The sequence below is a fragment of the Thalassospira profundimaris WP0211 genome (assembly GCF_000300275.1).
GTDB classification, from domain to species: domain Bacteria; phylum Pseudomonadota; class Alphaproteobacteria; order Rhodospirillales; family Thalassospiraceae; genus Thalassospira; species Thalassospira profundimaris.
Genome location: NZ_AMRN01000004.1, coordinates 1 through 57671, shown reverse-complemented (window position 1 = coordinate 57671; position 57671 = coordinate 1). Strand labels below are relative to the sequence as shown.

Annotated in this window: 51 protein-coding genes (1 of these 51 running past the window's edge); 32 read left to right on the top strand and 19 right to left on the bottom strand. The window is 54.8% G+C overall.

Annotated elements, in window-relative coordinates:
• A protein-coding gene (locus TH2_RS09180) for a DedA family protein (protein ID WP_008890141.1) crosses the window boundary here: on the top strand, positions 1-208 show its final stretch. Its footprint begins 386 nt before the window's first position; only the last 208 of its 594 coding nucleotides appear in the window; its start codon lies beyond the left edge, outside the window; the stop codon is at positions 206-208.
• Between the two features lie 66 nt (positions 209-274).
• On the opposite strand, the gene TH2_RS09175 is transcribed toward TH2_RS09180, so the two are convergent.
• Positions 275-1921: a U32 family peptidase C-terminal domain-containing protein gene (locus TH2_RS09175; RefSeq protein ID WP_008890140.1), complete on the bottom strand. Its 1647-nt coding sequence runs from the start codon at positions 1919-1921 to the stop codon at positions 275-277.
• 244 nt (positions 1922-2165) lie between these two features.
• On the opposite strand from TH2_RS09175, the gene TH2_RS09170 reads away from it, so the two are divergent.
• From TH2_RS09170 to TH2_RS09160, 3 genes are read left to right on the top strand one after another with little or no spacing between them, the layout of a single operon-like run.
• Positions 2166-2663: a MarR family winged helix-turn-helix transcriptional regulator gene (locus TH2_RS09170; RefSeq protein WP_008890139.1), complete on the top strand. Its 498-nt coding sequence runs from the start codon at positions 2166-2168 to the stop codon at positions 2661-2663.
• 17 nt (positions 2664-2680) lie between these two features.
• Positions 2681-3844, top strand: coding sequence for an HlyD family secretion protein (locus TH2_RS09165; RefSeq protein WP_008890138.1), 1164 nt, complete (start codon positions 2681-2683; stop codon positions 3842-3844).
• Positions 3841-5394: a DHA2 family efflux MFS transporter permease subunit gene (locus TH2_RS09160; protein ID WP_008890137.1), complete on the top strand. Its 1554-nt coding sequence runs from the start codon at positions 3841-3843 to the stop codon at positions 5392-5394. The genes TH2_RS09165 and TH2_RS09160 overlap by 4 nt, the downstream gene beginning before the upstream one ends.
• A gap of 53 nt (positions 5395-5447) precedes the next feature.
• Here the strand turns inward: TH2_RS09160 and TH2_RS09155 are convergent, their stop codons facing one another.
• From TH2_RS09155 to TH2_RS09145, 3 genes are all read right to left on the bottom strand, one after another.
• On the bottom strand, positions 5448-6968 hold the full coding sequence (locus TH2_RS09155) for an alanine/glycine:cation symporter family protein (RefSeq protein ID WP_008890136.1): 1521 nt from the start codon (positions 6966-6968) through the stop codon (positions 5448-5450).
• A gap of 31 nt (positions 6969-6999) precedes the next feature.
• Positions 7000-7434 (bottom strand): universal stress protein, encoded by a 435-nt coding sequence (locus TH2_RS09150; protein WP_008890135.1) that lies wholly within the window; start codon positions 7432-7434, stop codon positions 7000-7002.
• A gap of 595 nt (positions 7435-8029) precedes the next feature.
• Positions 8030-8455 carry an acyl-CoA thioesterase gene (locus tag TH2_RS09145; protein ID WP_008890134.1) on the bottom strand — a complete coding sequence of 142 codons (426 nt, stop codon included), beginning with the start codon at positions 8453-8455 and terminating at the stop codon, positions 8030-8032.
• A 528-nt stretch (positions 8456-8983) separates the two neighbouring features.
• Between TH2_RS09145 and TH2_RS09140 the strand changes: the two genes are divergently transcribed.
• From TH2_RS09140 to TH2_RS09130, 3 genes are read left to right on the top strand one after another with little or no spacing between them, the layout of a single operon-like run.
• Positions 8984-10342, top strand: a complete 1359-nt coding sequence (locus tag TH2_RS09140) for an NAD(P)-dependent oxidoreductase (RefSeq protein ID WP_008890133.1) — start codon at positions 8984-8986, stop codon at positions 10340-10342.
• A gap of 25 nt (positions 10343-10367) precedes the next feature.
• Positions 10368-11645: an NAD-dependent dihydropyrimidine dehydrogenase subunit PreA gene (gene preA, locus TH2_RS09135; protein ID WP_008890132.1), complete on the top strand. Its 1278-nt coding sequence runs from the start codon at positions 10368-10370 to the stop codon at positions 11643-11645.
• A 41-nt stretch (positions 11646-11686) separates the two neighbouring features.
• The gene (locus TH2_RS09130) at positions 11687-12958 is read left to right on the top strand and encodes a Zn-dependent hydrolase (protein WP_008890131.1); all 1272 of its coding nucleotides are present in this window, start codon (positions 11687-11689) and stop codon (positions 12956-12958) included.
• Between the two features lie 81 nt (positions 12959-13039).
• Here the strand turns inward: TH2_RS09130 and TH2_RS09125 are convergent, their stop codons facing one another.
• Both TH2_RS09125 and TH2_RS09120 read right to left on the bottom strand, forming a co-directional pair.
• Positions 13040-13813 carry a substrate-binding periplasmic protein gene (locus tag TH2_RS09125; RefSeq protein ID WP_008890130.1) on the bottom strand — a complete coding sequence of 258 codons (774 nt, stop codon included), beginning with the start codon at positions 13811-13813 and terminating at the stop codon, positions 13040-13042.
• Between the two features lie 192 nt (positions 13814-14005).
• Positions 14006-14644: a TetR/AcrR family transcriptional regulator gene (locus TH2_RS09120; RefSeq protein ID WP_008890129.1), complete on the bottom strand. Its 639-nt coding sequence runs from the start codon at positions 14642-14644 to the stop codon at positions 14006-14008.
• Positions 14645-15403: 759 nt separating this feature from the next.
• Between TH2_RS09120 and aptA the strand changes: the two genes are divergently transcribed.
• From aptA to hydA, 7 genes are all read left to right on the top strand, one after another.
• Positions 15404-16735, top strand: coding sequence for an omega-aminotransferase AptA (aptA, locus tag TH2_RS09115; RefSeq protein WP_008890128.1), 1332 nt, complete (start codon positions 15404-15406; stop codon positions 16733-16735).
• A gap of 247 nt (positions 16736-16982) precedes the next feature.
• Positions 16983-17849: a nitrilase-related carbon-nitrogen hydrolase gene (locus TH2_RS09110; protein ID WP_008890127.1), complete on the top strand. Its 867-nt coding sequence runs from the start codon at positions 16983-16985 to the stop codon at positions 17847-17849.
• A 256-nt stretch (positions 17850-18105) separates the two neighbouring features.
• Positions 18106-18897: an ABC transporter ATP-binding protein gene (locus TH2_RS09105; protein WP_008890125.1), complete on the top strand. Its 792-nt coding sequence runs from the start codon at positions 18106-18108 to the stop codon at positions 18895-18897.
• A complete protein-coding gene (locus TH2_RS09100; protein WP_051007613.1) occupies positions 18887-19816 on the top strand; it encodes an ABC transporter permease in 930 nt (309 codons plus the stop codon). Before TH2_RS09105 ends, TH2_RS09100 begins: the two co-directional genes overlap by 11 nt.
• Positions 19813-20970 (top strand): ABC transporter permease, encoded by a 1158-nt coding sequence (locus TH2_RS09095; RefSeq protein WP_008890123.1) that lies wholly within the window; start codon positions 19813-19815, stop codon positions 20968-20970. The genes TH2_RS09100 and TH2_RS09095 overlap by 4 nt, the downstream gene beginning before the upstream one ends.
• A 61-nt stretch (positions 20971-21031) precedes the next feature.
• A complete protein-coding gene (locus TH2_RS09090; protein WP_008890122.1) occupies positions 21032-22012 on the top strand; it encodes an ABC transporter substrate-binding protein in 981 nt (326 codons plus the stop codon).
• 182 nt (positions 22013-22194) lie between these two features.
• Positions 22195-23646: a dihydropyrimidinase gene (hydA, locus tag TH2_RS09085; RefSeq protein ID WP_008890121.1), complete on the top strand. Its 1452-nt coding sequence runs from the start codon at positions 22195-22197 to the stop codon at positions 23644-23646.
• 129 nt (positions 23647-23775) lie between these two features.
• On the opposite strand, the gene TH2_RS09080 is transcribed toward hydA, so the two are convergent.
• Entirely contained in the window at positions 23776-24714 is a 939-nt protein-coding gene (locus tag TH2_RS09080) for a LysR family transcriptional regulator (protein WP_008890120.1), read from the bottom strand.
• 84 nt (positions 24715-24798) lie between these two features.
• On the opposite strand from TH2_RS09080, the gene TH2_RS09075 reads away from it, so the two are divergent.
• Positions 24799-25230, top strand: coding sequence for a DMT family transporter (locus TH2_RS09075; RefSeq protein ID WP_008890119.1), 432 nt, complete (start codon positions 24799-24801; stop codon positions 25228-25230).
• Between the two features lie 8 nt (positions 25231-25238).
• Positions 25239-25706 (top strand): DMT family transporter, encoded by a 468-nt coding sequence (locus TH2_RS09070; protein ID WP_008890118.1) that lies wholly within the window; start codon positions 25239-25241, stop codon positions 25704-25706.
• Positions 25707-25783: 77 nt separating this feature from the next.
• Here the strand turns inward: TH2_RS09070 and sugE are convergent, their stop codons facing one another.
• Complete coding sequence (sugE, locus tag TH2_RS09065) at positions 25784-26104, bottom strand: quaternary ammonium compound efflux SMR transporter SugE (protein ID WP_008890117.1); 321 nt, start codon at positions 26102-26104, stop codon at positions 25784-25786.
• Positions 26105-26364: 260 nt separating this feature from the next.
• Between sugE and mobA the strand changes: the two genes are divergently transcribed.
• The 3 genes from mobA (at position 26365) to TH2_RS09050 (ending at position 28655) form a co-directional block, all read left to right on the top strand.
• Complete coding sequence (mobA, locus tag TH2_RS09060; RefSeq protein WP_008890116.1) at positions 26365-27018, top strand: molybdenum cofactor guanylyltransferase MobA; 654 nt, start codon at positions 26365-26367, stop codon at positions 27016-27018.
• Positions 27019-27101: 83 nt separating this feature from the next.
• Positions 27102-27737: a hypothetical protein gene (locus TH2_RS09055; RefSeq protein WP_008890115.1), complete on the top strand. Its 636-nt coding sequence runs from the start codon at positions 27102-27104 to the stop codon at positions 27735-27737.
• Between the two features lie 3 nt (positions 27738-27740).
• Complete coding sequence (locus TH2_RS09050) at positions 27741-28655, top strand: hypothetical protein (RefSeq protein WP_008890114.1); 915 nt, start codon at positions 27741-27743, stop codon at positions 28653-28655.
• On the opposite strand, the gene TH2_RS09045 is transcribed toward TH2_RS09050, so the two are convergent.
• From TH2_RS09045 to glpD, 8 genes are all read right to left on the bottom strand, one after another.
• Entirely contained in the window at positions 28647-29522 is an 876-nt protein-coding gene (locus tag TH2_RS09045; RefSeq protein ID WP_157193995.1) for a tetratricopeptide repeat protein, read from the bottom strand. The genes TH2_RS09050 and TH2_RS09045 overlap by 9 nt on opposite strands.
• A gap of 127 nt (positions 29523-29649) precedes the next feature.
• Complete coding sequence (locus TH2_RS09040) at positions 29650-31398, bottom strand: ABC transporter substrate-binding protein (protein WP_040823409.1); 1749 nt, start codon at positions 31396-31398, stop codon at positions 29650-29652.
• Between the two features lie 137 nt (positions 31399-31535).
• Positions 31536-31808, bottom strand: a complete 273-nt coding sequence (locus TH2_RS09035; RefSeq protein WP_008890111.1) for a DUF2160 domain-containing protein — start codon at positions 31806-31808, stop codon at positions 31536-31538.
• A gap of 24 nt (positions 31809-31832) precedes the next feature.
• On the bottom strand, positions 31833-32636 hold the full coding sequence (locus tag TH2_RS09030) for a carbohydrate ABC transporter permease (protein ID WP_008890110.1): 804 nt from the start codon (positions 32634-32636) through the stop codon (positions 31833-31835).
• A 1-nt stretch (position 32637) separates the two neighbouring features.
• Positions 32638-33510 (bottom strand): carbohydrate ABC transporter permease, encoded by an 873-nt coding sequence (locus TH2_RS09025; protein ID WP_008890109.1) that lies wholly within the window; start codon positions 33508-33510, stop codon positions 32638-32640.
• Positions 33511-33524: 14 nt separating this feature from the next.
• Positions 33525-34619 carry an ABC transporter ATP-binding protein gene (locus tag TH2_RS09020; protein WP_008890108.1) on the bottom strand — a complete coding sequence of 365 codons (1095 nt, stop codon included), beginning with the start codon at positions 34617-34619 and terminating at the stop codon, positions 33525-33527.
• 15 nt (positions 34620-34634) lie between these two features.
• Positions 34635-35735, bottom strand: coding sequence for an ABC transporter ATP-binding protein (locus TH2_RS09015; RefSeq protein ID WP_008890107.1), 1101 nt, complete (start codon positions 35733-35735; stop codon positions 34635-34637).
• Entirely contained in the window at positions 35732-37288 is a 1557-nt protein-coding gene (gene glpD, locus TH2_RS09010; RefSeq protein WP_008890106.1) for a glycerol-3-phosphate dehydrogenase, read from the bottom strand. The genes TH2_RS09015 and glpD overlap by 4 nt, the downstream gene beginning before the upstream one ends.
• A gap of 437 nt (positions 37289-37725) precedes the next feature.
• On the opposite strand from glpD, the gene TH2_RS09005 reads away from it, so the two are divergent.
• The 6 genes from TH2_RS09005 to TH2_RS08980 all read left to right on the top strand — a co-directional run bounded on the left by TH2_RS09005 (position 37726) and on the right by TH2_RS08980 (position 45978).
• Positions 37726-38244: an RNA polymerase sigma factor gene (locus TH2_RS09005; RefSeq protein ID WP_040823339.1), complete on the top strand. Its 519-nt coding sequence runs from the start codon at positions 37726-37728 to the stop codon at positions 38242-38244.
• A 100-nt stretch (positions 38245-38344) separates the two neighbouring features.
• A complete protein-coding gene (locus TH2_RS09000) occupies positions 38345-39310 on the top strand; it encodes a FecR family protein (RefSeq protein WP_008890104.1) in 966 nt (321 codons plus the stop codon).
• A 174-nt stretch (positions 39311-39484) separates the two neighbouring features.
• Positions 39485-41884 carry a TonB-dependent receptor gene (locus TH2_RS08995; RefSeq protein ID WP_238538680.1) on the top strand — a complete coding sequence of 800 codons (2400 nt, stop codon included), beginning with the start codon at positions 39485-39487 and terminating at the stop codon, positions 41882-41884.
• A 1-nt stretch (position 41885) separates the two neighbouring features.
• Entirely contained in the window at positions 41886-43109 is a 1224-nt protein-coding gene (locus TH2_RS08990) for an MFS transporter (RefSeq protein WP_008890102.1), read from the top strand.
• Between the two features lie 7 nt (positions 43110-43116).
• On the top strand, positions 43117-44241 hold the full coding sequence (locus TH2_RS08985; protein WP_008890101.1) for an ABC transporter substrate-binding protein: 1125 nt from the start codon (positions 43117-43119) through the stop codon (positions 44239-44241).
• Between the two features lie 276 nt (positions 44242-44517).
• On the top strand, positions 44518-45978 hold the full coding sequence (locus tag TH2_RS08980) for an NAD-dependent succinate-semialdehyde dehydrogenase (protein WP_008890100.1): 1461 nt from the start codon (positions 44518-44520) through the stop codon (positions 45976-45978).
• A 96-nt stretch (positions 45979-46074) separates the two neighbouring features.
• On the opposite strand, the gene TH2_RS08975 is transcribed toward TH2_RS08980, so the two are convergent.
• Positions 46075-46626 (bottom strand): hypothetical protein, encoded by a 552-nt coding sequence (locus TH2_RS08975; protein WP_008890099.1) that lies wholly within the window; start codon positions 46624-46626, stop codon positions 46075-46077.
• 313 nt (positions 46627-46939) lie between these two features.
• Here TH2_RS08975 and glpK point away from each other — a divergent pair, with 313 nt between their 5' ends.
• Entirely contained in the window at positions 46940-48436 is a 1497-nt protein-coding gene (glpK, locus tag TH2_RS08970; RefSeq protein ID WP_008890098.1) for a glycerol kinase GlpK, read from the top strand.
• A 180-nt stretch (positions 48437-48616) separates the two neighbouring features.
• Positions 48617-49558 (top strand): AEC family transporter, encoded by a 942-nt coding sequence (locus TH2_RS08965; RefSeq protein WP_008890097.1) that lies wholly within the window; start codon positions 48617-48619, stop codon positions 49556-49558.
• Here TH2_RS08965 and TH2_RS08960 read toward each other — a convergent pair.
• A complete protein-coding gene (locus TH2_RS08960; protein WP_157193993.1) occupies positions 49555-51657 on the bottom strand; it encodes a bi-domain-containing oxidoreductase in 2103 nt (700 codons plus the stop codon). The genes TH2_RS08965 and TH2_RS08960 overlap by 4 nt on opposite strands.
• A 333-nt stretch (positions 51658-51990) precedes the next feature.
• Between TH2_RS08960 and TH2_RS08955 the strand changes: the two genes are divergently transcribed.
• The 4 genes from TH2_RS08955 to TH2_RS08940 all read left to right on the top strand — a co-directional run bounded on the left by TH2_RS08955 (position 51991) and on the right by TH2_RS08940 (position 56249).
• Positions 51991-52887: a dihydrodipicolinate synthase family protein gene (locus tag TH2_RS08955; protein WP_008890095.1), complete on the top strand. Its 897-nt coding sequence runs from the start codon at positions 51991-51993 to the stop codon at positions 52885-52887.
• Positions 52888-53057: 170 nt separating this feature from the next.
• Positions 53058-54359 (top strand): NAD(P)/FAD-dependent oxidoreductase, encoded by a 1302-nt coding sequence (locus tag TH2_RS08950; RefSeq protein ID WP_008890094.1) that lies wholly within the window; start codon positions 53058-53060, stop codon positions 54357-54359.
• A 10-nt stretch (positions 54360-54369) separates the two neighbouring features.
• Positions 54370-55371: a 4-hydroxyproline epimerase gene (locus tag TH2_RS08945; protein ID WP_008890093.1), complete on the top strand. Its 1002-nt coding sequence runs from the start codon at positions 54370-54372 to the stop codon at positions 55369-55371.
• Between the two features lie 209 nt (positions 55372-55580).
• The gene (locus TH2_RS08940) at positions 55581-56249 is read left to right on the top strand and encodes a GntR family transcriptional regulator (RefSeq protein ID WP_008890092.1); all 669 of its coding nucleotides are present in this window, start codon (positions 55581-55583) and stop codon (positions 56247-56249) included.
• Positions 56250-56327: 78 nt separating this feature from the next.
• Here the strand turns inward: TH2_RS08940 and TH2_RS08935 are convergent, their stop codons facing one another.
• Positions 56328-57350 (bottom strand): proline racemase family protein, encoded by a 1023-nt coding sequence (locus tag TH2_RS08935; RefSeq protein ID WP_040823402.1) that lies wholly within the window; start codon positions 57348-57350, stop codon positions 56328-56330.
• Here TH2_RS08935 and TH2_RS21705 point away from each other — a divergent pair.
• On the top strand, positions 57349-57671 hold a 323-nt coding region (locus TH2_RS21705), incomplete at its 3' end, for a hypothetical protein (protein WP_238538678.1). The two genes, TH2_RS08935 and TH2_RS21705, sit on opposite strands and share 2 nt — an antisense overlap.

The following is a 57671-nucleotide window of genomic DNA, read 5'->3' as shown; positions in this document are numbered from 1 at the left end:
CCTGCCGCTTAGCATCGCGTCAGTCCTGCTTTGGGTCGGGCTTTACTATGGGCTTGGCCATAGCCTGGGGGCGGGGATGTCCGAACTGGTTGAACAAAACCTTGCGATGCTCAGCCCGATCTTGCTGATCGTGTTTCTTGTGCTGGGCTGGTTTGCGCTCCGCCGGATTGATCGGCTGGAGCAACAGGCTGAACGCGCCATCAAATAACCCAATAAAAAACGGCAGCATCGAGATCGAATGCTGCCGTTTTTGTATCTGTAATGGGCGGGGTGCTTATTCAGCGGCAATCGTCTTGCCGTCTTTTTCCAGCATTTCGCCCTGTTTGCGTTTGGCAAGAATTTCGCGCGCCTTGGCGTAGCTTTCATCATGCCAGAAGATCAGGCAGCCATTGCAACCCCGGCCACAGCAGCCCTTGGTGCCAACACGCGGGGTGCGGAAGGAGCGTTCCTTCTGGCGGTCATCAAGGGCGGTCTGAAGCGCTTCGCGTTTCGCGTCATAGCGTTCTTCGTTGCCTTTGCCCATCTCGATCTTGTGGCCTTCCTGATCAAGTTTCAGGCGCTGCCATTCGTCTTCGGAAAGGGCCTTTTCCTTGCGCACGATGGTCATCGGCAGGATTTCGCGTTTCAGGAATTCCGGGTCTTCCTGTTCAAACAGGCTGAATGGCAGGCGGATGCGCGGATGGGTGTTGGCGTGGACTGCTTCGCCGACCTTGCCGGTTTTGGCATCAATGAATTCATACATGCGGATGAAGATGGTCTGGCGCGTACGCGGCGGGACGATTTCGATCACATCACCGGGCAACATGCGGTTCTTGACCGACATGATAAAGGCGTCGTCTTCGACTTCCTCGATCATTCCGGCAAATTCCCAATCCGACACATTGGTGTTGCTGTCATAGCCGTGCGCGTAGTTGGTCAGGCGGCCATCATGGAAGGCCAGCGTATAACCCCGGTTCGGGATGGTCGCCAGTTCCTTCATATATTCTTCGGCCGACCAGTTTTCCGGATCCTTGTACCAGTCATCAATCGCCATGCGGTAGGCACGGGCAACGAGGCCGGCGTAATACGGGCTTTTGCCACGCCCCTCGACCTTGAGGCTGTCGACACCGATTTTCAGGTAATCCTCAAGCTTCGGCATGATGCACAGATCTCGCGAGTTCAGGATGTAGGAGCCACGCTCGTCTTCCTGAATTTCCATCAGCTCGCCCGGACGCATGTCTTCTTCAAGGAAGAAGTCAAACATTTCCAAGTTTTCTTCGGTCAGTTTGAGTTCCTTGACCGTGCCGTCCTTAAGCTTCATGTGGACTTTGTATTTCCAGCGGCACGAGTTCGCACATGCGCCCTGATTGGCACCACGTTCGGCCATGAAGTTCGACAGCAGGCAACGACCGGAATAGGTCATGCACATCGAGCCATGCACGAATGCCTCGATCTTGATGTCCTGGCATTTTTCGCGGATTTCGGTCAGTTCCTCATAGGAAACCTCACGGCCCAGAACCACAAGCTTCGCACCAATGCTTTGCCAGAATTTGACGGACTGCCACGAGCACACATTGGCCTGTGTCGACACATGCAAATCAAGTTCCGGCGCATGTTCGCGGACAAACATGAACACACCCGGATCGGCAACGATCAGGCCATCGGGGCGGACCTTGCGCACGGTATCGACATATTCCGGCAGCTTGTCGATATCCTTGTTATGCGAAAACAGGTTCAGTGTGAGGTAAACGCGCACACCATGGCTGTGGGCGAAGTCGATGCCCTCGACCACGTCATCAAGCGACATCTGGCTTTTAACGCGCAGCGACAGGTCCGGCGTGCCCATGTAAACGGCGTCTGCGCCATAGAGCACAGCAACTTTCAGCTTTTCGAGCGAGCCTGCGGGCATCAGCAATTCGGAACGGCGCGATTGATTACTCATCACTTGCGGGTCTTTTCTATTTGGTCGTCTGCGGGAAATCTCTCTGGCGCGGCTTCTATCACAGCCTGCTGCCTGTGCCGATTAAAATCGCATATTTCACCCGCCTTGCATAGTCACGGCCACAATCAGCAGCCATGTCGTCTGCGCAGGGCGGGGGTGACATCAACTGACTTGAAGTCACCTGATTGATATAGTATACATTGCTTATTATATATCAACCATGTGACTTTGACAGAGCTGGCAAATGCCACAATCTAACGATCCCAAACAGAATATCGGTTTTTTGATGAAGGACGTAACCCGTCTGATGCGGCGCAATTTCATGCGTCACGCAGACGATTTCGGCCTGACTCAGGCCCAAATACAGGCGCTTGTCTATGTGGCGCGCAATGAGGGTGTCCGGCAGGTGGCATTGGCCGAGATGCTTGAAATTCAGCCGATTACGACCGCCCGTCTGATCGACAAACTGGTCGAGGAAGGACTGGCTGAACGCCGGGCCGATCCCGATGACCGGCGAGCATTTCAACTTTTTGCTACCGATGCTGCTACGCCATTGCTTGAGCGCGTCTATGAGGTTGCGGCCGCGGCGCGCGAAGATGCCATGGCCGGGATCACGCCCGACATGCAGCAAATGCTGATTTCGGTTTTGGGTCGGATGCATGACAACCTGACCGCTGTCGAGCAGGGCAGCAAAACCGACGCGCCAACCAATTCACAGCCAGCCAGTCAAAAGAACGCATAATTCAAGGCCCCGAAATCATGTCAGATCAAAATCAGAATGCTGCCTCGTCGGCGGCAAACGAAAATCCTGTCTCGAAATCGAGAAAACGCTGGCTGCGTCCGGTTCTGCTGATGGCCGGTCCGCTTGTCGTCGTGATGGGTGGTGCCTACTGGTACTATACCGGCGGACGGTTCGTCAGTACCGAGAACGCCTATGTTCACGCCGATATGGTTGCCATCGCGCCGGAAATTGACGGTCCGGTCAGCGAAATTCTGGTTGATGAAAACCAGTTGGTACACAAAGGCGACGTGCTGTTTCGCATTGATCCGCGCCCCTTTCAGATTGCCGTTGAGCGCGCACATGCCAATCTTGCCACTGTCGAGCAGGAAGTTGATTCCCTGCGCCACAGCTATGAAGAGCTCAAGGGCAGTGTCGAACTGGCGAAGATCAATCTTGATTACGCCCAGAAGAAGTTTGACCGGCAACAGGCCCTTCGTAAAAGCAATGTGGCCTCACAGGCAGCCCTTGATGAAGCCCAGAATACGCTTTTGGCCGCCAAGCAACGGATTGTCCTTAATCAACGGGCGATGAAAACCACCCTGTCAAAGCTGGGTGGGGATGTGGATACCCCGATTGAAAATCTGCCGCAATATCAGCAGGCAAAATTTGATCTCGCCCGATCTGAACTTGATCTGAAGCATACCGAAATTATCGCACCGTTTAATGGCGTGCTCAGTAACAAGCCCGAGGAAGGTGCCTATGTCAAAGCGGGCTCTGCGATGGCAAGTCTGGTTTCAAGTGATGTTCAATGGATTGATGCCAATTTCAAGGAAGTCGAACTGACCCACCTGAAACCGGGACAGAAGGCCGAAATTTCGGTCGATGCCTATCCTGATATGGTGTGGCACGGTGTAGTGCATTCGGTCGCGCCGGCAACCGGGGCGGAGTTTTCGGTGATTCCAGCCCAAAATGCGACAGGTAACTGGGTTAAAGTGGTTCAGCGCGTGCCGGTTCGTATTGCCATTGATGCCCATGACGGTTTGCCCGATCTGCGTGCAGGGATGAGCACCGAGGTAGAAGTCGATACCCATCATCAACGCAAGGTGCCGGCATTTGCTGCCGCCATGATGTCTTGGGTCGGGATAAATCAGGCCGAAGCCGGTACTGAAAATGATCACGTGATCCCTGAGGCTGCGCAATGAGTACAGCCGCCACGGCGGCCAGCGAGACAACGCCGCTTGAACGCGGTCTGACCACCGTTTCGATCATGCTTGCAACCATTATGCAGGCACTCGATACCACCATTGCCAACGTCGCGTTGCCCCATATGCAGGGCAGTATGGCTGCGACCCAGGACCAGATTTCCTGGGTGCTGACATCTTATATCGTCGCCGCCGCTATCATGACGCCACCGACGGGTTTTCTCGCGGCGCGTTTTGGCCGCAAGAAGCTGTTTCTGGTTTCTGTTACCGGTTTCACCATTGCCTCGATGCTGTGCGGGGCGGCTGTATCACTTGAAGAAATGGTGGCGTTTCGTCTGTTGCAAGGCGCGTTTGGCGCGGGGCTTGTGCCGCTGTCGCAAGCGGTTTTGCTCGATACCTACCCCAAGGAAAAACATGGTTCGGCCATGGCGATGTGGGGCATGGGCGTGATGTTGGGGCCGATTTTGGGCCCGACTTTGGGCGGGTATCTGACCGAGTTTTATAACTGGCGCTGGGTGTTTTACATCAATCTGCCGATTGGCCTGATGGCGTTGTTTGGCATCATGGCCTTCGTGCCTGAAACTGATAAAAAGCCCGGCCTGTCATTCGACTGGTTCGGTTTTGCGTTGCTCAGCCTGTCCATCGGTGCGCTTCAGATGATGCTTGATCGCGGCGAAAGCCAGAACTGGTTTTCGTCATGGGAAATCATCATTGAAACCGCCCTTGCGGTCATGTGCCTTTACATGTTCATCGTTCACATGTTCACCGCAAGGAACCCGTTTCTTGAGCCGGGCCTGTTTGCCGACCGCAACTTTGTCATCGGATTGTTTTTCATCTTTATTGTCGGGGTGGTGTTGCTCGCAACACTCGCACTTTTGCCACCCTTCCTGCAAAACCTGATGGGATATCCGGTGGTGACGGCGGGCATATTGCTGGCCCCGCGCGGCGTGGGTACCATGATTGCCATGATGATGGTCGGGCGACTGGTCGGGCGGATTGATACCCGTTTGCTGATCCTGTTTGGCCTGTTTATGACCGCCTTGTCGCTGTATGAAATGATCGGCTTTACCACCGATGTCAGCGAGTTTGTGATCATCCGCACCGGCATCATTCAGGGGATCGGGCTTGGCTTCATTTTCGTGCCGCTCAGTACGATCACCTTTGCCACACTCAATCCGCATTACCGGACCGAAGGCACGGCAATGTTCAGCCTGATGCGCAATATCGGGTCAAGCATCGGCATTTCAGTGATGACCACCATGCTGACGCAAAATACCCAGGTGGTGCATGCAAGTCTGGCGGAAAAGCTGACCCCGTTCCGGATGGCAATGCAAAGCCCGTGGCTGCCTGATATCTGGGACTGGCAAACCCGGACCGGGGCCGTAGTCCTCAATCAGGTTGTGACCGCACAGGCCAATACTATTGCTTACCTCAATGATTTTCAGGCGATGATGTGGATTGTGATTGCGGTGGTGCCGCTGCTGTTGCTGATGCAGGGGCCAAAACGCGCTACCTCGTCAAATGACGAACATATGGAAGTCATGGAGTAAAGGTCACATCCCCCGGGACAGTTGCGCGGGGGATGTGACACATTGATCGATGGTTATTTGACCTTTTTGATCTCGCCGCTTTCGATCTTGGCCCAGTATTGCTTGATCTCGCCGCGCACCACCGGCATCAGGAAATAAAGGCCGATGATGTTGGGGATCGCCATGGCAAAGATCATGGAGTCCGAGAAATCAATCACGGGACCGAGGCTCATGGAGGCACCCACAATCACGCACAGGCAGAAGAACAGCTTGAAAATGATCTCCTTGCCTTTGCCTTCACCGACCAGATAGGTCCAGCTTTTCAGCCCGTAATACGACCAAGACAGCATGGTCGAAAAGGCAAACAGCACAACCGCCAGTGCAAGGATCAGCGGGAACCATGTAAAGGCCGATGCAAACGCGGCCGAGGTCAGCTCAACCCCGGTCAGGCCGGAATTAAGTTCGCCACTGATGGTAATCACAAGGGCTGTCATGGTGCAGATCACAACCGTATCAATGAACGGTTCAAGAAGGGCAACATAGCCCTCTGTCACCGGTTCCTTAGTGCGGACGGCTGCGTGGGCGATGGCGGCTGAGCCAATGCCGGCCTCGTTCGAAAACGCTGCACGTTTAAAGCCCTGGATCAGCGCACCGATCACACCGCCGGCAACACCGGCACCGGTAAAGGCACCGACAAAGATCTGGGCAAAGGCATCACCGACCATGGTGATGTTTGAGAGGATAATGATCATGCCCGCGGTGACGTAAATCACCGCCATAAGCGGCACGATCTTTTCGGTCACCTTGGCGATGGATTTGATGCCGCCAATGATCACGACGCCAACAATCACTGCCATGATCAGGCCAAATAACCAGCCCGACCCGGCAAGGAAGCTGTTTTCCCCGCCGGTGACATTGACCACCTGCTGGAAGGCCTGATTGGCCTGAAACATATTGCCGCCGCCAACAGCGCCACCAATACAGCAGATCGAAAAGACGACAGCCAAGACCTTGCCCAATCCCGGTTTGCCTTTTTCAGCCATGCCCTTGGACAGGTAATACATCGGGCCACCGGAAACGCGGCCGTCTTTATATTCGTTACGGTATTTAACGCCAAGCGTACATTCGGTGAATTTCGATGCCATGCCCAAAAGCCCGGCCAGGATCATCCAGAATGTTGCCCCCGGTCCGCCAATGGAAACCGCAACGGCGACACCGGCAATATTGCCAAGCCCGACCGTGCCCGAAAGGGCGGTGGCAAGCGCCTGAAAGTGGGATACCTCGCCGGCGTCTTCGGGGTGGGAATAGTCGCCCTTGACCAGCGCAATGGCATGGCCAAATCGACGGAACTGAACAAAGCCGAAATAAAGCGTGAAAATGGTGGCGGCAACAACAAGCCAGCCGACAATAAGGGGAAATTCCGTGCCGGCAATGGGCACGGAATAGAACATGGTGCCGGCAATCACGTTAGAAATCGGTGCGATCGCCTGATTGATTCTTTCATCAAGGCCGACTTCCTGCGCAAGTGCGATTTGCGGCAGGGTGGCCGACATCATTGCAACGGCGCTGGCCGCTGCTGTCTTTTTCCAGAACATGATGGTTCTCCGGTTTAACTTCGTGATTGCCTTACGGAACGACAGTGACCGGAACAGGCGATGCCTGAACCAGGGTAAGCGGCAAACTGCCCAGCAGCCGCGCGCTCAATGTCGATCCACCCTTCCTGCCGACGATGATCTGACAGGCGCCTTTGTCTTCGGCGATCTTGCAGATCAACTCGCCGGAATGGCCGTAACGGACTTCCGAAGTTACCGGTATTTTAAGTTTGTTAAGCGCATCCAACGCGGGCTTGAGAGTTTTCTCTGCCCGCGACAGTTCTTCTGTTCGCCGTTGATGGCGTTCTTCAAGTTCCTGTGTCGACAGGAAGCTGTAGGGGGACCATTCAAGAACGTAAACCAGATGAATTGCGCAGCCTTCGGCTGTTGCGCGTTTGCCCGCGAATTCCACGGCACGCTGTGCGGCATCTGTTCCGTCATAGCCCACAAGAATTGGCTGATCGGTCATGTGCTTCTCCTGATCAGAGACTGAAATGTCGGATAAGACTCTCCCACTTCCTCTCGCAATACAGGTGTCGGCCTGTACCATGTCGCTTTAGGGGCAGGACCTATTAATTTGCTTCGAATGGTCGACCAAATTTGTGCGGATACGCGAAGCGAAAACGCAGGAAGATATGTATCTTTCAAGTTTTTGCGACAAAGTAGCCCGTGCAAATTCGGTCGATCCGAAGGACAGTGCTTATATTTGCGAACTCCCGCGTCAAATCCCTTGAGCGGGATACCAACCCGCCCAGCGGGCTTTTCCTTGGATTTCACAAATATAAGCACTGCCATTCTAACCAAATTAATAGATCCTGCCCCTAATCCCTGACACCAGCACACGACGGTTCCCCCGAATTTCATTTCCAGCGCCAAGTGAAACGACATCGGGGAATGATACATAAAACTGAAACGAATTCGCCAAAAAGTTGAGATATAAAAATAAGATGTTCTGTTTTGGCGTGTTATTTGCCGCCCAAACAAAATTAAACGCGCCGAATTTTTCGGCGCGCGTGGGAATGTTTTGCAAGAACGCTTAAAAAAAGTGGGTCCGACCGGATCAATCAGGTCTCGGACAAGGCGTCTTCCGGATCGGGGTCAAGCGGGCGGGGGCGTCCGGCCTCATCGAGCGCGACAAAGGTAAAGATACCTTCGGTGACTTTGTCGGATGTTTCTTCAAAGCGCGTCTGGCGCCAGGCCTGGACATGTATGCGAAGCGATGTGCGTCCGACATGGATGATTTCGGTGAAAAACGACACTTCATCGCCGACATGGACCGGGCGCAGGAACGACATGCTGTCGACAAAGACGGTTGCGGTTCGGCCCTTGGCCCGGCGTGCGGCCGCAGTTCCGGCGGCAAGGTCCATTTGCGACATCAACCAGCCGCCAAAGATATCCCCGGTCGGGTTGGTATCAGACGGCATGGCAACGGCACGCACCGACGGTTGACGGTCGGGGAGGGTGTCAGTGGCATCGTTTGGAAGGGTCATCGAGGGCTTTCCGAAGTGGGTTTGTCCGATGACGTTACTTTAGTTTGTCTAAATAAAGCCAGCACAAAATGTTGCCAAATCAGGGACATACCGGATGTCTAGTGGCCTGCAATCCGATGTGGATCTGATGATGCCGGACCCCGGTTTTTCGGCGCGGATGCAGGTGTTTTCCGACCCAACCAAGAATTCGGATTTTTAATCTTGACCAAATGATCAGGATTGGACATGCTGTATCCGTCAGAGAGAGGCATCTGCACGTGTATCAACCGGGGATAACCCCGAAACTATAATCACACGGCAGATCAAATACTGGGAAACAATCCGGCATAAGCCGGACGGATACGCCAAGAATGTCAGTACGAGAGACCCTGAGTTGGTCGGGCCCGCCCGTCCACGTAACGCCATAACTGTATTCTGATCGCGCGATAGCTGCGATCATTTTTGGCCCGCGGTCGATTGTATTTTCATTCTTGTTTTGTCTCTCGATGACGTCAGGAGAGGACGCCTTTTTGGCAGGGAGACAAACAAATGACCACCTTGCAGGCCAAGCAAGCTTCAAAATCCGGTGCCGTTCATGGCGGTGCTGGTCACAATAACGCAGATGACGGCTTTTCCGATCTGCATCCGGCCTATTCCACGCTTCAGGCCATGGCGGAAAGCAACCGCTGCCTGTATTGTTATGACGCGCCATGCGTGACCGCATGCCCGACATCAATCGATATTCCATCCTTCATTCGCAAAATCAGCACCGGCAACCCGGATGGTGCGGCAAAGACCATTTTGTCGGCCAACATCATGGGCGGCACCTGTGCGCGTGCCTGTCCGACCGAAGTGCTGTGTGAAGAGGCCTGCGTTCGTAACGTCGCCGAAGATACCGCCGTTGAGATCGGCAGCCTGCAACGATACGCGGTTGATCATCTGATGGCGCGCGATCTGCCCCATCCGTTCAAACGTGCGCCGAAAACCGGCAAGACCATTGCCGTTGTCGGTGCCGGTCCGGCGGGCCTTTCATGTGCGCACCGTGCGGCGATGCTCGGCCATGACGTTGTCGTGTTCGAAGCCAAGCCGAAACCGGGCGGGCTTAATGAATATGGTCTAGCTGCTTATAAGATGACCAACGATTTCGCCCAGCGCGAAGTTGAATTCCTTCTGGGCATTGGCGGGATTGAAATCGAATATAACAAGGCGCTTGGCAAGGACATCAACCTTGCCGACCTCAAAGCCAAATATGATGCCGTCTTTGTCGGTGTCGGCCTTGGCTCGACCAATGATCTGGGTCTTAAGGGCGAAGATTTCCCGGGCGTTGATGACGCGATCAATTTCATCGAAAAACTGCGCCAAACCGAACCGAAATCCGACATGCCGGTTGGCAACAACGTGATCGTCATCGGCGGTGGTAACACCGCAATCGATGCCGCGGTACAGGCCAAGCGTCTAGGCGCTGAGGAAGTCACCCTTGTTTACCGCCGGGGTGCGGAAAACATGTCCGCGACCGAGTTCGAACAGGATTTGGCCAAAACCAACGGCGTTGTTGTGCGTTACTGGGCAAAGCCGGTTGCGATCAAGGCCAATGGCAAGCTGATGGGCATGGAGTTCGAAAAGACCGAACTTGATGCCAGTGGCAAGCTTGTTGGCACAGGCGAAACCTTTGAAGTGCGTGCAGACCAGATTTTGAAGGCCATCGGACAAAAAATCAAAACCGATGACCTTGCCGGCATGGAGATCACCGGTGGCAAGATCGTGGTCGATAAAAACTATCAGACAACCGCCCCGGGCGTGTTCGCCGGTGGGGACTGCATCAAGAGCGGCGAAGATTTGACTGTTCAGTCGGTCGAAGACGGCAAACAGGCCGCCATCGCCATTGATGCATTCCTGAAATCCGCGTGAAACGCTAGCCAAAGGGAGAGAGAAAATGGCTGATCTAAGCTGCAAAATCGCCGGTATTGATTCGCTAAACCCGTTCTGGCTGGCCTCCGCGCCGCCGACGGACAAGAAATACAACGTCGTTCGTGCCTTTGAAGCAGGCTGGGGCGGGGTTGTCTGGAAGACGCTGGGCATTGATCCGCCCGTGGTCAACGTGTCCTCGCGCTATGGCGCGCACCATGACCAGAACCGTCGTCTGCTTGGTATCAACAATATCGAGCTGATTTCCGACCGTCCGCTTGCCACCAACCTTCAGGAAATCCGCGAATGCCGGAAAGAATATCCTGATCATGTCATCATCGGTTCGATGATGGCCCCGATTGAGGAACGCGCCTGGAAGGACCTTGCCCAGCAGATCGCCGAAAGCGGTGTGCATGGTCTGGAACTTAACCTTGGTTGCCCGCACGGCATGTGCGAACGCGGCATGGGATCGGCCATCGGTCAGGTGCCGGAAATGGTCGAACAGGTTACCCGTTGGGTCAAGGATGCGGTCGATATTCCGGTCTTTACCAAACTGACCCCGAACATCACCAACATCCTGTGGTCGGCCGAGGCAGCGCTTAAGGGCGGGGCGGATGCGGTATCGCTGATTAACACCGTTAACTCCATCGTGTCGGTCGATATCGACAACATGATCCCGGAGCCGGTCGTTGACGGCAAAGGCACGCATGGCGGTTATTGTGGATCGGCGGTCAAGCCGATTGCGCTGAACATGGTTGCTGAAATCGCCCGCACACCTGAAACCCGCGATCTTGAGATTTCCGGTATCGGGGGCATCACCACCTGGAAAGATGCCGTCGAATTCATGGCGCTGGGATCGAACGCCGTTCAGGTTTGTACGGCTGCTATGATCTATGGCTTCCGCGTGGTTGATGACCTGATTGACGGTATGAGCCAGTGGATGGATGACAAGGGTTATACCAGTGTCGAACAGTTCACCCGTGCAGCCGTTCCGCAGGTTTCCGACTGGAACGAGCTTAACATGAACTTCGACACCAAGGCGGTGATCAACCCGGATAACTGCATCGAGTGCGGTCGTTGCCATATTGCGTGTGAAGATACCTCGCACCAGGCAATCACCATGACCGACAAGCCCGAAGGCGGTCGTCTGTTTGAAGTGGTCGATGAGGAATGCGTTGGCTGTAACCTTTGCTATCACATCTGCCCGGTCCCTGATTGTATCACTATGGAACCGGTCAAGACCGACAAGCCGCCGATGACCTGGCCGGAACATCCGCTTAATCCCATGCGCGTGGCTGCTGAATAAGCCATCCGCGCAAACGCCACCAAAACCAAAAGGACTGACGAATGACTGCTCAACCCAGTGTACGTAACCTGTCAATTGATGGTGACCGCCTTTGGGATAGCCTGATGGAAATGGCCAAGATCGGCAAAACCGCAAAGGACGGCGTTTGCCGTCTGGCGCTGACCGATCTTGACCGTGAAAGCCGTGATCTGTTCATCGACTGGTGCAAGGCAGAAGGCTGCTCGATCCGGATCGACAAGATGGGCAATATCTTTGCCCGCCGCGAAGGCCGCAATCCGGACCTGCCGCCCGTGGTGATGGGAAGCCACCTCGATAGCCAGCCAACAGGTGGCAAGTATGACGGCGTTTATGGGGTGCTTTCGGGTCTTGAAGTGATCCGTACGCTCAATGAAGCCAAATACGAAACCGAAGCGCCGCTTGAAGTCGTTTGCTGGACGAATGAAGAAGGCTCGCGCTTTGCCCCGGCCATGGTGGCATCTGGCGTCTTTGCCAAGGTGTTTGACCTTGAATACGGTCATTCCCGTGCCGACGTTGATGGCAAAACCATGGGCGAGGAGCTGGAACGGATCGGCTATATGGGGCCGGACGAAGCCACCATTGATGCCCATCCGATGGGGGCCTATTTCGAAGCCCATATCGAACAGGGCCCGATCCTTGAAGATGAAGGCAAGGATATCGGTATTGTCACCGATGCCCAGGGCCAGCGTTGGTATGAAATCAAATTCACCGGTGTCGAAGCCCATGCTGGCCCGACCCCGATGAAGACGCGTAAGGATGCATTGCTTGGTGCGGCACGCGTGGTTGATCTGGTTAACAAGATCGGTCTGGATCGCTCCCCGCTTGCCTGTGCGACGGTCGGTATGATGCAAATCCATCCGAACTCGCGCAACGTCATCCCGGGCGAGGTGTTCTTTACCGTCGATTTCCGCCATCCCGATGATGCGGTTCTGGCCGATATGGACAAGGCATTGCGCGAAGGTGTCGAAAAGATTGCCAAGGATATCGGCCTTCAGACCGAGCTTGAGCAGATCTTCTATTACGCACCGGTGCCGTTCGATAAATCCTGTGTCGATGCGGTGCGCATGGGGGCTGAGCTTGGCGGGTTCTCTGCGCGTGAAATCGTCTCGGGCGCTGGGCATGATGCCTGCTATCTGGCGCAAGTCTGCCCGACGGCGATGATCTTTATCCCGTGTGTTGATGGCATTTCCCATAACGAGATCGAAGAAGTGCACAAACACTGGTCGGATGCCGGTGGGCAGGTTCTGCTGCATGCGGTTCTGGCCAAGGCCGATGAAACCGTGATGCAAAAATAAGGTCCCGACATTTCACGGTGACCAAACACAAAGCAGGGCGCATATAGCGCCCTGCTTTTTTGTTGTCTCGGTTGGGTTTGGTTAACTCGCCCCTTCGGACACATCAAGAAGATGGTTCTCTGTCCACTGATCAAGCGTTCCGTCCTTGGCAAGCTGTTCGATCAGGATATTCAGGTTTCTGACATGGCCCATACAGGGGCTTTTGCGTGAAAACATGAAATGGACTTTGTTGCTGTCAATCGGTGGCTCGACCACGAAGATCTCGTCGATCAGATTGTCGCGATAGATATTGGTCAGCCCGTCAAAGCGTCCCAGCATGACATAATCGACCCGCCCATTCATCAGGACGTCAAAGATGCGATTGCCGGTGGGGGAAAAAATCATGTTCAGCCGTTGTTCGGCAAAGCGGTCGATATAATCGCCATAACTGCCACCTTGCGGACGCGCACCGTCATACCCGATCAGATCACTCAGCTCGACAACCGGAAAACGATTGTCGTTGCGTTGAAAGACCATGATGTCGTCATTGGCGAACGGCGCACTGTAAAAGTGGACCTGATCGCGCTCGTGGGTGAAATAGGCCCCGGCAATCACATCCAGTTCGCCCTTGCTGAGCATCTGAATGGCACGTGTCCAGGGAATGTCGAGATTGAGATCAAGCTTCAAATCGTGACGGTTGGCATAATCCTGCAAAATGTCGATCGCAAGGCCGGTCTGTTGGCCATCATCACGGATATAGGTGATCGGCTCCCAACCGTCTGCGCCGCCAACCGACAGCTTCCTGCAATTGCTTGCAGGCGGGGTATTCTGTGTCTGGGCTAAAATTGCGTTTTCGGCAACTGCCGGGAATGTCATCAGGGACGCAGGTCCGCCGATCAGGACAGCGGAAATAAAGCCACAAACAGCGCGAAGAGATGGTCCGATACACACCATTATTGTCTGCAAACATCGTGATTATCAGGAATAACTAAAATTGGTCCCCGGGTAATCCGATACAACTATACAGAAGTGGTGACGTCGACCGCAGTCAGGTCCCCAAACGGGGGATCAGGCGAGGCCAACACCCTTCAATATGATGCGCACGACATTTTCCTTGGCCTCGGCAAACTGTGCGTCGGTCAGTGGCTTGTCATTGTTGAAAATCTCGATCTGGCGGCCGAAGTCGGCATAGTGCTGGGTGGTGGCAAAGATCATGTACATCAGGGTGTAGGGTTCGACATCATCCATCTTGCCCTCGTCAATCCAGCCCCGAATGACTTCCACGCGGCTATCGAGCCAATTTTTCACCGTGGTCGAGATGTATTCCGACGAGAATTTGGCGCCACGGATGATTTCATGTGCCCAAAGCCGCGACCCATAAGGACGCACGCGCGACAAATCCATCTTGGCTTCGATATAACCGCGCAGAATGAAGGCGGGGTCGGCGCTGTTATCGAACGTCATTGCCGCTTCGAGCCAATGGTCGCAGACATCTTCCATGATGCGACGGTACAGGGCCTCTTTGGTGCTGAAATAGTAATGCACATTGGCCTTTGGAACATTGGCGATTTCGGCAATCCGCGCGGTGGTCGCCCCCTTGAACCCGAAATCGGCAAAGACCCGTTCGGCAGCGGCCAGAATCTGTTCTTCGTTTTCCTGTCGGATCGCGGCCTTGTGTGCGCCGTTTACTGCGGGTTTTGTGCTCATTTTTGTGTCCCGTTTCGCGCCGATTTTGATGGATCTCAATCGTGCTGTCTAAATCGCGTCATTTATCTTGACCGTTTGGTCAGGTTAAAATAACCTCTACTGCAAATATCAAAAAGAAACTTTTTATGCGCGTCGTGCCTAGGGTCCAAACTTATCCAAATGACCGTTCCGGTCGCCCGGATTTGTGCGGATATGCGAAGCAAAATTGCAGGAAGATGCACATCTTTCAAGATTTTGCGACAACGTAGCCCGTGCAAATCCGGGTGATCCGAAGGACAACTGATATGAGAGAAAGCCTCTGCGTCAAATCCCTTGATTGGGGATCACCCCAATCTGCGGGCTTTTCCTTGCTTTTTCTCTCATATCAATTGCCGGATCGATCATTTGGATGAGTTTGGACCCTGGCCATGGTCAAGAGTCAGTTTTGTCCGAAATATCGAACAGTACCGATGAAAGATAAACACAAAATAGACGCCGTAAATAAAAATCAGGGTCGCCGAAATGGTGTTTGACAGTCGAATATTCGAAACAGTTCCGCGGTGGTATTAAAGCGCTAGTGCGTGGGCATGTCTCATGCTAACGACGTTTGTGTGCCCGCAACAGGTCGGGCCATCCCGGAAAACGAATGTGCGACATTTTGGTCATTTGGCCAGATACCTTTTCGCGAAAACGGGATGAAGAATATCAGATGCCGGTGCACGGTGGCCCGCCACCGAACCGGTCGAGGGAAGAACTTGAAAAGGTACGGGAGACCTTTTGATGACAGCCACCACGAAAATTAGCCGTCCGAACGATCTTTCGGCGTTCTGGATGCCCTTTACTGCCAACCGTCAGTTCAAGCAGACCCCGCGTATGCTGGTGTCGGCCGATGGCATGTATTACAAAACCGACGATAACCGCGACATCCTTGATGGCACCGCAGGCCTTTGGTGCTGCAACGCTGGTCACAAGCGTCCGAAAATCGTCGAAGCAGTCAAGGCGCAGATGGACGAGCTGGATTATGCCCCGGCATTCCAGATGGGCCATCCCAAGGCGTTCGAACTTGCCAGCCGTCTGGCACAGTTGATGCCGGGCAATCTCAACCACGTTTTCTACACCAACTCCGGTTCTGAGTCGGTTGAAACCGCGCTTAAAATCGCATTGGCTTATCACCGTGCACGCGGCGATGGACAGCGGACCCGCCTGATCGGTCGCGAACGCGGCTATCACGGTGTGAACTTCGGCGGTATTTCCGTCGGTGGTATTTCGGGCAACCGCAAAACATTCGGCCAGATGCTGGGCGGTGTCGACCATATGCGTCACACTTACCTGCCGGACGAAAACGGTGTTACCCGTGGCATGCCCGAACATGGTGCGTATCTTGCCGAAGATCTGGAACGCATTTGCGCGCTGCACGATCCGTCGACCATTGCGGCCGTCATTGTCGAACCGGTTGCAGGTTCCACTGGTGTTCTGATCCCGCCGAAGGGCTATCTGGAACGCCTGCGCGAGATCTGCACCAAGCACGGTATCCTTCTGATCTTTGATGAGGTCATCACCGGTTTCGGTCGCCTGGGTGCGCCGTTTGCAGTTGATTACTTTGGTGTTCAGCCGGATCTGGTCACGACCGCCAAGGGCCTTACCAACGGCACCATCCCGATGGGTGCGGTGTTTGCCACCGACGAAATCCATGATGCCTTCATGACCGGTCCGGAAAACATGATCGAGCTGTTCCATGGCTACACCTATTCGGGCAACCCGGTTGCCTGTGCGGCCGCCATGGCAACGCTTGAGACCTACGAAGAAGAAGGTCTGTATTCCAAGGGCAAGGAACTTGGTCAGTATTGGGAAGATGCGGTGCACAGCCTGATCGACCTGCCACTGGTCAAGGATGTCCGTAACCTTGGCCTGATCGGTGCGATTGAGCTGGAGCCGATTGAAGGCTTCCCGACCAAGCGTGCCTTCAATGCCTTCCTCAAGGCGTTTGAGAAGGGCATTCTGATCCGCACCACGGGTGATATCATTGCGCTGTCGCCGCCGCTGATCCTTGAAAAGTCGCACATTGATCAGCTGTTTGGCACATTGCGCGAAGTGCTTAAAGAGATCGACTAGAATTACGATTTTCGTTCCCTGCCTGCGCAATCGGGCAGGGGACACCCGGCTTGCAGAACCATCAAAAACAAACGGGTCTGCAACGCCACGGAGGAAACATCTGTTTCGCGATTTTTCTGATCGCGTCCCGTCTGGGAACGAACCCGTAAAAAACAAACAGGGTTCTTGGGGCGCGAGAAGACATAAGTCCAAAGATCAGCAAAAGCTGGCAAGGACATAAAAATATCAGATCAAGGAGGTATCTCGGATGTCAAAGCTGAGAGGTGGCCTGATTCAAATGAGCCTTAAGGGTTCAACCGATCAGTCCCCCGAAGAAATCCGCAAGGCCATGATCGACGCACACCTGCCCTATATCGAAGAGGCGGGCAAAAAAGGTGTGCAGGTTCTGTGCTTTCAGGAAGTATTCACCCAGCCCTATTTCTGTCCGAGCCAGGACAAGAAATGGTACGCCGCGGCAGAAAAAATCCCTGATGGCCCGACCACACAGCTGATGTGTGAGTTGGCCGCCAAATACAAAATGGTGATCGTTGTTCCGATCTATGAGGAAGACATCACCGGTGTTTATTACAACACCGCTGCCGTGATTGACGCCGACGGTACCTATCTTGGCAAATACCGCAAAACCCACATCCCGCATGTCGCCGGTTTCTGGGAAAAATTCTTCTTCAAGCCGGGCGTATCGAACTGGCCGGTCTTTGATACCCAGTATTGCAAACTTGGCGTTTATATCTGTTACGACCGCCACTTCCCGGAAGGTTGGCGTGCCTTGGCGCTTAATGGCGCGGAATATATCGTCAACCCGTCGGCGACGGTGGCAGGGGTGTCGGAATATATCTGGAAACTCGAACAGCCGGCATCGGCTGTCGCCAATGGGTGCTTTATCGGCGCAATCAACCGGGTTGGCCGCGAACAGCCCTGGGATATCGGCGAGTTTTACGGTCAAAGCTATTTCGTCAATCCACGCGGTGAAATCGAAGCACAGGCATCACGCGATAATGACGAATTGCTGGTCCATGACATGGATATGTCGATGGTGCGCGAAATTCGCGACAACTGGCAATTCTTCCGCGACCGCCGCCCGTCGACCTATACCCGTCTGACGGACGGGAACTGATTTCATGATACCGGCGAGCGGTCAAAGCGCTGCTCGCCGTTTTGCCTTGATCGACAGGTGGGGTATCATTCCCCGTTCCCGGCAAAGACCGGACAAAGGCTTTATGCGTTTGATCAATGTCGACAAGGTTCAGGGCAACGTCCCTGAGGGAGGCTTCCATCTACTGTGCCAAAAGAGACGCTTTTGGTTCTGAGAGAGACATACGATCAGGGGAAACCCCATGACGCTAAAACAAGTCGTCAATAATGTTGCTGAGATGCCCGCATCGAAAAAAGCAGTTGTTGATATCAAGAAACTGTCGCTGACCTTCCAGACGGCAGACGGTCCCGTTTACGCCCTTTCCGATGTCGATCTGACCATCGAGGAAGGCGACTTTGTTTCCTTTATCGGCCCGTCGGGTTGCGGCAAAACCACACTTTTGCGCGTAATCGCCGACCTCGAACAAGCCACCGGCGGCGAAATTTCGATCAATGGTGTCACGCCGCATGAAGCGCGTGAAAAGCGTGCTTATGGCTATGTGTTTCAGGCACCGGCCCTGTTGCCGTGGCGTTCGATCGAACGCAACGTGACCTTGCCGCTCGAAATCATGGAAATCTCCAAGGAAGAGCGCGTCAAGCGCGCCCAGGAGGCCCTGAAACTGGTCGAGCTCAATGGTTTTGAAAAGAAATTCCCATGGCAGCTGTCAGGCGGCATGCAGCAACGTGCGTCAATCGCGCGTGCCCTGTCGTTCGACGCCGACCTGCTGTTGATGGACGAACCATTTGGCGCGCTTGACGAAATCGTGCGCGATCACCTGAATGAACAGCTGTTGAAATTGTGGGCGCGGACCAACAAGACGGTGGCGTTCGTCACCCACTCCATCCCCGAGGCGGTGTATCTGTCGTCGAAGATTGTCGTGATGTCACCCCGTCCGGGGCGGATCATTGACGTGATCGAAACCGACTTCCCGAAAGACCGCACACTGGATATCCGCGAAACGCCGGAATTCCTCGAGATTGCGCATCGGGTGCGGGAAGGGCTGCGTGCGGGGCACAGCAATGACGAGTAACACTGCTGCCATGACCGGGTCCGTTCGCGGACCATCGACCTGGACGCGCATGATGTCTGGCCAGACCGGGCCGGTCTGCGTTGTTCTGATCGCCATTCTTGTTCTGTGGTATGTCGGGGCGGTTTTCATGAACGCGCCGACCCAGATTGACCGTTATAACCGTGCCGATCAGACTTGGACTACGGGCCAGCTGATCGAAGATACCCTGGCGCAAGATCGCCCGATCCTGCCGGCCCCGCATCAGGTCGCGGTGGAGATGTATCACACCATCTTTGCCATCAAGATCACGTCGAAACGCTCGCTGGTCTATCACAGCTGGGTAACGCTTTCCTCGACCCTTCTTGGGTTTGGAATTGGCACGTTGCTGGGTGTGTTGCTGGCGGTGGGCATTGTCCATGTCATGACGCTTGAAAAAAGCCTGATGCCATGGGTGATATCATCGCAAACCATTCCGATCCTTGCCATCGCGCCGATGATCATCGTTGTTCTGGGCGCCATCGGGATCAAGGGACTGGTGCCAAAGGCGGTCATTTCGACCTATTTGTGCTTCTTCCCGGTCACGATCAGCATGGTCAAAGGCCTGCGTTCCCCGCAGGTGATCCAGCTTGATCTGATGCGGACCTATAACGCCTCGAAATGGCAGACCTTCTGGCAGCTTCGTTTGCCATCCGCCATGCCATATCTGTTTGCCAGCCTGAAGGTTGCGATTGCGATCAGTTTGGTCGGTGCCATCGTCGGTGAATTGCCGACCGGTGCGCAGGCGGGGCTTGGCGCACGTTTGCTGGCGGGGTCCTATTACGGACAGACCATTCAAATCTGGTCGGCCCTTCTGACCGCGGCGTTTGTGGCCGCCATCCTTGTCGTCATCGTCGGCTGGTGTGAACGCAGGGTCCTTGCGCGGATGGGGGTGAAGTCATGACCTGGACGAAACTGGACAAGTTCTGTCTCGTCGCGGCGATTGCGGCCTTGCTGGCGCTGATCTTCCCGCTGGCCGGTGTGGATGGGGATACCGGCAAACAGGTTGCCTTTGTGGGGGATATTCCCGGTCTTGCCGTTGCCATGGCGCTCTGTGTGATTGCCGGGTCGGCCTTTACCTGGCTTGGTGTCGGGTCTGTCACCGCGGGCATGGTCATTCTGGCGATTGCGGTGTTTGGCTGCTGGCAGGCGATCAGTGTGCTGTATGATTACGGGGTTGCCGGTTATGCCGGACCGGGGTTCTGGTTGTTCATCGCCTCGCTTTGGGCGTTTGTCTGGCGCGGGATTGATGTGATTGCCAATTTCCACAGCCTTGATCGCACCAAACAGCATCTGGCGAACTTTGTTGTGCCGGTGGCCTTTGGCGTATGGCTTCTTTTCGTTTGGGAAGTCGTCGTTTCGGGCTTTGGCGTGCCACAGGTTCTGTTGCCGCCGCCCAGCATGATTGGCGAACGTTTCGTCAATTCCACCGACATTCTGGCCGCCGACTTCCACCAGACCTTTGTGAAGGCAGTACTCAGCGGCTATGTCATGGGCTGTGGTTCGGCCTTTATCGTGGCGATCGCTGTGGATCGTGTGCCGTTCCTCAAACGTGGTCTTTTGCCGTTGGGTAATATGGTCTCGGCCCTTCCGATCATCGGGGTCGCACCGATCATGGTGATGTGGTTTGGCTTTGACTGGCAATCGAAGGCAGCGGTGATCGTGATCATGACCTTCTTCCCGATGCTGGTGAACACCGTGACCGGGTTGAATGCCGCCGGAAAGCTTGAAAAGGACCTCATGGCGACATACGCGTCGGGCTATTGGTCAACGCTGTTTCGCCTGCGTTTACCGGCTGCCATGCCGTTTGTTTTCAACGCACTTAAAATCAATTCCACGCTTGCGCTGATTGGCGCAATCGTCGCCGAATTTTTCGGCACCCCGATTGTTGGTATGGGCTTCCGCATCTCGACCGAGGTCGGGCGGATGAATATCGACATGGTCTGGGCGGAAATCGCATTGGCGGCCCTTGCGGGGACCGCCTTCTACGGGGCTGTGGCTTATATCGAGAGAAAAGCAACGTCATGGCATCCGTCATTCCGGGTACGTCGCCATTAAAGGCATAAAACAAGGCGACCCGTCGGGAGGACTTGACTACAACCTGAGGAGACATCGACGAATGAATAAGTTTATTTCGACTGCTATGGGGTTGAGTTTCGGGTTGGCATCGTTTTCGGCGATGGCAGCAGACGAGGTAACCCTGCAGCTTAAATGGGTCACGCAGGCCCAGTTTGCAGGCTACTATGTGGCACTCGACAAGGGTTTCTACGAAGAAGCCGACCTCGATGTGACCATCAATCCGGGTGGTCCGGACGTTGCCCCGCCGCAGGTAATTGCCGGTGGTGGTGCGGATGTGATCATTGACTGGATGCCGTCGGCCCTTGCATCGCGCGAAAAGGGTGTGCCGCTGGTTAACATCGCACAGCCGTTTGCCAAATCGGGCATGATGCTGACCTGCCTGAAGGAAACCGGGATCGAAAGCCCGGATGACTTCCCGGGTCGTACCCTTGGTGTCTGGTTCTTCGGTAACGAATATCCGTTCCTGAGCTGGATGTCGAAACTCGGCATTCCGACCGATGGCGGCGAAAATGGTGTGACCGTGCTTAAGCAGGGCTTCAACGTTGATCCGCTGATCCAGAAGCAGGCCGATTGCGTCTCAACCATGACCTATAACGAATACTGGCAGGTGATTGATGCCGGTATTCCGGCTGATGACCTTAAGGTCTTCAAATACGAAGATCAGGGTGTCGCAACCCTCGAAGACGGTCTTTATGTTCTTGAAGACAACCTTTCGGATCCGGCATTCGTCGACAAAATGTCGCGCTTTGTTGCAGCCAGCATGAAGGGCTGGAACTGGGCCAAGGAAAACCCGGAAGACGCCGCGATGATCGTTCTTGATAACGACATGACCGGTGCCCAGACCGAAAAACACCAGGTCCGCATGATGACCGAAATCGCCAAACTGCTGGGTGATTCTGCGGTTCTCGATGAAGCAGCCTATCAGCGTACCGTTGACAGCCTGCTTTCGGGTGGTTCCGATCCGGTGATCACCAAGGAACCGGAAGGTGCCTGGACCCACGCCGTGACCGACAAGATGTAAGCTTCCATCTTGTGACTTTTATCCGTCCGGCGGAGTTTTGGCTTCGCCGGACGGGATGACTTCCAGGACTATGACGATCAAATGAATACTGATTGAATACCCTCGGGGGTGTTTGGAGATAACGGGCGAAATGCCGGGATGGCCCGCAACTTTTCGCCACTCAGACAGACAAGGAGCCATCCATGTCCATGGTTATTCGTGGCGGAACCATCGTTACCGCCGACCTGACCTACAAATCCGATATTCTGATCGAAGACGGCAAGATTGCCGCCATCGGGGACAACCTGACCGGGGACAAGGTGATCGAGGCCGACGGCTGCTATGTGATGCCCGGCGGGATTGATCCGCATACCCATATGGAAATGCCCTTTATGGGCACCTATTCCGAAGACGATTTCGAAAGCGGTACCAAGGCTGCCGTTGCCGGTGGCACGACCATGGTTGTCGATTTCTGCCTGCCGGCGCCGAACCAGTCGCTGCTCGAAGCGCTGCAAGCCTGGGATAACAAATCCTCCAAGGCGGTATGCGACTACTCCTTCCACATGGCCGTCACCTGGTGGAGCGAGCAGGTCTTTGATGAAATGAAGACCATCGTTCAGGAAAAGGGTATCAACACCTTCAAGCACTTCATGGCCTACAAGGGTGCCTTGATGGTGGATGACGATGAAATGTTTGCATCCTTCTCGCGCTGCTCGGAACTGGGCGCGATGCCGCTGGTACATGCCGAAAACGGTGACGTGGTCGCCACCCTGCAGCAGAAATTGCTGGCCGAGGGCAACAACGGGCCCGAAGCCCACGCCTATTCACGGCCTGTGGATGTTGAGGGCGAGGCCTGCAACCGTGCGATCATGATTGCCGATATGGCCAATGTGCCGCTTTATATCGTGCATGTATCCTGCGAACCGGCGCATGAAGCCATCCGTCGCGCACGTGCCAACGGCAAACGCGTCTTTGGCGAGCCGTTGATCCAGCACCTTATTCTCGATGACAGCGAATATAAAAACGCCGATTGGGATCACGCCGCACGTCGCGTCATGTCCCCGCCGTTCCGCAGCAAGGAACATCAGGATGGGCTGTGGAATGGTCTGGCATCGGGCAGCCTGCAGGTTGTCGCGACTGACCACTGTGCGTTCACCACGGAACAGAAACGCATGGGCGTTGGCGACTTCACCAAGATTCCGAACGGTACGGGTGGTCTTGAAGACCGCATGCCGCTTCTGTGGACCTATGGCGTTGGCACCGGCCGTTTGACCCCGAACGAGTTTGTGGCCGTAACCTCAACCAACATTGCCAAGATCCTCAATATCTATCCGCGCAAGGGTGCGATCCTTGTCGGGGCGGATGCCGACCTTGTGGTCTGGGATCCGAAGGCGTCGAAAACCATCACCGCCAAACACCAGCAGTCGGCAATTGACTACAACGTGTTTGAAGGCATCGAGGTCACCGGCCTTCCGCGCTATACGCTCAGCCGCGGTCGCATTGCGGCTGAAGAAGGTGTGGTTCTTGCCAAATGCGGCGACGGCGAATTCATCGCCCGCGAACCGTATCCGGCCGTCAACAAGGCGCTTTCCAAATGGAAAGAAATCACCTCCCCGCGCAAGGTTGAACGCAGCGGTATTCCAGCTGGCGTCTAAGCCAATCGAGCACGATCCATCAAAAAACGGGGCAGCCATCGGTTGCCCCGTTTTTCTGTTTGCAACATGGGCTCACCAAGGTTGGCAAAACATAGTCCAGGCGCAGCAATATTTGCGTGACCAACGGGCTTACGATAAGGCCAGGCGATCCCAGTAGGGCGGTTTTCCCGTAGCTTCCGAAAGAAAGTCCAGAAAGACAGTTACCTTGGGCGAACGCATTCGGTTCTCCGGAAACAGAAGATGAATGGCATCGTTTATCGTATAGGCTTCTGCTTGCCAGTCGGTCAGGATCGGCAAGAGATGTTTTTGGCGGATGTGCTCGTGTAAAAGCCATGTCGGGAACAGAATAATCCCCTGTCCCTGACGTGCTGCGGTAATAAGGCTGTCGGCATCATTGCTGCGTAGTGAACCCTTTACCCGATAGGGTCGGAAAGGCTCATTTCCCTTGCGAAAGAGCCATGGCATTTCCCCGTTTGCCCCCTTGTAAACAAGGCAATTGTGGTCGGCGAGCGCGTCGGGGGTTGGTGGTGCGCCATGTTGCTCGAGATATGACGCCGCACTCACAGCGACGTAGCGCTGCGCGGCAAGTTTTCGACTGACAAGGCTGGAATCACGAAGTGTCCCGATGCGTATGACCACATCGGCCCCTTCTGAAATCGGGTCGATAAAGGCGTCTGTGAGGGTCAGGTCAACTTCTATGCCGGGAAAACGGTGCTGGAACTCGGCAAGATGGGGTGCAATGTGATGGCGCCCAAATGCAACGGGTGCGTTGATGTGCAACCTTCCCTGAGGCTTGGTGGCATTGCCCCTGACCGCGTCGCTGGCAATATCGAGTGCGGCCAGAATTTCGCGAACTTCATGCACGTATCGGGTTCCGGCGTCGGTCAATCTGACAGCACGGGTATTGCGCACAAGGAGTTTGTGCCCCAAGCGGGTTTCCAACGCATTGATATGGCGTGACACGGAAGATGTCGGCAGGCCGCGCCGACGGGCAACGTCACTGAAACTGCCCTGTGTTGCCACATCAATAAAAAGGCGCAGCGCCTGAAGGGTGATATCTCTGCTCATTTTGCAAAAGTAATTTCCAAATTCGGGTAATTGTTGCCCAGTTTGGTGCAAAGTATGTTCCGTTGCAAGTTAACGGAGTTTGAAATGAAGCAGATATTGATATTGCTCATCGTGTTTGCAGCGGGCATGGGGCTGTCTGTCGAGGCAGGGCTACTCGGGCCGTTGGGTGAGAATGTCGGACACATGTCCGCGACCCTGTGCATTTTTCTGGTTGGTAGTTTGCTGTTGTCACTGGCGCTGGTGTTCGCCCGCAATCGGTCTTTGCCACAATTGTTTGCGCAACCGCGCTGGATGTTGACGGGTGGTGTTTTAGGTCCGGTCTATGTCGTTGTCATTACCACCACCACGCCGATTATCGGTGTTGGCGCAACAATGGTTGCAATCCTGTTTGGACAACTCGGCGCAAGTCTGTTGTTGGATCATTACGGTGCCTTTGGTGTGCAAAAGCAACCGGTAGATCGTTATCGGTTTGGCGCATTGATCCTGATTGCGTTGGCACTCTGGCTTATCCACTGAGGTGACTGATGGTTACGTTTTTTGTTATTCTTATCGCGTTGCTCGGTGGCTGTGCGCTGTCGGTGCAATCATCTGTGAACGGGCGGCTTGGGGCGGCTGCGGGCGTGTTGGGCACCGCTTGGCTGACATTTGTTCTTGGCGCTGTAATCAGTATCTTACTGGTACTGTTTGTTCAGCCGCCGCAGGAACTGACATTGCTTGACGCCCCCAAGTGGCAGCTGACAGGCGCCTTTTTTGGCGTCTGCTATATTGTGGTAATGGTGTTTGCCGTGCCACGTGTTGGTATTGCTGCTGCGACGGTTGCTGTGATTTCCGGACAGCTTGCAATGAGTTTGCTGATCGATAATTTTGCATGGCTCGGGAATGATCAGATTGCATTGGACCCGAAACGATGGGCGGCAATTGCCTTGCTGCTGGGTGCGATGGTTTTTGTGTATCTCGGCAATCGCAAATTTGAACGACGTGCGGCCAGCTAAACAATGGAAATCAACGGCGCAGTCACAGGCTGCGCCGTTCGTCTATCTGCCGTTTGGCTTTTTTTACGTACGAAGGGTTAGCTCGGACTGAACAATTTCAGCATCACGATCCCGGAAAGGATCAGCGCGATAGCGACCAATCGTCCGGGGTTGGCGGGTTCGCCGACCATGATGATGCCAAAGATCACCGCACCCGCCGCCCCGATGCCGGTCCAGATCGCATAGGCCGTTCCGATCGGGATGGTGCGCATGGCAATCGACAGCAGCCAGAAACTGGCGGCGATTGCGGCTATGGTAAGGGCACTTGGAATGGGCTTGGTGAAGCCTTCGGTGTATTTCAGGCCAATCGCCCAGCAAATTTCGAGAAATCCGGCAATAACCAACGCTGTCCAGGCCATGGGGGCCTCCTGTCTTGCGGGGCCGTCCCCATTGATCGGATCAGGAATACCGGTCGTCCGGTATCAAGGCGGAAGTCGCAAAGTCTTTAATCACTCTAAATCAATGCCCGTAGGGCGACAATGTAAAAATGATGCAGTGCAACATCAGGGCGCGACCATAGAAAATGCTTCGGTGACAAGACGACAGATGCATGGGCGGGCGCACTGGATTATGATGAGGGCGTCTGGTTATTCGCCCCCGTCAAAGGTTTGGTCTTATCGTGAACACGCCCCAATCCCAACATGTCTCAACCCTTGGCCTTGTTCTGGCCGGGGGCGAAGCGCGACGTATGGGCGGGAACAAGGCGTTTCGCGAGGTCGCGGGGAAAAGCCTGATCGGGCGGGTGATTGATGTTGCCCAAGCCCAATGCGATCAGGTGATGATTTCATCCAATACCGGGACGGAGGCGTTTGCGGATTACGGCTTGCCAGTGGTGGCCGATCATCCCAAACCGGGGCAGGGGCCGCTGGGGGGTATTCTGGGAGGCTTGCAGGCGTTGCCAGATGGTATCGACTGGCTGGTGACCTTCCCGGTCGACTGCCCGATTGTGCCGCTTGATATGGTGGGGCGTTTGCAGGCCGCAGCCGAGGATGCAGGGGCGAAGGCGGCCTTTGCCAGCCATGCCGAGCGCGACCATTACCTTTCAAGCATCTGGCACCGCGATGCCGCCCCGGTGATTGCCGGCCTGCTGGCGTCCGATGATCGGCGGGTGCGCGGGCCATTGCAGGCGCTGGATGCGCCGCGGGTGGTGTTTGAAGATAAGGTTTCCGGGTTGGGGCCGTTTACCAACGTCAATACGCCAGATGATCTGCGTGCAGTGAATGCCGCGCTGTCAGATCATATCGCAATGTCTGATAGAGCGTCGAACCGATAATAAGAGCCGCCCGGCAATATTCAGCATCACAAAACCCGTATCCCCGCGTCATTTACAAGGCGATGACGTGAAAGGATTGCTACATGAGTAATTATGGTGAGTCACTGCAGCTGGTGCTCAACACCTATATCGGCGGGGCAACCAAACTGCTGACAAGTGATATGCGCAAACGGGTCAGTAGCGTTTTCACCCAGATCGAAACGACGGTTACGAATATTGAAACCCTGACCGCAAAGGTAACTGCGGGTCCTGTTTCCGACCCTGCATCGCAGCTCGATAACTGTGAACGTTCGGGGCAGATGTTAACGATCGCTGTGCGGTCGCTGGACCAAACGCTTGAACAAATTGCAGGCGAGCGCGTGTCGGCCATCAAAAAAAGTGCAACGATTGAACAGGGTGCACTGACCGAACTCGATAAAAAGCAAATCAACCTTGATGGCCAGCTTCTTGAGAATGTGAAGCAGATTTCAAAGGCGGTCGATAGTTCGCTTGATAGGGCGACGCAACAGCTCAGGGACGCTCTTCAGGTCGTGAAAAAGCCAAGCTCGGACACGCACAGTGATCAGCCTTCAGATCATTCAGATGATCCGAAAAAGCCATCCCCTGCAGATATGAAAATTGCTGTTCCGAAATTGTCGGAAGTCATGAAATTCGACACGACCAAGACGGAAAAAATTCTTGATGACCTTGCCATCATATTGCTTGGAAAAGGAGCCTGATCGATGCCCTATTATATTCAAGCCCAAAAAGTGGCTTCTGATCATGCTGTCGTCGCCAAGGCAATTGATGTGTGGATGAGTGACCCGAACAATGCAGTGGGGCTAACATCGCAGACGTTGGCGCAAGTTCAGAAAGCCATCACCGATCATTTCAACGAGATGTTCAACGCGGTTGTGCACGGGGTCAACTACGAAGGGCCCGGACTTGAGCTTACAATCGTCAAAATGATCAAAGCCGCGAGATATGCTTTCGAGTGGCATGTGCAGAATGAAGATGCCGAACAAATCAACGAAGACGACTTTATCGAGCTTTCTGAACTTACCATTGACAATCGTGATTTTGATCTGACCTGGGGGCAAGTTGCGCGCCTGTATTTTGCCCTGGCCAAGATATTGTTGGTCAGCAGTGCGCTGTCACTTGAAGATGTGGTCACGATGGTAAACTCGGCAATGATATATCAAGCCACTGCTGTCGGAGAGCAGGATAACCGCCATGAAATATGGCTTGGTTATGCCGGGATGCTGTCGTCATTCATTTTGTGGATTTCGGACTGGCGTCATAACGGGTCGCCGCGTGTTGAATGGCGAGAGTCCGATGGGTTCTTTGAAAAAGCCAGTCTGGTAATCAAGCATATCGGGTTTCTGGGCCAGCAGTTGTCACTTGGTGCGCTTGGCTGGTACGGCGGAGAGGCCAATGCATCTACTCAGATTCAAATTGCCGGCGGTTGCTTGCTTGCCGCAACGGTGCTTAAGCACAACAAGGCCGTCGTACTTCAAATCCGAAAGGGTATTGATGTCACCTTCAAGATCGTGTTGGTACTGATTACCCTGTTTTTGTGGGCCGTGCTTTTAGGTGGCAGAGGTTTCTCTGATATGGTGGGAAATGCATTCGGGTTCGGGCCTGGGCGCTTAACGTGATGTTGGCACCGCGCAGGCCCGCCACGGCTGCCACGGCTCATAATTCTTGAAGAACTCGGACAGGAAATGATCGACGCGTTCGCGGTTGATCGCGCGGTCTTTGGGCGACAGGTCCTTGTCAAACTGGCCGCAGTTTTTTTCGACCGCATCCCCGATGGTTTTCCAGTCGACATCTTCGTTATGGCCGGGCATGCCGGTCGCAATTGCGCACCAGCCAACGGCTTCGGCCTTGTCATCAACCGTGCGGGCTTCTTCGGCAAGGTAAGCAGCCGCGCGCATTTCGCCATGTTGGGCAGCACGGCGCAAATATGTCAGGCGATCGACATCACTTTTGGCAAAGCGGTTGGCAAGAAGTGTTGCCGCGCGCGGATCACCAAGTTCCCACGCCTGTTTAAGATGGGCTTCGGCCTGTGCCGCATCGCCGCGATCAAGCGCATCAAGGGCCAGCCACAGCATCGCCTGGGTGTTGTTCTTTTGGGCGGCGGCAATATATAGGCCGCGAATTTTGTCTTTGTCACCGCCCATCGCCTCAAGGCGCCTAGCCATAACAACACTGGCATTTGGATTGTTGTTCTCGGATGCCTGTTCCATCAGCGTCCAGCCGGCATCTTCGTTGGCAGTAACACCAACGCCATTGATGGTCTGACAAGACAGAAGGTATTGCGCGGTGGCATCACCGCTTTTGGCCAGTGGTGCCAGAATATCGGCCGACTTTTCAAACTCCCCGTGGCGATAGGCAGAAATGCCGTCATCAAGTGCCGAGGACGCCGCGGCACCGGTGGCAAGAAAGCCGCTCATGGCCAGTGCCGTTACGGCAGCACAGCCAAGAGCGGAAGCAGTCCGGCGGAGGGAGGATGACAGGCGCATGGGAAAGTTACCTTTGCCCGCAAAATACCGGGCGATCAGATATGAAAAAATCAAAAGTGATGGATAAAGTCCGGGACGGTCGGGGGTGAAAAAATCACCCCCGACACCCCCAGTAGTGTAGCCCGAATTACTGGGCTGCACGCCATTCCGCGATCAGATCGTCATATTTGACGGTCTCACCCTGCGGTTTTTCGTTGGCAAGTTTCGGTTTCGGTGCACCCGGCTGGTCGAACCAGTACTGGGCATCACGTTCTTCGTTCAGCTTCGGTGCGCATTCACCACCGATGCCTGCACGCTCAAGACGCTCCATCACACGGTCCATGGAAGTCGCAAGGTTGTCCATGGCTTCCTGCGGGGTCCGTTCGCCGGTTACAGCTTCGGCAACGTTCTGCCACCAGAGCTGCGCCAGTTTCGGATAATCCGGAACGTTGGTACCGGTCGGCGACCACTGAACACGTGCCGGCGAACGATAGAACTCGACCAGACCACCCCAGTTCGGAGCGATATCGGTCATTTCCTGGGTATCCAGGTCAGACTGACGGATCGGTGTCAGACCGGTGAGGGTCTTTTTCAGCGATACGGTTTTCGAGGTGGTGAACTGTGCATAGAGCCATGCAGCTTTGCGGCGCTCAACCGGGGTGGACTTCATCAGAGTCCAGGAACCCACATCCTGATAACCAAGCTTCATGCCTTCTTCCCAGTACGGGCCGTGCGGCGACGGGGCCATACGCCATTTCGGCGTGCCGTCTTCGTTCACAACCGGAGTGCCTTTTTTCGCCATGTCGGCGGTAAAGGCGGTGTACCAGAAGATCTGCTGTGCGATCTGGCCCTGTGCCGGAACCGGACCAGCTTCACCAAAGGTCATGCCGGCTGCTTCTGGCGGGGCATAAGCCTTGAGCCAGTCGATGTATTTGGTCAGGGCATAAACCGCTGCCGGGCCGTTTGCGGCACCACCACGGGTCACGCTTGAACCAGCAGGCGAGCAACCTTCAACACGGATACCCCATTCGTCGACCGGAAGGCCGTTCGGGATGCCCTTGTCGCCAGCGCCAGCCATGGAAAGCCACGCATCGGTGAAGCGCCAACCCAGTGACGGGTCTTTTTTGCCGTAATCCATGTGGCCATAGACTTTCTGGCCATCGATTTCACCAACGTCATTGGTGAAGAATTCGGCGATGTCCTGATAAGCCGACCAGTTGACCGGAACGCCCAGGTCATAGCCGTACTTGTCCTTGAACTGCTTTTGCAGGTCTTCACGCTGGAACCAGTCATAACGGAACCAGTAAAGGTTCGCGAACTGCTGGTCAGGAAGCTGATAAAGCTTGCCATCCGGACCGGTGGTGAAGGACAGACCGATGAAGTCGTCCAGATCCAGGGTCGGAGAGGTAACGTCCGCACCTTCGCCGGCCATCCAGTCGGTCAGCGGCACAACCGCGTCATAACGCGCGTGGGTCCCGATCAGGTCGGAGTCATTGATGAAGGCGTCATAGATGTTGCGGTTCGACTGCATTTGGGTCTGCAGTTTTTCGATGACATCGCCTTCGCCGATCAGGTCATGGGTCAGGTTGATCCCGGTGATTTCCGAGAAGGCCTTTGCCAGGACCTTGGACTCATATTCGTGGGTGGTGATGGTTTCAGACACCACGTTGATGTCCATGCCGCGGAACGGTTCAGCTGCTTTGATGAACCATTCCAGTTCGGCCATCTGGGCGTCTTTGCTCAGGCTCGACGGCTGGAATTCGCTGTCGATCCATTTTTTCGCCGCGTCGGTATATTGATCTGCCATGGCCGGGTTCGCCAGCACAGCAAGACCAAGGGCGACTGCAACGGCGCTGCCTTTAACAACGCTTTTGGCACCTTTGGCTTTAACGATCATGTCGTTTTCTCCCTGGTCGTCTTCCTTATTGCTCATCCGGTAAACCCGGTCATCGACGCTGGGGGAAGACGGACAGCCCACCGTGATGAATTCGTTCGAAAACGGCACCGCTGCAGGACGCGGTACCGTTTTGGTTGTTAACCCCAGCGCATCACAATGACGAGCCAGACAAGTGCGATGACGGAACCGATCCAAAGGGCGGCATCGGTAAATGCCAGCCAGCCAAGATGGATATAGGCGGCTCCAAGCAAACTGATAAACAGGCGATCACCGCGTGTGGTGGTCAGTGGCAAAAAGCCACGCCGCGGAACGGTTGGTGAAACCGCCTGCCAAATTCCCATCCCGATCAGCATCAAGAAGATGCAGCCAAAGAACGCGGCGGTAATCGGGGTCCAGGCCATCCATGCCATTTTGATATTCCTCCTGTTTTCCGATTACACGCGACCCATCGCGAAACCTTTGGCGATGTAGTTGCGAACGAACCAGATCACCAAGGCGCCCGGGACGATGGTTAAAACACCCGCAGCCGCCAGAACGCCCCAATCAAGTCCCGATGCCGAAACGGTACGGGTCATGGTGGCGGCAATCGGCTTGGCCTCGACAGAGGTCAGCGTGCGCGCCAGCAGAAGTTCAACCCAGCTGAACATAAAGCAGAAGAACGCTGTCACACCGATGCCGGACCGGATCAGCGGCAAGAAGATCGTGGCAAAGAACCGCGGGAACGAATAACCGTCGATATAGGCGGTTTCATCGATTTCCTTGGGAATGCCTGACATAAACCCTTCCAGGATCCAGACGGCCAGCGGCACGTTAAACAGGCAGTGTGCCAGTGCCACAGCGATATGGGTGTCAAACAGGCCGACACTTGAATAAAGCTGGAAGAATGGCAACAGGAACACGGCCGGCGGTGCCATACGGTTGGTCAGAAGCCAGAAGAACAGATGCTTGTCGCCGGTAAAGTTGAACCGCGAAAAGGCATAAGCCGCAGGCAGGGCGACAACCAGTGAGATCACCACGTTGATACCGACATAAATCATCGAGTTGATATAGCCCGTATACCATGCCGGATCGGTCAGGATGGTTGCATAGTTGGCCAATGTCGGATTGTCCGGGAACAGGGTCATTGCGCCCAGGATTTCCGTATTGGTCTTGATTGACATGTTGAACAGCCAATAGATCGGAACCAACAGGAACAGGATATAAAGAAGAAGTCCGATATGTCGTTTCTGGAACTGCATTTTATTGTTCCCCCTGCTTTCCGGCGTTCATCACGACGGTATAGAAAACCCAGCAAACCAACAGAATGATCAGGAAGTAGACCAGCGAGAAGGCTGCAGCAGGACCAAGGTCAAACTGACCGACTGCCATCCGGGTCAGGAACTGGCTGAGGAAGGTGGTTGCGTTACCCGGACCGCCACCTGTCAGGACGAACGGTTCGGTATAGATCATGAAGCTGTCCATAAAGCGCAGCAGAACACCGATCACGAGAACCGACTGCATTTTCGGCAGCTGAATAAAGCGGAACACGGCCCAGCGCGATGCACCGTCAATCTTGGCCGCCTGATAATAGGCATCCGGGATAGACCGCAAACCGGCATAGCACAGCAGCACAATCAGGCTGGTCCAGTGCCAGACATCCATGACAAGCACGGTCAGCCAGGCATCCATCGGGTTCTGGGCGTAGTTGTAATCAATCCCCATCAGATTGATGACATAGCCACCCAGACCAATGTCGGCACGGCCAAAGATCTGCCAGATGGTACCAACCACGTTCCATGGAATAAGCAGCGGCAAGGCAAGCAAGACCATCGATGCCGAAACGCCCCAGCCCTTGCGCGGCAGGGTCAGTGCAACCGCAATGCCGAGTGGAATTTCAATAAACAGCACCGAAAGCGTATAGAAAATCTGGCGCAGCAGCGCATCATGCAGGCGGCTGTCGCCCAGAACCTGTTCAAACCATTCGGTGCCGACAAAGAAGCGCGTCTGCGGATCGAAAATGTCCTGAACTGAATAGTTCACAACGGTCATCAGCGGAATGATCGCGCTGATGGCGACGATAAAGAACACTGGCAGGACGAGGAACCAGGCCTTGTTGTTGGTAATCTTGTTCATTTCCCCATCCCCCCTTACGCGACCAACTGACTGTCGGCGTAAAGCTTGGTCCATTCCGGCGCAAAGCGCAGAATGCCGGACTGGCCGACAACCTGTTCGTCTTCGCCGAGCTTGACCTTGATTTCAGATGCGCCAAAACGGGTGGTCGCGATCTTGAACTGACCAAGGTCTTCGACCTTGGTGATGTTGACTTCGATCCCGTCTGATCCCTTGTCGGCATTGCCGGTTTCAAGGGTCAGGAATTCGGGACGAATGCCGAGCTCAAGCTTGCCGGTTTGTTTTGAAACGGCTTCAAGATGGCGATCCGAAAGACTGATACGCTGTCCATCAACCCAGGCCGCACCATCATCGATCTTGCAATCCATGATGTTCATGCCGGGGCTTCCGATGAAGTAACCGACAAAGGTATGGGCTGGATTTTCAAACAGTTCCTGCGGGGTGCCCAACTGCACGACCTTGCCGCCATACATGACAACAACCTTGTCAGCAAAGGTAAGGGCTTCGACCTGATCATGGGTGACATACACCATGGTCGGGCGCAGCTTGTTGTGAATTTCCTTGAGCTTGCGGCGCAAAACCCATTTCAGATGCGGGTCAATCACGGTCAGCGGTTCGTCAAACAGAATGGCCGAAACATCGTCACGCACCAGACCACGCCCAAGCGAGATCGTCTGTTTTTCATCCGCACCAAGGCCGCGTGCCTTTTGCTTGAGCTTGCCGGTCAGATCCAGCATCCCGGCAATTTCACGCACACGTGCATCAACGCGCTTTTCATCAATGCCACGGTTGCGCAGCGGGAAGGCCAGGTTGTCATAGACCGTCATGGTGTCATAGATCACCGGGAACTGGAAAACCTGCGCGATGTTGCGTTCTTCCGGGGCAAGGCTTGTGACGTCCTTGCCATCAAACAGGACCTGCCCATGTGACGGGGTCAAAAGACCGGAAATGATGTTAAGCAAAGTCGTCTTGCCGCAACCCGACGGGCCCAACAGCGCATAAGCACCGCCATCTTCCCAGACATGCTCCATGCGACGCAGGGCATAGTCCTCGTCCGTTTTCGGATCGGGGAAGTAGGAATGCGCAAGGCTTTTAAGATCAATACGTGCCATTTTCTTACTCTTCCCTCACGCCGCTTTGCCGTTTGAAATTTCGACCGGCGGGGCGGCCACGAGCGCACCATTCGCATCAAAGGCAAACAGGCGTGTCGGATCGACATAGAACTGGGTTGCTTCGCCAAGGCGCGGGTTGTGAACGCCTTCTTCCTGGATCACCCAGGACACATCATTGAAATGGACGTGGACAAAAGTTTCCGAACCGGTGATTTCGGCCAGTTCGACCTGTCCCTGCATCGCGATCGTGTCATCCCCGGTCGGATCAACCGACAGGTGGTTGGCGCGAATGCCAAGGGTGTAATCGCCATTCGACAGGTTCGCCAGATGCCCTTTAAGCGGCACTTGATGGCCGCTTTTCATAAAGATCGCGCCATCGCGCACTTCGGCTTCAACAAGGTTGATCGGCGGATCGGAAAAGATCAGGCCGGTCTTGACCGAGGCCGGGTTGTGATAAACCTCTGTGGTCGGGCCAAACTGGGTCATCCGGCCTTCATGCATCACCGCACACTTGCCACCCAGAAGCAACGCTTCCATCGGCTCGGTCGTGGCATAGACAACGATGGTATCGCGCTCGGCCAGAAGGTTGGGGATCTCTTCGCGCAGTTCTTCGCGCAGCTTGTAATCCAGGTTGACCAGCGGTTCGTCAAGCAGCAACAGTTTGCAATCCTTGACCATGGCGCGCGCCATGGCGGTACGCTGTTGCTGGCCGCCGGAAAGTTCCTGTGGCAGGCGATCAAGCAGATGTTCGATATGCATCAGTTCAGCCGTCGAACGCACACGTTTTTCGATCTCTGCCTTATCAACGCCCTGCAATTTCAGCGGGGATGCGATGTTGTCAAACACGTTCATCGACGGATAGTTGATGAATTGCTGATAGACCATGGCGACATTGCGCTTCTGCACCGCCATGCCGGTTACATCAGCATTATCAACCAAAATGCGGCCCTTGGTCGGCGGCTCGAGGCCTGCCATAATCCGCATCAGCGTCGTCTTCCCGGCAAGTGTGCGCCCCAAAAGGACGTTGAACGATCCCGGTTCGAGCGTCATCGACACATCGTCGATATGGGTCTCCCCACCCACGGTCTTGGTTATGTTTTCAAGCGTAAGGGTCATTTTCCACTGTTTCCTTCGCCCGCTTTCACGGTGTTTTTTAATGTCGGTTCGGTTTTGAACCATTGGACAATGGCATTACGCGTCTCATCCGAAAGGTGCAGCCCCAGTTTGGAGCGGCGCCACAAAATATCATCGGCCGTTCTGGACCATTCGTGATCCACCAGATAGCGCAATTCGCACTCGTATACGTCGTCACCGAAGTGCTTTCCAAGCCCTTTCAGATCGCTGGCATCGCCAATGATCATATTGGTGAGTGTGCCGTAGTTTTGCACGTAACGGTATAGCTGTGCTTGCGCAATCCAGGGAAACTTCTTGTGCATCGCAGTAAGATAGCGTTCGAAATCCGCATCGGGGATATCACCGCCCGGAAGCGGTTTGTCCGCGGTCCATCTTGTGTCGTTGGTGCCAAGTAGCGGGCAAAGCTTGCTCATCGCTGATTCCGCAAGCTTGCGATAGGTGGTGATCTTGCCGCCATAGATGTTTAGAAGCGGCGCACCATTATCGGCATTTTCGCCCCGGTCAATTTCCAGAACATAGTCGCGGGTTACCTGGGATGCGTCTTCGCTGCCATCGCCATAGAGCGGGCGGACACCGGAATAGGCCCAGACAACGTCATCGGTGGTGATTTTCTTTTCGAAATAGGTATTGGCAAGTTCGCAAAGATATTTGGTTTCATCCGCGCTGATCGCGACCTTGGCCGGATCGCCTTTGTAATCGCGATCCGTCGTGCCGATCAGGGTGAAGTCCTGCTCATAGGGGATGGCAAAAACAATCCGCCCGTCCGGGTTCTGGAAGATATAGCAATAGTCATGGTCAAACAGTTTTGGCACCACGATGTGGCTGCCCTGAACCATGCGAATGCCTTGTTTCTTCTTGGCCTCAACCCGCTTTTCAAGAAGCTCGGCGCACCAGGGACCGGCGGCATTGACCAGCGATTTGGCCTGGATGGTCTTTTCCGACCCGTCGTCGATATCGCGCAGTGTCACGGTCCAAAGGCCGTTTTCGCGTTTGGCCGATACACATTCTGTGCGGGTTTCGATATCAGCACCGCGATCGTGCGCATCCATGGCATTCAGCACCACAAGGCGCGCATCCTGAACCCAGCAATCGGAATAAACGAACGCCTTGTCCATGCCCTTGACCAATGGTGCACCAGCCGGGTGGGTGGCAAGTTTGATGCCCTCGGATCCGGGAAGTTTTTCACGCCCGCCAAGATGATCATACAGGAAAAGGCCAAGCCGGATCATCCATGCCGGGCGCAGACCCTTGACGTGGGGCAGGACAAAGCGAAGCGGCCAGATGATGTGCGGGGCGGCACGCAAAAGAACTTCGCGCTCAATCAGCGCTTCGCGCACAAGGCGGAATTCATAATGTTCAAGATACCGCAGGCCACCATGGATCAGCTTGGTGCTGGCCGACGAGGTCGCGCTGGCAAGGTCATCCTTTTCACACAGATAGACGCTTAGCCCACGACCCGACGCATCACGCGCAATGCCCGTGCCATTGATCCCACCACCAATAATGGCGATGTCATATGTTTTTGGAGTGAGCAACCGATTCCTCCCCAATTGCTCTTATTTGTGACAGCTGTTCTCAACTGCCATTCTGTTCTTTCACAAACGTTACGAACGCCCCAAAATAATTGCAAGCGAAAATTATGGCTGTTTGGAATTTTCATTAACGAAACTGAATTTCTGAAATGTAACAGATTGTAATCATTGGAAGATTGGCCAATTCCCTTGTTGGATAGCAGGCAAATCTTTGTTTCTTTCGTTTGCAATCAGGGCGGAAAAACCATTGGAATCGGTTGAAACTGAAAAAATAAGTGATGAAAGCCGCCAAATATGCGGGTCTGAATACCAAAATTCTTTTGCGATTGAAAATGATTATCATTGTTGTTAGCTTGCGCTCCCCGGCTGCTGTGTGATCCGAAGTCGCATTGTGGCCGGACACGACAATTCGCGACAAAGCGACAGCAGATGACCCGAATATGAAGCCCTGGCAGAACACGCTCTCAAAACTGTTTGAGGACCACCGTCGGCAACTGGTCTCTATGGCCAATCGTCGTATCGGTGACCGTGAGACTGCGGATGAAATAGTTCAGGACGTCTATGCCAGACTGTTGCTTTCGGGGGATCACGGAACGGACGAAGAAAACGTCAAGGTTCTTTATGCGTCGGTGCGCAATGCGGTGATTGATCATCACCGCAGCACGGCGGGGCGCACGGGGCTCATGCGCCGGATCTTGCCCATCCAGTTGTGGCAGAGAGAAGCATCGTCCCCGCACGATCATGCTCAGTCGCGTCAGGCGCTTTCAGCACTTGATCGGGCCTTGCTGGAACTTTCCCCCAAGGCGCGCGAGATGTTTGTTTTGCATCGGGTGGACGGGGTTTCAAACGCAAAATTGGCGCAGAAATACGGAATATCTGTCAGCGCAGTGGAAAAGCAACTTGCACGCACCATGCGCCATTGCCAGCAACGTCTGGAAGCCTATCGGGATACAGATTGAAAAGTTTGAGCCAAACGGCATGAGGATATTTTGTTCTCAGCCGTTTATTCGTTATAGAAATCGCATAACAGCCAGTACCGTGTGGACCGATAACAGATCAATGCAAGGCGACGTTAAACTGACCGAGGCGCAAAAGGACGAAGCAGCCCTTTGGCACGTAAAGCGTGCAGGAGGGGCGCTGACGGCCGCGCAGGAACAGGAATTTGACGCTTGGCTCAATGCCGACACAGGCAACCGCCTTGCCTTTGATCAGATGCGCGTTCTTTGGGCACAGGTCGAAGAACCGACCCGCCGCATTGCAGCCAGCGACGCAGGTCAGGTGCCAGTTTGGCAAAGAGTGCTTGACTGGTTCTCTCCGCTACGGACTGTGACGTCATGTGCTGCGGTGGCGGCGGTATTGGCGATTGTTGCCTTTCTTAATCCCGACGGCCTAGACAATCTTCAGGCTGATATTGTTACCGATGCCGCCACGGTAACCGAGATCCGGCTGCCGGATGGATCAGTGGTTTTTCTTGCCGCCAACAGCGCAATTGCCACCGACTTTGAAGACGGGAACCGGGATGTCGAACTTTTGCGCGGTCAGGCATTTTTTGATGTCATGCATCGCGATGGCGACAGCTTCCGGGTTCGGGCCGGTATGGCAACAGTCGAAGTGGTTGGGACGCGCTTCAATGTTGATTACCTGACGCACGACACAACGGTCGGCGTCGAAGAGGGCGCTGTCCGGGTGTCGACCGGGGCCGATACAGGCAGTGTCATGCTCGGACCGGGGGATGCGGTGGCCGTCGGGGCTGGCGGGTTGCAGGCCAAGGAAGTCGTCGATATTGCATCCGTGCAAAGTTGGATGCATGGGCGTCTGAGTGTTCAGAACGTGCGTCTGAATGATCTGGTTACGCGTCTTGATAACTTCGCACCGGGCCGTCTGATGGTTTTGGGAAATATCGGAAACAAAACCGTTTCGGGCAGTTTTCCGACCAATGATGTTGCCAGATCCCTTGAAACGCTTGCCGTTGCAGTGGGTGGATCGGTGATCAAAACATCACCTTGGTTGACCATTATTTATTAAGATTGCGAAAAATTCGCAAAAAAGTGCTTCCTCATGTGAGGAGTTTATTTTCCCGCTCGTTTGTTTTTCTAGGTGCAGGGGGACCTGCCTGAAAAACCAATCTCAGAATGGAGCGGGAATTTGTATTCCAAGCAGGCAAAATCAAAAAAGAATATCCTGATCTCAGCGTTGTTGATGACGTCCTCAATCGGTCTGCCGACCGCTTTGATGGCGGCTGAAACCAACACTCAAACCGTGCCGGGCAAACAGGTCGAAGTCGCGCAAGCACTTTACAGCTTTGATTTCAGCGTCACGTCAATCGCCGAGGGTATCAGCCAGATTGGCGATGTTTCCGGCTGGAGCATCGCCTATACCATCGATCTGCCGGAAATCGCAGGATCGCGCGAAATTCGCGGCGAGCTCTCTGTCCCGGCGGCAATCGAAATGCTTATTCGCGGTACGGATTTGTCCTATCGCGCGATTGGCAGCCGTTCACTAATCATTACCGACACAAGCACGCAGGATAGCGCCAGCGGCGAAATGGTCACCGATCCGGTGATTGTCGAAGCCACGGGCGCACAATCCGATCTTGCCCCTGCCTACGCTGGCGGGCAGGTGGCAACCGGCGGACGACTGGGCATGCTCGGCAACACCGACATCATGGATGCCCCGGTCAGTATTACGAGCTATACCAGCGACTATATCGCCGATCAGCAGGCGGAAACCATCGCGGATGTTCTGCAAAATGACCCGTCTGTGCGTGCGCCGAATGCCGAAACGGCCAACCTCGATACCTATCAGATCCGTGGTTTTGGCGTGAATCTGTTTAATACCGGCGAAGTTTCGTTCAACGGTGCCTATGGGGTGGCGCCAACCTATCGCGTGATGTCCGGTTTGGCAGAGCGGATCGAAGTCGTCAAAGGTCCCAATGCGTTGCTAAACGGTATGTCGCCCACCGGCGCTGTTGGCGGGGCGATCAATATCGTGCCCAAGCGGGCCGGTGAAAAGGACCTGACACGAACAAGCGTTGATTACGGTCGCGGTGAACAAGCTGGCGGCGATATTGATTTCAGCCGCCGTTTCGGGGCGGATGACGAATTTGGCGTTCGCTTTAATGGTGGTTATCACAATGGCGACACGTATCTGGATCGTCAGTCACGTGAAGCATCCCTTGGGGCGCTGGCCCTTGATTACGAAGGGGATCGTTTTCGGGCATCGGTTGACCTGATTGATCAGCGTGAAAACCTCGATGCGCCTGCACGTGAACTGCGTTTCAATTCCGGCTTTGCCATTCCCGACGCACCTGATGGTTCCACCAACCTCATTCAGGATTGGGAATGGTCGGATGCAGTGGATCGCTCCGGCATGGTTCAGGCGGAATATGACCTGTTTGATGACGTTACGGTCTTTGGCAGCTTTGGCGGCGGGCGCACCGAGCTTGATCGTCTGTTCGGAACACCGACAGTTCAGAATGCGGCTGGCGATTACATCGACAGTGGCCTGTCCTATCGCCGTTTCCAGACGGATCGCTGGTCTGCCAGTACAGGCGTGCGGGGCGAGTTTGAAACCGGTGAGGTCAAGCACAAGCTTTCACTTCAAGCCACACGTTACGAAGACGAGCTACGTCAGGGCATCAGCAATGCCGGATCCAACCCGTCGGCCAACATTTACACCACGGCTGCGGTCGCGCCGATTGCCGTCAGTGCCCCGGCCAGCAAGCCCAAAACATCTGCATCGGAACTAACCGGCTTTGCATTGGCCGATACGCTGTCCTTCCTTGATGAAACGGTTCTCGTAACCCTTGGGGCGCGTCATCAAAGCATTGCTGTTGATAACTACAGCAGCGGTGTTGTTAGCAGCTCCTATGACGACAGCGAAATCAGTCCGATGGCAGGCATCGTTGTTAAGCCGACTGAAACTGTGTCGGTTTACGCCAACTATATCGAGGGCCTCAATCAGGGAGATATTGCACCCAGCAGTGCCGCCAACGCGGGCGAAGCGATGGCACCTTATGTCGCCAAACAGATTGAAACAGGCATCAAACTTGATTTCGGGAATATTGGCGGTTCCATCTCCGCCTTCCAGATCACACAGCCGGACGGTGATACCGATGACGGCACCAATATCTTTACTGCCGATAACGAACAGCGAAACCGTGGTATCGAGCTTAATGTCTTTGGTCAGGTGACCGATGATATTCGGTTGCTTGGTGGTGTGATGTTCCTTGAATCGGAAATCACCGAAGCCGTCAACGCAGATGACTTGGGCAAGCGGCCGGTTGGAACGCCTGAAATGCAGATCAATCTTGTTGGCGAATGGGACACCCCGTTTGTCGATGGTCTGACACTAAGCGGTACGGTCACACACACATCGTCGCAATTTGTCGATACTGCCAATACTCAAGACATTCCGGAATGGACCACGCTTGATATCGGTGCGCGTTACAAGACTGAACTTTACAACACCCCCGTAACCATCCGGGCGACGGTTCAGAACGTCACCGATGAAAGTTACTATTCGGGTGTGAACCAGTGGCGCTTCGTCTCGTTGGGCGCTCCGCGAACAGCACTGTTGTCGCTAACCGCGGACTTCTGATGTGACCGGACACGTGATTGGAACAAACAGGAAAACCCATCTCCTGTTTGTTCTGCAACTGGTATCGATGGGTGCCATGGAAATGAGCGGGCCTTTTTGGCCCGTTCATCTGCGTTCGCTCACCAGTTCAGATGATCTGTTCACACTCGCTAGCATCGGTGTCTATGTCGGGCCGATGCTGGGTATCATGTTGACCAGCACGTTTTGGGGGCGGGTCGGGGATCGGTTCGGCCACAAGGCGATGATGCTGCGGGCCCTTTTTGGCTTGGCCGCAACCCAGTTGGCACTGGCTTATACCGGTGATGTCTTCTCGATCCTGATCTTACGGTTTTTGCAAGGGGCGTGTGCCGGTTATATCGCACCAGCGCAGGCGTACGGCGTCAGCATCGAAAGCCCGGCACGGCGGGCAAAGCTGTTTGCCTATTTGCAGGTATCGACCAATCTCGGCTCGCTGTGCGGGGCGTTGCTTGGTGGTGTGATCCTTGATCTTGCCAGCTTCTTTTGGATCAACTTTTCGGCGGCCATCCTGTGTGCGCTGTGCATGATTTCGGTTTGGGTGTTGCTTCCGGCTGTCGCCGCTCCGGTGCGGCCTAAGACAGGTGACAGACCGGATACCAAGCCGAGCATGCTGCGATCGCCACAGGTCATTTCCTTGCTGACGATCATCGGCGTTCTGTTGCTTGGCCGAATGGTAACGCAATCGCCGTTTCCGATTTATGTCCTGCAGACTTTTGATGTCGGCAACTGGGTTGTTGGCCTGTGCTATGGCCTGTTGGCACTGGGCTTTGTCGCAACGGCATTCCTTTGGGCGCGCTATTTCGAAGGACGTTCCGCGCAAAACCTTCTGGGGCGAATGTGTCTGGTCATTGCCGGATGCATTGTCGTGACCGTGACGGCAGGGCTGACCGGATCGGTCATTGTTTTTGCCGCGATGTATTTCCTGTGGGGGACGCTTTTGGGCGCAACCACGCCGGTTTTGACCGCGCTCGTGTCACGCAGTGCATCTGATCATCAGCAGGGATATTTACTTGGACTGGCGCAAAGCACAGCCCAGTTTTCATCGATGGCCGGGATCGCAATTGGCGGCTGGTTCGCCCAGGTTTCCGGGCTTTCAAACATCTATTTTCTCGTCGGTTTTGTCTATTTCGTCGGTTTGGTGCTGACCGCTGTGACGCGGGTTGGTGTCGGTCGTACGACAAACCCGACTGAGCTATCAGAGGAGTAAAACGAGGATGCGTAAACTTTCACAGATGCTTGTGTTTATGGTTTTGGTCCTGATCGGGCCGATGCCAGCACAGGCCGAAACCATCACGGTAACCGATATTGCCGGGCGCGAAGTTGCGGTCAATGTCCCGATCAAACGTGCCATCCTTGGCGAAGGGCGCCAGCTTTACATCATTGCCGCCCTTGATCGCGAAAATCCGGCCGCGCGCATTGTCGGTTGGCGCAAGGATCTGATCGAAGCCGATCCGGCAACTTATCAGGCCTATCTTGCGAAATTCCCGGAATTTGCCGATATCCCGGCCTTCGAGGGGCTGGAGCAAAGCCTGATTGATATCGAAACCACGATTGCGCAAAAGCCTGACATCGTTTTCCTCAATCTTGAAACCAAGCGCGCGGTGGAAGAAGCCGCCTATATCGAAAAGCTTGGAGCCCTTGATATTCCTGTGGTCTATGTCGATTTTCGTAACAGCCCGGAAGTGAACACCGAACCCTCCATACGTTTGTTCGGAAAACTGTTTGGCAAGCAAGAGCGTGCCGAGGAATTTATCGCGTTCCGTGCTGAGGAAATCGCAAAAATCACTGATCGTCTGGCCAGTGTGAAACCGGAACGTCCACAGGTATTCATCGATCGTGCCGCCGGGTTTTACGAGGATTGCTGCCATTCATTTGGCGATGGCAATTTCGGTGCGATGGTTGAAATGGCCGGTGGCGACAATATTGCCAAGGACCTGATCCCTGGCACTTTCGGGCAGATCAATGCCGAACAGGTCATTGTTTCAGATCCGGATCACATCATTGTCACCAGCGCGATGTGGGATGTTTATGTGCCGGGGGGCAAATGGGTTCCGGTTGGTCCGGGTGCCGACCCGGACGAAATTGTTGAAAAACTGAAATTCTATCCGACCCGCCCGGCTTATCTCGGGATCAAGGCGCAAAAGACCAAAGCATTCCATGCGGTCTGGCATCAGTTTTACAACAGCCCCTATCAGTTCGTCGCCATTCAGCAGATGGCCAAATGGTTTCACCCCGAACTGTTTGCAGATATCGATCCCGATGAAACCTTCAAACAGCTTCATGACCGCTTTCTGCCGATTGATTATCAGCCGGGCTATTTCGGGACGCTGTCGAACTAGGTGTGTTTTTGCGCATAACATAATAACGCGATGACTGATCATGGCGGGAGCAACACTGTTGTTCCCGCTTTTTTGCGCAAATATCGCAGGTTCTGCTAATCGGCGGTGATTGGCTGTCCTTTGATGAAATCTTCTAGCAAAGCAGGCCTCGGCCCCGGTTTGCGATTGCTATTGGGGAAATATCTCGCAAAAATGTGGCATCCACCACGGAGCAGACTAGATAAAGACCAGAATGCGATCATGTCGCTCCCAATAATGCTTTCCGGAGGCACTCAAATGATTTCGCTTAAAGACCCCAGTCTTTTCACCCAGCAGGCCTATGTCGGCGGGGAATGGGTCGATGCCCCAGACGGGAAAACCGCCGAGGTAACCAACCCCGCAACCGGTGAAGTGCTTGGCACCGTTCCGGTTCTTGGCCGTGATGAAGTTGCGCATGCCATTGATGTCGCCGAAAAGGCGCAGAAGCTTTGGAAAAAGCGCACCGCCAAGGAACGCGCGGGCATCCTGATGAAATGGTACGACCTGATGATGGAAAATCAGGACGACCTGGCCGCCCTGATGACGGCAGAGCAAGGCAAGCCATTGACCGAAGCCAAGGGCGAGATCGCCTATGGCTCATCCTTCCTGCAGTGGTTTGCCGAAGAAGCCAAACGCGTTTATGGCGATGTGATCCCGACCTTTGCCGAAGGTCGCCGTGTGATGGTTCTCAAAGAACCGATTGGTGTTTGTGCCGCCATCACGCCATGGAACTTCCCGACCGCGATGATCACCCGTAAAGCCGCCCCGGCATTGGCCGTTGGCTGTGCGATGGTGGTCAAACCGGCGATGGAAACACCGTATTCCGCTCTTGCCATGGCAATTCTGGCCGAACGTGCCGGTCTGCCCAAGGGGCTGTTGTCCATCGTGACCGGTGATGCGCCGGTGATCGGTGCGGAAATGACCGAAAATGCCAAGGTTCGCAAACTGACCTTTACCGGCTCGACCGCGATTGGCCGTCTCCTGATGCGCCAGTGTTCCGATACCGTCAAAAAGGTCAGCCTGGAGCTTGGCGGCAATGCGCCGTTTATTGTCTGTGAAGATGCCGATATCGATGCGGCGGTCGAAGGCGCGATTGCGTCCAAATACCGCAACGCCGGCCAGACCTGTGTCTGTGCCAACCGTCTGTTCGTCCATGATGCAATCTATGACGAATTCGCCGAAAAATACGCAGCCAAGGTTGCCAAAATGACCGTCGGGAACGGTGCGGACGAAGGCGTTGTGATTGGCCCGCTGATCACCGAAAAGGCCGTCGAAAAGGTCGAAAGCCAGATTGCCGATGCGGTTGCCAAGGGTGGCCGTATCCTTACGGGCGGTAAGCGTCACGAAAAGGGCGGCTCGTTCTTCCAGCCGACCGTGATTGCCGATGCCACCCGCGAAATGACCGTCTTCCGCGAGGAAACCTTTGGTCCGATGGCACCGCTGATCCGGTTCAAAACCGATGATGAAGTGCTCGAGATGGCCAATGATTCCGAGTTCGGTCTGGCATCCTACTTCTATTCACGTGACATCAACCGGATCTGGAAACTGGCCGAGGGCCTTGAAAGCGGGATTGTCGGGGTTAATACCGGCATTATCTCGACCGAGGTGGCACCGTTTGGTGGCGTCAAACAATCCGGTGTCGGCCGCGAAGGATCGAAATACGGTGTCGAGGACTACCTCGAAGTCAAATATGTCTGCATGGGCGGCGTTGACGAATAACGCTTATCCCCCCAGAAGGCATACCAGAAGTCAGAAAAGAAAAAGGGCGCTGCAACTCGCAGCGCCCTTTTGTATTGAAGGCCACAAGGGCCGCACTCAGACATCAAAGATGTTTTTCTTGCGCGCGCCAGAGGCTTCATCCTGTTCGTCCTGCTTGCCGGTAATTGACTGCGAAGAGCCGCTTGGCAGTTCGGATTGCAATTCGGTAAACACATCGAACATGTTCGGGTTAAAGGCAATCCGCGCCTGCAACCGGTCGCGGCGCTCATCGGCGGTTTCATCCCCGTCGGCGGATTTGCCAAGTTCAGCCTCGGCCATGCTGTTGCCGTTCAGGCGCTGCTCGATGGCATCGGCAATGACCTTTTCGATGGCCTGGCGATCATCGGCATCCATTTCGGCCAGTTTCTCTTCATCAAGGCCCATGCTTTGCAGGATCTTTGCACGCAATTCTTCGATCTTGCGTTCCTCGATTTCCTTTACATAGGTCGTGAAACCATGTTCGCGGATATAAGCCAGCTCGGCATTTTCTTCCTTCTTCTTTTCGGGAAGCGGGACGGTGTTCGATGAAATGGTCTGGCGGAAACTGGCCGCACTTTTGGCGCTTTGTGCGGTGTTGGTGACAGCAGCCAACGTTTCATACAATCCCATCAGAAACCTCCATGGGGAAAAAGATGCCGGTTGAAATTCATTCTCCTGTTTTCGTTGCAAACCCTGTGCCGTGCTAAGCGGGCACGTTTTTCCCGCCTGTTTGATCAACAAGACCGGCTTGAAAATTCCCTTGTAAATCAGGGGTATGAACGCATTGCGCAGAAAAATTTTCGAAAACGAATTGTTTTTTGCCGCAATTTTTTTCTAAATAGAGCGATAAAACCAATGGCACCGTCATTAGGGCGGGCCGCAACGCATCAATGTATGCAGGGTCGGATGGCAGGAAACCTGCCGGCTCGGGAGGAAAACAAACATGTCAGAAACGCGCTATATCCTTGCCATCGATCAGGGAACGACAAGCTCACGCGCCATTGTCTTTGATGAAAACGGTCGCTCCGTTTCCGTCGCACAGCAGGAATTCCCGCAACATTTTCCCAATAGTGGCTGGGTCGAACATGACCCGGAAGACTTGTGGAGCACCGTGGTCGCCGTCTGCAAGGAGGCATTGGCACGGGTTGATTTCGCCAAGGTCGCCGCAATCGGCATTACCAACCAGCGTGAAACCACGGTTGTCTGGGATCGCAAGACCGGCAAGGCGATCTATAACGCGATTGTCTGGCAGGATCGCCGGACCGCAGCGCTGTGTCATGATCTTAAAAAGCGTGATCCCAAGCTTGAAGAGGCGGTCAATGCCAAGTCCGGCCTTTTGATTGATCCTTATTTCTCGGCCACCAAGGTTGCCTGGATCCTTGATCACGTGTCGGGCGCACGTGCACGCGCTGATCAGGGCGATCTGGCCTTTGGCACCGTCGACAGTTTCCTGTTGTGGCGCCTGACCGGTGGCAAGTCGCATGCAACCGATGCGACCAATGCGGCGCGCACCAACCTGTTTAATATCCGCGAAAACGCCTGGGATGACGAGCTTTGCAAAATCTTCCGCGTTCCGCGCAACATGCTGCCCGATGTCAAGGACTGTGCCGCTGATTTCGGGGTAACCGATGCCGATCTGTTTGGCGCGGAAATCCCGGTGATGGGCATGGCGGGCGATCAACAGGCGGCGGCATTCGGTCAGTGCTGCTTTGAGCCCGGCGATATCAAAAGCACCTATGGCACCGGTTGCTTTGTCATTCTTAATACTGGCGATGAAGCGGTGACCTCCCAGCACCGGCTTCTGACCACGGTTGGCTATCGCATCAATGGCAAAACAAGCTATGCCATCGAAGGTGCCATCTTTGTTGCCGGTGCGGCTGTTCAATGGTTGCGCGACGGGCTTGGTATCATCAAGTCGGCCGCCGAAACCGAAGGGCTGGCAAAATCGCTTGATGACAATCATGGTGTTTATCTGGTGCCGGCCTTTACCGGGCTTGGCGCACCTTATTGGGACCCGGATGCCCGCGGGGCAATCTTTGGCCTGACCCGGGATACCGGCCCGCGCGAGTTCGTGCGGGCAGCCCTTGAAAGCGTTTGCTATCAGACCTTTGATCTCTTCGAAGCCATGGCGGCCGATGGCGTATCGCCCAAGGCGGTTCGGGTTGATGGCGGCATGGTTGCCAATGACTGGATGTGTCAGATGCTTTCAGACGTTTTGGGTATTTCGGTCGAACGCCCGGAAGTGACCGAAACCACGGCACTGGGGGCAGCCTACCTTGCCGGGTTGCAGGCCGGTATTTACCGCGATCTCGATCATATTTCCGAGAAATGGCACCTTGATGCCAGCTTCGAACCAGATATCGAACCCGGCCGCCGTCAGGGATTGCTTGATGGCTGGAAAGATGCGGTCAAGCGCGTGCAAACAACGCCAAGTGACTGATACGCATGGCTGCCTTGCCAATGGAATTGCCGGGCAGGGCTGGTAACACTGCAAAATGATTTGTACTATCGAAGGACAGTGTCAATGATGCTGTCCTTTCTTTGTGCGTGATCGACGTGGTTTATCCGATCTGTTGCGCAGTTCTGGGCTTTGGTGCTCATTCTCGCCTTTGGGGGAAACATGCTTGATCTGATCGTCGGAAAAGTTGGACCGGTCTTTTTGACGATCCTGTGCGGTTTTCTTCTTACCCACATCAAAATCATCAAGCGTGAAGGCATCCCGTTTCTGGCCAAGCTTGCCATGAATGCCTTTATCCCGGCGATGCTGTTTCAGACCCTGTCACAATCCGACATCAGCGCGCATTTCGATCTGCGGCTTTGGGGCAGTTATTATTCCGGCGTGCTGTTGAACTTCGTGCTGGTGTTTATAATCGCCAAGCTTTGGCTGAGTGCCAAAACCGATGAAGCGGCCGTCACTGCGATGGGCGGCGTCTTTTCCAACATCGTTCTTCTCGGCATTCCTCTGGTACAGGCGGTTTACGGCGAAGAGGGCCTGGTGCCGCTTTTAATCGTGCTGTCGATCCATCCGGTCACTCTGATGGGGATGACAATTCTGATTGTTGAGGGCAGCCGCGGTGGCGATGGTCATTGGTTGTCCAATGTATTTCGCAGCATCGTACGTGTGGCCAGAAATCCGATCATTGCGGCGATCGTGCTTGGTGTACTGGCATCTCTGTTTGAAATCCGCATGCCGGAAATGGTCGATGGGACGCTGGAACGGTTCCGCACGGCTGGGCCGACGATTGCACTTTTGCTGGTCGGTGCCGGGCTTTACGGGCAGTCGGTGCGTGGTAACCTCAGTGCCAGCTTGCTCTGCACCACGGCCAAGATGTTTGTGCAGCCGCTTCTGGTGTTTTCGGTCGGGCATTTCATTTTCGATCTGCCGCCGCTTTGGCTGATGATCGTCACACTGGTGGCCGCATTGCCAAGCGGGGCCAATGTCGCGATTGTCGCGGGCAGCTATAATGTCTGCATTGATCGGTCTTCGACCACGATCCTGCTGACCACCATCATCAGCATGCTGACCTTGCCGCTTCTGATCCTCTACGCAGGATTACTCTAATTCGGCGTTTGGGCGTTGGCCGTGTTGGCAGCCATCAGGATACGCGCCATCAAATTGATTTCGTCTTCAATGCTTGGCATCAGGGCAGGGCGCTCGCCACTTAAAACGGCACCTGCGAAGGCCTTAATCGCAGCCGCCTGACCCTTGTCCTGCCCAAGCCAGTTGCGCAGAACGATCCGGCCATTCACCCGAAGCTTTTTCCAGTCAAACAGGCTGGCCAAGAAATTCGGCGCCGTCACCTCAAGTACTTCCTTGGGCTCTCCCCGATTGCCGTGCAGGTAACTGACCTCGCCCATTGATCCATCGGCAAAGCGCAACTGCCAGATGCTGTCGCCCGCCGCGCGATCAATCCAGTAACAATTGAGCTCATTCAGCTCGCTATCGACCAGGCTCATAATCAGATCAATAAAATGACTGATCTCGCCAATTGTGCGCCCGCCCTCATCCGAATGGTGAAGCCAGTGATCGTCCGGAAGCGGCGAGATACGAACCCGATAGTGAAACTGTTTTACGCCAGTTGGCAGCGCATCGCGCAGTTTCGCAGCCATCGGCGCATAACGCCGATTATGCCCGACCATGAAGATGTGTCGGGGCGTACGATCAGTGGCCTCTCGCAGCAAATCCAGCCCCGCGCGATCAATCGCAATCGGCTTTTCCAGCCAGACATTTTTGCCAGCAAGAATTGACGCGGCGGCCAGCTCAGCATGACTGTCATGGCGCGTGGTGATGATAACGCTGTTGACACTTTGATCCTCAAGCAGTTCATCTGCCCCGCCATACATGCGAAGCCCGTCAATCTTCTTTGATAGCGCAACCGCCGCCAACCCGCTTTGAGAACAGCAGGCCGTAATTTCGACTTTGGGGTGCTTTTGCAACAGGGGTAATAAACCGCCGCCCAGATAGCTGCCCGCCCCGATCAGTCCGACCCGGACATGGTCACGGGCCGGCTTGGATGTCAGTGCCGATGGAGCATGGGGCTTTAGGGGGACGTTCTCTGCGTATCTGTACCGCACCAGTGTCGCCAATTGTGCAGGGTCCGGCCCCTTGGTGAAGTGATCTGCGATGTCGGCAAAATCAATCTCGGATGTGATCAATGGTGTCGGATCAAGGCGCTCATCTGCCATCAGATCAAGGGCAGCCTGCATGTTGCGCTTAATGGTCCAGCGCACATGGCCAAGCGGATAATCTTCGCCGCGCTCTTCATAATTGGGATCATATCGCCCCGGTCCATAGGACCGGACCTGCCGAATAGTGATTTCCTTTTCATACAACGCCTTGCGCCGGCCATTCGGCGTCACATCGCCAACGCATATGATTGTGCCTCGGTCACGACAAAGGCGGGCGGCGTCGTCGATCAATCGATGGTTGCCCTTGCCCGGTGCACAGATATAGACGCTGTCAAATCTGCTTTGTGGCGCGTCGCTTGCCTTGGCGAAATCGGCGGCACGGCTCTCTCTGGTTGCAATCTTGCGGCGCGAAAGGTCCGGTTCAATCACGGCCACCAACGCCCCCGCGACGTGTGCCGCCTCACTGACAAGCTGACCAATCAAACCCGCCCCGATAACAGCAACCCGATCACCAATCGATGTCTCTCCCTGCCGAAGCGCATGCAAGGCCAAGGCATACAATGTCGCAAACACAGCCTTTCGGTCGGGCACCGCATCTGGAACCGGGCAGGCAAGGTTAACCGAAACCTGATTCCACTTGGCATGATTGGCCTGCCCCATCCCCGCAATCGCAACACGTTGGCCAGCTTTGAGGTCCGTAACATTCTCGCCCGTGGCCTCAACTCGCCCGACAGCGCAATAACCCATCGGCATCGGGCGCCCCAGACGGTTTTCAACACGCGCACGCGTTCTGCCAAAGCCTTCCGATTTCAGATGTTTCAATGTCAGCGCGACCAGATCTGGCCGCTGCCACGCCTTTTGCAACAAGGATGCGTGCGTCTGGTTAGCTTGAGTGAATTCCGTTCCGGGACTGATGACAGAGCAGGCGGTTTTGACAAGGACAGCATTTTTGCCCGGCGCCGGGATGGGGCAATCGGTCAGGGCAATCTTGCGTTCACCGGGAAAACGCAGCAGGGCCTTCATCTCCGTCATCATCGCCCTCAAGTTCAATTGGTTGAAAAATACGAAAATGATTAAACCATATGTCGTGCTAACTGGTCGATCCGTTCTTGCAATGATGATCGAGGTGCAATCTGTCTCCTCCTGACGCGCGTATGTCCGATGGAGTACTTTAGCCAAACGGGACCATTCCTGTCATTCCGCGGGTTTTGCGGACAAAACAATTTCAACAAAAATCCCGTTGCATCGTGATTTTTAGTTTTGTATACAATATACATGAATTGAATGCGGTCGCCGTTGATCGGGGCTGTGATGCTTAAAGGCGCCGGTATGCTGCCGTGCTGCCATATCAGGAGGTTTCTTTCCATGCAGGTAAACTGGACTGGCGTTTTCCCCGCCGTTGCCACCCAGATGAACGAAGACGGTTCGATCGATTTCGATATGACCGCCAAACAGATCGAAGACCTGATCACGGCCGGTGTCGATGGCCTCGTCATGCTGGGTTCGGTTGGTGAAAACACCGCCCTTGAGCCGGACGAAAAAATCGCCGTTCTGAAACTTGCTGTCGAAGTCACCAAGGGCCGTATTCCGGTCCTGTCCGGTGTGGCCGAAAATTCGACCCGTGCTGCCATCCGCTATGTGCAGGAATGCGAAAAGCTCGGTGCTGATGGCCTGATGCTTCTGCCCGGCATGGTCTATACCGCCGATCCGCGCGAGAATATCGAACATTTCCGCACGGTGGCGGGTGCGACCAAGTTGCCGATCATGATCTATAACAACCCGGGTGCTTATCGCATCGACATCAAGCCCGAAGAGTTCAACCAGCTTGCCGATGTCAAAAACCTTGTCGCGATCAAGGAAAGCTCGGGCGATCCGCGTCGTATTACCGACATCTATAATGCCTGCGGTGATCGTTTTGTTCTGTTCTGCGGCATGGATGACCTTGTCATGGAAACACAGGTTCTGGGTGCTGTTGGCTGGATTTCCGGTTTCACCGATGCCTTCCCGAAAGAATCGGTCGCGCTCTGGAAGCTGCTGTCGGAAGGCAAATACACCGAAGCGCTTGAAATCTATCGCTGGTTCACCCCGGTTCTGCACATGGATGTTCATGCCAAGCTGGTTCAGTACATCAAACTTGCCCAGGAAATGACCGGCGTTGGCAAACCGCACGTCCGTGCACCTCGTCTGCCGCTGGTCGGTGAAGAGCTTGAAACCATCAAGGCCACCATCCAGAAAGCCATCGATACCCGCCCGTCGCTTTGATCGGCAGTCCTTTGCAATCATGATGCGTACCCGCAACACCGTGATTGCATTGAGACGGTATTTGATGAAACAGTGAGCTCCTCCGCCTATCTCGCGGGGGAGCTTCCTGCTATCTGTTTGCTGCTCAGAAGCACCAAAATACGCATCGTCAAAATTCGAGAGGCCCCAAAATGACATCAACCAAAACCGCCACGCCATCCGATACCGCCGCCGGCCAAAAGGTCGTTGTGATTGGTGCGGGTATTGTCGGGGCCAATGTCGGGTTGGCGCTTCTGGATAAGGGCTATGACGTCACAATTCTTGATCGTGGCGAACCGGGCATGGGCGCATCCTTTGGCAACGCTGGCGGCATTGCGGTTTCCGAATGCGCGCCGGTTGCGATGCCGGGCGTGCTTAAAAACGTGCCCGGTTGGTTGATGGACCCGTTGGGCCCGCTTTCGGTGCGATGGGGCTATTTGCCGAAAATGATGCGCTGGTTGTTGATGTTTCTGGCATCCAGCAGAAAGCAACGTGTCGAACAGATCGCAAACAATATGGCGACCTTGCTCAACCGCGCATGGGAAGATTACGACCCGGTCCTTAAGGAAGCTGGCCTTACGGACGCGGTTTTCAAAAAACACGGTGCGATGGCGGTGTATCGCAGCAATGCGTCTCGTCAGGCGGCCGAATATGCCATTGATCTGCGTCGGCGTAACGGCATCAAGTTACGCGACCTGACCGGTGATGAAGTGCGCGATATCGAACCTGATCTGGCACCGATCTTTGCCTGCGGCGTAATGGAAGAAGACTGGGGCCATGTCCTTGATCCGTTCAAAATCACCACCGGCATTTTCAAGCATTTCCTCGATCGTGGCGGCAAGTTCGAGACCGCCGATGTCACAAATTTCGTCTTCCGCGATGGCAAACCGCGTGCCGCCACCACCGATGCCGGCGACATGATCACGTTTGATCATGTGGTTGTCGCCTGCGGTGCCTGGTCAAAAACGCTGGCCAAACGGCTGAGCTCGCCGGTGCCGCTTGATACCGAACGCGGCTATAACACCACCGTGCCCTATCACGATGCCAAACTGTCGCGCATGATTGTCTGTGCTGATGACAGCTTTGTTTTAAGCCCGCTTGAAATGGGTATTCGCGTCGGTGGGGCGGTGGAACTTGGCGGGCTTCTGGCCGCACCCAACTATGAACGTGCCAAGGCTCTGTTTGCCAAGGGCAAGGAAGTCCTGCCCAAACTCAATGCCGAGGGTGGCACGGAATGGATGGGCTTCCGTCCTTCCATGCCGGATTCAACCCCGGTCATTTCCAAAAGCCCGCATCATGCCAATGCCTATTTCGCTTTTGGCCATGGGCATCTCGGCTTAACACTTGGGGCGACGACCGGGCGTCTGGTTGCCGATCTGATGGCAACCGGCAACACGCCAGTCGACATGACCCCGTATCGCATTAATCGTTTCTCTCGTTTCTATAGCATCTAGGGCCCCATCCATGGCGAAAAGCAGTTTCTTTTGTGTTGACGGTCATACCTGTGGCAACCCGGTGCGCCTGGTTGCCGGCGGCGGGCCCAAGCTTGACGGTGCGACCATGCTTGAAAAGCGTGCGCATTTTCTTCGTGAGTATGACTGGATCCGTACCGGGCTGATGTTTGAACCGCGCGGTCATGACGTTATGTCGGGATCGATCCTCTATGACCCGACCTCGGATGACTATGACGTCGCCGTGCTGTTTATTGAAACATCGGGCTGCCTGCCGATGTGCGGCCATGGCACGATCGGCACGGTTACCATGGCGATTGAAGAAGGCCTGGTGAAACCCAAGACCCCCGGCCGCCTGCGCCTTGAAACACCGGCGGGCCTCGTCATTGCCGAATATAATCAGGTTGGCGATTACGTTGAATCGGTCAAGCTCACCAACGTGCCGTCGTTCCTTAATAAAACCGATATCGAAGTCGATTGCCCCGATATTGGTCCGATCAAGGTCGATGTTGCCTATGGCGGTAATTTCTATGCGATTGTAGAGCCGCAGGAAAACTACCGCGACATGGCCGATTTTTCGGCCGGTGATCTGCAACGCATCAGCCCGGAACTCCGCCGTCGCCTGAACGAACAGAACGAATTCGTGCATCCGCTCTATCCCGATATCAAGGGCCTGTCGCACATCCAGTGGACCGGTAAGCCGACCCAACCCGACAGCACGCATCGCAATGCGGTGTTCTATGGTGACAAGGGTATTGATCGCTCGCCGTGTGGGACTGGTTCCTCGGCCCGGCTCGCCCAACTGGTCGCCAAGGGGCACTGGGATCCTGAGCATGAGCTGGTGCATGAAAGCATCATCGGATCACAGTTCCGGGTGTCGGTGGTCGAGAAAACCAAGGTCGGCGAATTTGATGCCGTCGTGCCGGGGATTGAAGGCTGGGCGCGCAAGCATGGCTACAACACCATCTTCATTGATGACCGCGATCCCTATGCCCATGGCTTCATTGTCAAATAGGCAAAGTGCTGTCGATCACACCAAGGGGGCTTCATGCCCCCTTTGTCGTATATCGGCGAAGTTTGGCTGCTAATACAGTAGGCAATTGTATTGCGACTTGTTTGCCCCAACGCTATGAATAGCAAAACTGACAGATTCTGTCGGATGGAATTTTGCCCGATTGATCAGCATGCCATGTCGCGTCGGGGTAACACCATAAAAGAGCTGAAATGACCGCATCACCGCGATTTACCCGCCGTACCATCACCGATCAGGTGACCGAAGATCTTCGTGCACGTATTCTGACCGGCGATTTCCCTGCCGGCTATCAATTGCGACAGGATGCCATCGCGGGTGAATATAACGTCTCGCGCATCCCGGTCCGCGAAGCCCTGCAGCGCCTTGATGCCGAAGGCCTCGTCTCGTTCCAGCCGCACAAGGGCGCGATTGTCTCGCAGCTCTCGCTTGACGAGATCGAGGAACTGTTTGAAGTCCGCAAGCTGCTTGAATGTGATCTTCTGCGTCATGCCGTGCCGCGCCTGACCCCGGCGGACCTCAAATCAGTTGAAGATATCCTGATGGTCTATGACGAGGCGTTCCGGTCCGGCGATGTTTCCAAGTGGGGGGAGCTTAACCGCGAATTCCACGACCGCCTTTACCGCGCATCGAACCGTCCCAAGACGCTCGAGATTGTCCGCATGATCGGCAACAACACCGTGCGCTTTACTCAGGCGCAGCTGGCCCTTTCCGGCGCAACCGACCGGGCCGAACGCGAACACCACCAGATATTTGACGCCTGCAAGGCCGGGAATGTCGAAGAAGCCGTCGAGCTTCTCGCCAACCACATTCAAAGTTCGGCCGACAGCCTGATGGACTGCCTGCGCAAGGCGCGTGAATAGGCGAACCAAGTCCGACCAAGTCCGAAACGTAAAAAGGGATGCTGATGGCATCCCTTTTCTGTTTCTGTCTTATTGAACTCAGCCAACAATAAAACCCCGCCCGATCACATCATCTTCTTCAAGCCAGAAACTGGCCTTGCCACTGTAATGCGCCTTGCCCGTGACGGAGGCGATAATGGCTTGATGCGGGCCACAGCTGGTTGTCGCTTCAACCGATCCTTCAAAGCTCGATCCGATCACGCTTTCAAACACGCGGATATCTCCCGGTGCAATCAGTCCCTTGGCATGTTGAATGGCAAGGCGGGCACTAACACCGGACCCGGTCGGGCTGCGGTCGACCTGATTTTTGGCAAACACACATATATTACGTGTTGCGGATGCCTCAAACGCATCGCGCCCGTCGGTCAGGATTGTCCCATATAAAAAGGCCAGATCATCATGATCGGGATGGGCCAGCGTCACGCTGTCATTCACCGCTTGGCAAATCGCCTCCGCCAGCTGTGTCAGTTGGCGGGCATTTTCCGGCGCGATGGCGATATTAAATTGCCCGGCATCCAGAATGGCATAAAACGCCCCGCCATATCCGACATCGGTTTTAAACGCTGTTCCGTCGGCAAGGCGTAAGGAAACATCACTGGCAAACATAAACGATGGCACCGATGAAAACCGCACCTTGCCGGTTTTGCCATCACGGACCTCGACCTCGGCACGCACCAGACCACAGGGGCATTCGATATTAACTGTGGTGATCGGCTCGACCGCTTTGACCAGACCATAATCAATCGCATAGCGACCAAGCGCCAGAATCGCATGGCCGCACATGGTCGAATAGCCTTCATTATGAATGAACAGAACCGCAAGGTCGGCATCGGGCAGGCTGGGCGCGACCAGGATCGCGCCATACATGTCGTAATGGCCGCGCGGCTCGAACATCAAAAAGCGCCGCAGGTGATCAAGGTGCTCTTTGGCATAGCGGCGCTTGGCCAGAATGTCCGCGCCGGGAATATCGGGGTAACCGGACGTAATGATTCGCAGCGGCTCACCCCCGGTATGCATGTCGATCACCTCAATCGGGGCTGATTGATGGGGATAAGAACGCATGATTTCCGAATCACTTTGCGATCTCGGGGATGTTTTGTCGTCTTGCATGGGCGTTGATCCGGATTATTTGCTGCTTTTGGCGCACGTGATTCTGTGGCGGGTAAAAAATTGCGCGAACATCTTATCGGCATTATCGCGCAGAGCAATCGGAGCGACCCCCGATTTTCGGGTTTTGGGCCCCTTGCAGGTCATAAAAGTGAAACCTATATATGGTTTCGCGCAAAAATTTTGCGTAACGACATTTCTGTCATTTTTTTGCAAAAAGGTGTTTGACAGTTTTGGGAGTGGGGCCTATAACCCGCCTCCACCGACGGGGTGCGG

Excerpts from the sequence above, each read along its gene's own strand:
- TH2_RS09090 (WP_008890122.1), top strand. The coding sequence starts at position 21,032 with ATGAATAAGTTTATTTCGACTGCTATGGGGTTGAGTTTCGGGTTGGCA.
- TH2_RS09140 (WP_008890133.1), top strand. The coding sequence starts at position 8,984 with ATGACCACCTTGCAGGCCAAGCAAGCTTCAAAATCCGGTGCCGTTCAT.
- TH2_RS09110 (WP_008890127.1), top strand. The coding sequence starts at position 16,983 with ATGTCAAAGCTGAGAGGTGGCCTGATTCAAATGAGCCTTAAGGGTTCA.
- sugE (WP_008890117.1), bottom strand. The coding sequence starts at position 26,104 with ATGGCCTGGACAGCGTTGGTTATTGCCGGATTTCTCGAAATTTGCTGG.
- TH2_RS08950 (WP_008890094.1), top strand. The coding sequence starts at position 53,058 with ATGACATCAACCAAAACCGCCACGCCATCCGATACCGCCGCCGGCCAA.
- TH2_RS09170 (WP_008890139.1), top strand. The coding sequence starts at position 2,166 with ATGCCACAATCTAACGATCCCAAACAGAATATCGGTTTTTTGATGAAG.
- TH2_RS09150 (WP_008890135.1), bottom strand. The coding sequence starts at position 7,434 with ATGACCGATCAGCCAATTCTTGTGGGCTATGACGGAACAGATGCCGCA.
- glpK (WP_008890098.1), top strand. The coding sequence starts at position 46,940 with ATGTCAGAAACGCGCTATATCCTTGCCATCGATCAGGGAACGACAAGC.
- TH2_RS08945 (WP_008890093.1), top strand. The coding sequence starts at position 54,370 with ATGGCGAAAAGCAGTTTCTTTTGTGTTGACGGTCATACCTGTGGCAAC.
- TH2_RS08935 (WP_040823402.1), bottom strand. The coding sequence starts at position 57,350 with ATGCGTTCTTATCCCCATCAATCAGCCCCGATTGAGGTGATCGACATG.
- TH2_RS09105 (WP_008890125.1), top strand. The coding sequence starts at position 18,106 with ATGCCCGCATCGAAAAAAGCAGTTGTTGATATCAAGAAACTGTCGCTG.
- TH2_RS08940 (WP_008890092.1), top strand. The coding sequence starts at position 55,581 with ATGACCGCATCACCGCGATTTACCCGCCGTACCATCACCGATCAGGTG.
- TH2_RS08960 (WP_157193993.1), bottom strand. The coding sequence starts at position 51,657 with ATGACGGAGATGAAGGCCCTGCTGCGTTTTCCCGGTGAACGCAAGATT.
- TH2_RS09005 (WP_040823339.1), top strand. The coding sequence starts at position 37,726 with ATGAAGCCCTGGCAGAACACGCTCTCAAAACTGTTTGAGGACCACCGT.
- TH2_RS09125 (WP_008890130.1), bottom strand. The coding sequence starts at position 13,813 with ATGACATTCCCGGCAGTTGCCGAAAACGCAATTTTAGCCCAGACACAG.
- TH2_RS08965 (WP_008890097.1), top strand. The coding sequence starts at position 48,617 with ATGCTTGATCTGATCGTCGGAAAAGTTGGACCGGTCTTTTTGACGATC.
- TH2_RS09055 (WP_008890115.1), top strand. The coding sequence starts at position 27,102 with ATGAGTAATTATGGTGAGTCACTGCAGCTGGTGCTCAACACCTATATC.
- TH2_RS09130 (WP_008890131.1), top strand. The coding sequence starts at position 11,687 with ATGACTGCTCAACCCAGTGTACGTAACCTGTCAATTGATGGTGACCGC.
- TH2_RS09045 (WP_157193995.1), bottom strand. The coding sequence starts at position 29,522 with ATGCGCCTGTCATCCTCCCTCCGCCGGACTGCTTCCGCTCTTGGCTGT.
- TH2_RS09035 (WP_008890111.1), bottom strand. The coding sequence starts at position 31,808 with ATGGCATGGATGGCCTGGACCCCGATTACCGCCGCGTTCTTTGGCTGC.
- TH2_RS09080 (WP_008890120.1), bottom strand. The coding sequence starts at position 24,714 with ATGAGCAGAGATATCACCCTTCAGGCGCTGCGCCTTTTTATTGATGTG.
- TH2_RS09015 (WP_008890107.1), bottom strand. The coding sequence starts at position 35,735 with ATGACCCTTACGCTTGAAAACATAACCAAGACCGTGGGTGGGGAGACC.
- TH2_RS09075 (WP_008890119.1), top strand. The coding sequence starts at position 24,799 with ATGAAGCAGATATTGATATTGCTCATCGTGTTTGCAGCGGGCATGGGG.
- TH2_RS08955 (WP_008890095.1), top strand. The coding sequence starts at position 51,991 with ATGCAGGTAAACTGGACTGGCGTTTTCCCCGCCGTTGCCACCCAGATG.
- TH2_RS09175 (WP_008890140.1), bottom strand. The coding sequence starts at position 1,921 with ATGAGTAATCAATCGCGCCGTTCCGAATTGCTGATGCCCGCAGGCTCG.
- TH2_RS09120 (WP_008890129.1), bottom strand. The coding sequence starts at position 14,644 with ATGAGCACAAAACCCGCAGTAAACGGCGCACACAAGGCCGCGATCCGA.
- TH2_RS09155 (WP_008890136.1), bottom strand. The coding sequence starts at position 6,968 with ATGTTCTGGAAAAAGACAGCAGCGGCCAGCGCCGTTGCAATGATGTCG.
- TH2_RS08980 (WP_008890100.1), top strand. The coding sequence starts at position 44,518 with ATGATTTCGCTTAAAGACCCCAGTCTTTTCACCCAGCAGGCCTATGTC.
- TH2_RS09145 (WP_008890134.1), bottom strand. The coding sequence starts at position 8,455 with ATGACCCTTCCAAACGATGCCACTGACACCCTCCCCGACCGTCAACCG.
- TH2_RS09025 (WP_008890109.1), bottom strand. The coding sequence starts at position 33,510 with ATGAACAAGATTACCAACAACAAGGCCTGGTTCCTCGTCCTGCCAGTG.
- TH2_RS09070 (WP_008890118.1), top strand. The coding sequence starts at position 25,239 with ATGGTTACGTTTTTTGTTATTCTTATCGCGTTGCTCGGTGGCTGTGCG.
- TH2_RS09100 (WP_051007613.1), top strand. The coding sequence starts at position 18,887 with ATGACGAGTAACACTGCTGCCATGACCGGGTCCGTTCGCGGACCATCG.
- aptA (WP_008890128.1), top strand. The coding sequence starts at position 15,404 with ATGACAGCCACCACGAAAATTAGCCGTCCGAACGATCTTTCGGCGTTC.
- TH2_RS09040 (WP_040823409.1), bottom strand. The coding sequence starts at position 31,398 with ATGATCGTTAAAGCCAAAGGTGCCAAAAGCGTTGTTAAAGGCAGCGCC.
- TH2_RS08975 (WP_008890099.1), bottom strand. The coding sequence starts at position 46,626 with ATGGGATTGTATGAAACGTTGGCTGCTGTCACCAACACCGCACAAAGC.
- TH2_RS09000 (WP_008890104.1), top strand. The coding sequence starts at position 38,345 with ATGCAAGGCGACGTTAAACTGACCGAGGCGCAAAAGGACGAAGCAGCC.
- TH2_RS08995 (WP_238538680.1), top strand. The coding sequence starts at position 39,485 with ATGACGTCCTCAATCGGTCTGCCGACCGCTTTGATGGCGGCTGAAACC.
- hydA (WP_008890121.1), top strand. The coding sequence starts at position 22,195 with ATGTCCATGGTTATTCGTGGCGGAACCATCGTTACCGCCGACCTGACC.
- TH2_RS09160 (WP_008890137.1), top strand. The coding sequence starts at position 3,841 with ATGAGTACAGCCGCCACGGCGGCCAGCGAGACAACGCCGCTTGAACGC.
- TH2_RS09030 (WP_008890110.1), bottom strand. The coding sequence starts at position 32,636 with ATGCAGTTCCAGAAACGACATATCGGACTTCTTCTTTATATCCTGTTC.
- TH2_RS09095 (WP_008890123.1), top strand. The coding sequence starts at position 19,813 with ATGACCTGGACGAAACTGGACAAGTTCTGTCTCGTCGCGGCGATTGCG.
- TH2_RS09165 (WP_008890138.1), top strand. The coding sequence starts at position 2,681 with ATGTCAGATCAAAATCAGAATGCTGCCTCGTCGGCGGCAAACGAAAAT.
- TH2_RS09050 (WP_008890114.1), top strand. The coding sequence starts at position 27,741 with ATGCCCTATTATATTCAAGCCCAAAAAGTGGCTTCTGATCATGCTGTC.
- TH2_RS08985 (WP_008890101.1), top strand. The coding sequence starts at position 43,117 with ATGCGTAAACTTTCACAGATGCTTGTGTTTATGGTTTTGGTCCTGATC.
- preA (WP_008890132.1), top strand. The coding sequence starts at position 10,368 with ATGGCTGATCTAAGCTGCAAAATCGCCGGTATTGATTCGCTAAACCCG.
- TH2_RS09020 (WP_008890108.1), bottom strand. The coding sequence starts at position 34,619 with ATGGCACGTATTGATCTTAAAAGCCTTGCGCATTCCTACTTCCCCGAT.